The sequence below is a fragment of the Coleofasciculus sp. genome, assembly GCF_046565525.1.
GTDB lineage: Bacteria > Cyanobacteriota > Cyanobacteriia > Cyanobacteriales > Coleofasciculaceae > Coleofasciculus.
The window spans coordinates 1-57,671 of the sequence record NZ_JBKHUP010000007.1; the positions used below are offsets into that span (position 1 = coordinate 1).

43 protein-coding genes and 1 pseudogene (1 of these 44 running past the window's edge) are annotated in these 57,671 nt (G+C 45.6%); 15 read left to right on the forward strand and 29 right to left on the reverse strand.

Annotated elements, in window-relative coordinates; all coding sequences use genetic code 11:
• Positions 1 to 288: 288 nt before the first annotated feature.
• From ACLGGO_RS03630 to ACLGGO_RS03675, 10 genes and pseudogenes are all read right to left on the reverse strand, one after another.
• Entirely contained in the window at positions 289 to 1,947 is a 1,659-nt protein-coding gene (locus ACLGGO_RS03630) for an ABC1 kinase family protein (RefSeq protein ID WP_446336526.1), read from the reverse strand.
• A gap of 248 nt (positions 1,948 to 2,195) precedes the next feature.
• The gene (locus ACLGGO_RS03635; protein WP_446418298.1) at positions 2,196 to 3,170 is read right to left on the reverse strand and encodes an AvaI/BsoBI family type II restriction endonuclease; all 975 of its coding nucleotides are present in this window, start codon (positions 3,168 to 3,170) and stop codon (positions 2,196 to 2,198) included.
• Positions 3,170 to 4,113: pseudogene (locus ACLGGO_RS03640) on the reverse strand (DNA methyltransferase). Before ACLGGO_RS03640 ends, ACLGGO_RS03635 begins: the two are co-directional and overlap by 1 nt.
• A 413-nt stretch (positions 4,114 to 4,526) precedes the next feature.
• A complete protein-coding gene (locus ACLGGO_RS03645) occupies positions 4,527 to 6,110 on the reverse strand; it encodes a B12-binding domain-containing radical SAM protein (protein ID WP_446418299.1) in 1,584 nt (527 codons plus the stop codon).
• 219 nt (positions 6,111 to 6,329) lie between these two features.
• A complete protein-coding gene (locus ACLGGO_RS03650; protein WP_446418300.1) occupies positions 6,330 to 7,904 on the reverse strand; it encodes a DUF4335 domain-containing protein in 1,575 nt (524 codons plus the stop codon).
• 110 nt (positions 7,905 to 8,014) lie between these two features.
• Positions 8,015 to 8,605, reverse strand: a complete 591-nt coding sequence (locus ACLGGO_RS03655; RefSeq protein WP_446418301.1) for a DUF3038 domain-containing protein — start codon at positions 8,603 to 8,605, stop codon at positions 8,015 to 8,017.
• A 503-nt stretch (positions 8,606 to 9,108) separates the two neighbouring features.
• Positions 9,109 to 11,577: an endonuclease MutS2 gene (locus ACLGGO_RS03660; RefSeq protein ID WP_446418302.1), complete on the reverse strand. Its 2,469-nt coding sequence runs from the start codon at positions 11,575 to 11,577 to the stop codon at positions 9,109 to 9,111.
• A 180-nt stretch (positions 11,578 to 11,757) separates the two neighbouring features.
• Positions 11,758 to 11,976 carry a hypothetical protein gene (locus ACLGGO_RS03665; RefSeq protein WP_446418303.1) on the reverse strand — a complete coding sequence of 73 codons (219 nt, stop codon included), beginning with the start codon at positions 11,974 to 11,976 and terminating at the stop codon, positions 11,758 to 11,760.
• Between the two features lie 168 nt (positions 11,977 to 12,144).
• Positions 12,145 to 15,339 carry a PAS domain S-box protein gene (locus ACLGGO_RS03670; RefSeq protein ID WP_446418304.1) on the reverse strand — a complete coding sequence of 1,065 codons (3,195 nt, stop codon included), beginning with the start codon at positions 15,337 to 15,339 and terminating at the stop codon, positions 12,145 to 12,147.
• A 268-nt stretch (positions 15,340 to 15,607) separates the two neighbouring features.
• Complete coding sequence (locus ACLGGO_RS03675) at positions 15,608 to 16,906, reverse strand: RNA-guided endonuclease InsQ/TnpB family protein (protein ID WP_446418305.1); 1,299 nt, start codon at positions 16,904 to 16,906, stop codon at positions 15,608 to 15,610.
• A 719-nt stretch (positions 16,907 to 17,625) separates the two neighbouring features.
• Here ACLGGO_RS03675 and ACLGGO_RS03680 point away from each other — a divergent pair.
• Positions 17,626 to 18,192, forward strand: a complete 567-nt coding sequence (locus ACLGGO_RS03680; protein WP_446418306.1) for a hypothetical protein — start codon at positions 17,626 to 17,628, stop codon at positions 18,190 to 18,192.
• Positions 18,193 to 18,236: 44 nt separating this feature from the next.
• Here ACLGGO_RS03680 and aroB read toward each other — a convergent pair whose 3' ends face one another.
• Positions 18,237 to 19,331 carry a 3-dehydroquinate synthase gene (aroB, locus tag ACLGGO_RS03685; RefSeq protein WP_446418307.1) on the reverse strand — a complete coding sequence of 365 codons (1,095 nt, stop codon included), beginning with the start codon at positions 19,329 to 19,331 and terminating at the stop codon, positions 18,237 to 18,239.
• Between the two features lie 88 nt (positions 19,332 to 19,419).
• Here aroB and petL point away from each other — a divergent pair, with 88 nt between their 5' ends.
• Positions 19,420 to 19,521, forward strand: coding sequence for a cytochrome b6-f complex subunit PetL (petL, locus tag ACLGGO_RS03690; RefSeq protein WP_446334428.1), 102 nt, complete (start codon positions 19,420 to 19,422; stop codon positions 19,519 to 19,521).
• A gap of 76 nt (positions 19,522 to 19,597) precedes the next feature.
• Here the strand turns inward: petL and ACLGGO_RS03695 are convergent, their stop codons facing one another.
• Positions 19,598 to 20,824, reverse strand: a complete 1,227-nt coding sequence (locus tag ACLGGO_RS03695; RefSeq protein WP_446418308.1) for a DUF1501 domain-containing protein — start codon at positions 20,822 to 20,824, stop codon at positions 19,598 to 19,600.
• A gap of 113 nt (positions 20,825 to 20,937) precedes the next feature.
• Positions 20,938 to 22,596: a choice-of-anchor Q domain-containing protein gene (locus tag ACLGGO_RS03700; RefSeq protein WP_446418309.1), complete on the reverse strand. Its 1,659-nt coding sequence runs from the start codon at positions 22,594 to 22,596 to the stop codon at positions 20,938 to 20,940.
• A gap of 626 nt (positions 22,597 to 23,222) precedes the next feature.
• On the opposite strand from ACLGGO_RS03700, the gene ACLGGO_RS03705 reads away from it, so the two are divergent.
• Positions 23,223 to 24,410: a TIGR03032 family protein gene (locus tag ACLGGO_RS03705; protein WP_446418310.1), complete on the forward strand. Its 1,188-nt coding sequence runs from the start codon at positions 23,223 to 23,225 to the stop codon at positions 24,408 to 24,410.
• A 45-nt stretch (positions 24,411 to 24,455) separates the two neighbouring features.
• On the opposite strand, the gene ACLGGO_RS03710 is transcribed toward ACLGGO_RS03705, so the two are convergent.
• The 3 genes from ACLGGO_RS03710 to ACLGGO_RS03720 all read right to left on the reverse strand — a co-directional run bounded on the left by ACLGGO_RS03710 (position 24,456) and on the right by ACLGGO_RS03720 (position 30,290).
• A complete protein-coding gene (locus ACLGGO_RS03710) occupies positions 24,456 to 26,399 on the reverse strand; it encodes a PEP-CTERM sorting domain-containing protein (protein ID WP_446418311.1) in 1,944 nt (647 codons plus the stop codon).
• A gap of 1,281 nt (positions 26,400 to 27,680) precedes the next feature.
• Positions 27,681 to 29,003, reverse strand: coding sequence for a peptidoglycan-binding protein (locus ACLGGO_RS03715; RefSeq protein WP_446418312.1), 1,323 nt, complete (start codon positions 29,001 to 29,003; stop codon positions 27,681 to 27,683).
• A 186-nt stretch (positions 29,004 to 29,189) separates the two neighbouring features.
• Positions 29,190 to 30,290, reverse strand: a complete 1,101-nt coding sequence (locus ACLGGO_RS03720; protein ID WP_446418313.1) for a DMT family transporter — start codon at positions 30,288 to 30,290, stop codon at positions 29,190 to 29,192.
• Positions 30,291 to 30,571: 281 nt separating this feature from the next.
• Here ACLGGO_RS03720 and sppA point away from each other — a divergent pair, with 281 nt between their 5' ends.
• Positions 30,572 to 31,396, forward strand: a complete 825-nt coding sequence (gene sppA, locus ACLGGO_RS03725; protein ID WP_446418314.1) for a signal peptide peptidase SppA — start codon at positions 30,572 to 30,574, stop codon at positions 31,394 to 31,396.
• Positions 31,397 to 31,553: 157 nt separating this feature from the next.
• On the forward strand, positions 31,554 to 31,949 hold the full coding sequence (gene aroH / locus ACLGGO_RS03730) for a chorismate mutase (protein WP_446334436.1): 396 nt from the start codon (positions 31,554 to 31,556) through the stop codon (positions 31,947 to 31,949).
• Positions 31,950 to 31,994: 45 nt separating this feature from the next.
• Here the strand turns inward: aroH and ACLGGO_RS03735 are convergent, their stop codons facing one another.
• Entirely contained in the window at positions 31,995 to 32,699 is a 705-nt protein-coding gene (locus ACLGGO_RS03735) for a hypothetical protein (protein ID WP_446418315.1), read from the reverse strand.
• A 310-nt stretch (positions 32,700 to 33,009) separates the two neighbouring features.
• Here ACLGGO_RS03735 and speA point away from each other — a divergent pair, with 310 nt between their 5' ends.
• The gene (speA, locus tag ACLGGO_RS03740; RefSeq protein ID WP_446418366.1) at positions 33,010 to 35,013 is read left to right on the forward strand and encodes a biosynthetic arginine decarboxylase; all 2,004 of its coding nucleotides are present in this window, start codon (positions 33,010 to 33,012) and stop codon (positions 35,011 to 35,013) included.
• Positions 35,014 to 35,182: 169 nt separating this feature from the next.
• Here speA and ACLGGO_RS03745 read toward each other — a convergent pair whose 3' ends face one another.
• The 3 genes from ACLGGO_RS03745 to ACLGGO_RS03755 all read right to left on the reverse strand — a co-directional run bounded on the left by ACLGGO_RS03745 (position 35,183) and on the right by ACLGGO_RS03755 (position 37,972).
• A complete protein-coding gene (locus ACLGGO_RS03745; protein ID WP_446334438.1) occupies positions 35,183 to 36,346 on the reverse strand; it encodes a sugar phosphate nucleotidyltransferase in 1,164 nt (387 codons plus the stop codon).
• A gap of 380 nt (positions 36,347 to 36,726) precedes the next feature.
• Positions 36,727 to 37,524, reverse strand: a complete 798-nt coding sequence (locus ACLGGO_RS03750; RefSeq protein WP_446418316.1) for a segregation/condensation protein A — start codon at positions 37,522 to 37,524, stop codon at positions 36,727 to 36,729.
• A 79-nt stretch (positions 37,525 to 37,603) separates the two neighbouring features.
• Positions 37,604 to 37,972: a lipopolysaccharide assembly protein LapA domain-containing protein gene (locus tag ACLGGO_RS03755; protein ID WP_446356507.1), complete on the reverse strand. Its 369-nt coding sequence runs from the start codon at positions 37,970 to 37,972 to the stop codon at positions 37,604 to 37,606.
• Positions 37,973 to 37,999: 27 nt separating this feature from the next.
• Here ACLGGO_RS03755 and ACLGGO_RS03760 point away from each other — a divergent pair, with 27 nt between their 5' ends.
• The 3 genes from ACLGGO_RS03760 (at position 38,000) to ACLGGO_RS03770 (ending at position 40,369) form a co-directional block, all read left to right on the forward strand.
• Positions 38,000 to 38,179 carry a hypothetical protein gene (locus tag ACLGGO_RS03760; protein WP_446418317.1) on the forward strand — a complete coding sequence of 60 codons (180 nt, stop codon included), beginning with the start codon at positions 38,000 to 38,002 and terminating at the stop codon, positions 38,177 to 38,179.
• Between the two features lies 1 nt (position 38,180).
• On the forward strand, positions 38,181 to 38,825 hold the full coding sequence (pdxH, locus tag ACLGGO_RS03765; RefSeq protein ID WP_446418318.1) for a pyridoxamine 5'-phosphate oxidase: 645 nt from the start codon (positions 38,181 to 38,183) through the stop codon (positions 38,823 to 38,825).
• Between the two features lie 263 nt (positions 38,826 to 39,088).
• A complete protein-coding gene (locus ACLGGO_RS03770) occupies positions 39,089 to 40,369 on the forward strand; it encodes an ABC transporter substrate-binding protein (protein WP_446418319.1) in 1,281 nt (426 codons plus the stop codon).
• A 19-nt stretch (positions 40,370 to 40,388) separates the two neighbouring features.
• Here the strand turns inward: ACLGGO_RS03770 and ACLGGO_RS03775 are convergent, their stop codons facing one another.
• Positions 40,389 to 41,033 carry a Uma2 family endonuclease gene (locus ACLGGO_RS03775; RefSeq protein WP_446418320.1) on the reverse strand — a complete coding sequence of 215 codons (645 nt, stop codon included), beginning with the start codon at positions 41,031 to 41,033 and terminating at the stop codon, positions 40,389 to 40,391.
• On the opposite strand from ACLGGO_RS03775, the gene ACLGGO_RS03780 reads away from it, so the two are divergent.
• Positions 41,032 to 41,166: a hypothetical protein gene (locus ACLGGO_RS03780; protein WP_446418321.1), complete on the forward strand. Its 135-nt coding sequence runs from the start codon at positions 41,032 to 41,034 to the stop codon at positions 41,164 to 41,166. The two genes, ACLGGO_RS03775 and ACLGGO_RS03780, sit on opposite strands and share 2 nt — an antisense overlap.
• 99 nt (positions 41,167 to 41,265) lie before the next feature.
• Here ACLGGO_RS03780 and ACLGGO_RS03785 read toward each other — a convergent pair whose 3' ends face one another.
• From ACLGGO_RS03785 to ACLGGO_RS03815, 7 genes are all read right to left on the reverse strand, one after another.
• Positions 41,266 to 42,354 carry an RNA-guided endonuclease InsQ/TnpB family protein gene (locus ACLGGO_RS03785; protein ID WP_446418322.1) on the reverse strand — a complete coding sequence of 363 codons (1,089 nt, stop codon included), beginning with the start codon at positions 42,352 to 42,354 and terminating at the stop codon, positions 41,266 to 41,268.
• A gap of 187 nt (positions 42,355 to 42,541) precedes the next feature.
• Positions 42,542 to 42,916, reverse strand: coding sequence for a nuclear transport factor 2 family protein (locus ACLGGO_RS03790; RefSeq protein ID WP_446334445.1), 375 nt, complete (start codon positions 42,914 to 42,916; stop codon positions 42,542 to 42,544).
• Positions 42,917 to 43,005: 89 nt separating this feature from the next.
• Positions 43,006 to 46,074, reverse strand: a complete 3,069-nt coding sequence (locus ACLGGO_RS03795) for a TIM-barrel domain-containing protein (protein ID WP_446418323.1) — start codon at positions 46,072 to 46,074, stop codon at positions 43,006 to 43,008.
• Positions 46,075 to 46,375: 301 nt separating this feature from the next.
• Positions 46,376 to 47,113: a hypothetical protein gene (locus ACLGGO_RS03800; RefSeq protein ID WP_446418324.1), complete on the reverse strand. Its 738-nt coding sequence runs from the start codon at positions 47,111 to 47,113 to the stop codon at positions 46,376 to 46,378.
• Between the two features lie 224 nt (positions 47,114 to 47,337).
• Positions 47,338 to 47,946, reverse strand: a complete 609-nt coding sequence (gene hpsU, locus ACLGGO_RS03805) for a hormogonium polysaccharide biosynthesis acetyltransferase HpsU (protein WP_446337633.1) — start codon at positions 47,944 to 47,946, stop codon at positions 47,338 to 47,340.
• 191 nt (positions 47,947 to 48,137) lie between these two features.
• A complete protein-coding gene (locus ACLGGO_RS03810; RefSeq protein WP_446418325.1) occupies positions 48,138 to 49,094 on the reverse strand; it encodes a glycosyltransferase family 2 protein in 957 nt (318 codons plus the stop codon).
• Positions 49,095 to 49,493: 399 nt separating this feature from the next.
• Positions 49,494 to 50,213: a hypothetical protein gene (locus ACLGGO_RS03815; RefSeq protein WP_446418326.1), complete on the reverse strand. Its 720-nt coding sequence runs from the start codon at positions 50,211 to 50,213 to the stop codon at positions 49,494 to 49,496.
• A gap of 197 nt (positions 50,214 to 50,410) precedes the next feature.
• Here ACLGGO_RS03815 and cobU point away from each other — a divergent pair, with 197 nt between their 5' ends.
• The 4 genes from cobU (at position 50,411) to ACLGGO_RS03835 (ending at position 54,316) form a co-directional block, all read left to right on the forward strand.
• Entirely contained in the window at positions 50,411 to 50,965 is a 555-nt protein-coding gene (gene cobU, locus ACLGGO_RS03820; RefSeq protein ID WP_446418327.1) for a bifunctional adenosylcobinamide kinase/adenosylcobinamide-phosphate guanylyltransferase, read from the forward strand.
• 54 nt (positions 50,966 to 51,019) lie between these two features.
• The gene (locus ACLGGO_RS03825; protein ID WP_446337629.1) at positions 51,020 to 51,601 is read left to right on the forward strand and encodes a hypothetical protein; all 582 of its coding nucleotides are present in this window, start codon (positions 51,020 to 51,022) and stop codon (positions 51,599 to 51,601) included.
• Between the two features lie 398 nt (positions 51,602 to 51,999).
• Complete coding sequence (locus tag ACLGGO_RS03830) at positions 52,000 to 53,874, forward strand: adenylate/guanylate cyclase domain-containing protein (RefSeq protein ID WP_446418328.1); 1,875 nt, start codon at positions 52,000 to 52,002, stop codon at positions 53,872 to 53,874.
• A 232-nt stretch (positions 53,875 to 54,106) separates the two neighbouring features.
• Positions 54,107 to 54,316 carry a hypothetical protein gene (locus ACLGGO_RS03835; protein ID WP_446418329.1) on the forward strand — a complete coding sequence of 70 codons (210 nt, stop codon included), beginning with the start codon at positions 54,107 to 54,109 and terminating at the stop codon, positions 54,314 to 54,316.
• Between the two features lie 210 nt (positions 54,317 to 54,526).
• Here the strand turns inward: ACLGGO_RS03835 and tftA are convergent, their stop codons facing one another.
• Positions 54,527 to 57,154 carry a hormogonium tapered terminus morphoprotein TftA gene (gene tftA / locus ACLGGO_RS03840; protein ID WP_446418330.1) on the reverse strand — a complete coding sequence of 876 codons (2,628 nt, stop codon included), beginning with the start codon at positions 57,152 to 57,154 and terminating at the stop codon, positions 54,527 to 54,529.
• Between the two features lie 328 nt (positions 57,155 to 57,482).
• Between tftA and ACLGGO_RS03845 the strand changes: the two genes are divergently transcribed.
• Positions 57,483 to 57,671 carry the 5' portion of a CatB-related O-acetyltransferase gene (locus ACLGGO_RS03845; protein ID WP_446418331.1) on the forward strand. The gene runs 441 nt beyond the window's last position, so the window shows 189 of its 630 coding nt (coding positions 1–189); the start codon lies at positions 57,483 to 57,485; its stop codon lies beyond the right edge, outside the window.

Below are 57,671 nucleotides of genomic sequence, written 5' to 3' on the forward strand. Positions count from 1 at the left end.
CAGTTATCAGTTATCAGTTATCAGTTATCAGTTATCAGTTATCAGTTATCAGTTATCAGTTATCAGTTATCAGTTATTATCAGTTATCAGTTATCAGGAGCAGGGGGAGAAAATTTCTATAGCTTATTACTCTTTTTCTATTCCCTGTTGACTGTTGACTGTTGACTGTTCCCTATTCCCTGTTGACTGTTGACTGTTGACTGTTCCCTATTCCCTGTTGACTGTTGACTATTCCCTATTCCCTGTTGACTGTTAACTGTTGACTGTTGACTGTTAACTGTTAACTGTTCACTTCAATCGTCCTGACTTAAGAATGCTGACAATTAACCACAATCCTAAAAAACTGGCAACACCGAATAGGACATTACTCAACAGTGAAAGCTGACTTGTTTGCGCTCCTGTCGAGATAATCGCGGCACCCATAATCAAAGACCCTACCAAAATACTAAACGAAAGCCGATTGGCTGAATCATCCAAACTCCGGCGCAGAGGGTCAATATCTCGAATTATGATATTCCACTTTAAGGTTTCTGAGGTGATTCGGTCAAGAAGTAACTCCACCTGACGGGGAGATTGCAACGAGAGGCTTTTGATATCCAGAGCAGTTCGGAGAAAGGTTTGCAAGGGATTTGAACCCAAAAGCTGACGCCGAAATAAATCGGTCATCAAGGGTTTGATTTCGTCGAGGAGATTTACCTCTGGATTAAAAGTACGAGCCACCCCTTCTAAGTTGGCTAGACACTTGGAATATAATCCCATATTACTGGGTAAGCGGACTCGGTTATTTCGGGCAAGTTCCAGGATTTCATAAAAAACCTCACTGAAGTTGATTTGTGAGACGCTGAGGTTGTAGTATTTTCTCAGCATGCGATCGTAGTCATTTTCCAACCGCGATAAGAGTACGGGTTGACCGGACTCAGACAGTTGCAGCGTTAACTGGGCGCAGCGTTGAGCATCTAAATCCACGATCGCGAGTAACATTTCGGTTAAAATTTGCTGGGTACGTGGGTCTAAACGCCCAACCATTCCGCAGTCCAAAAGCGCTACGCGACCATCTTGGAGGTAGAATAAGTTGCCCGGATGAGGATCAGCATGGAAAAAACCATCCACATAGAGTTGCTGAAAAAAGGCACGAAATAACAGCGTAGTAATTTCTTTGCGCTGTTCCATCTCAGTTTTGCTATCCGCGCCATTTTGCTCTACCGAAAACTGGGCTTCGAGAATGGGTTTACCCTCTAACCATTCCATCACCATCAGTTTCTGTGTCGTCAACTCCCAATAAATAGCGGGAACCACGATTTGCGTTGGGTCAAACCAGCGACTTCTGGAAAGATTGCGCCGTAATTGGTCAGTATAGCTGGCTTCTTTGGTAAAATCGAGTTCTGCTTCTAGGGCGTTGGCAAACTCATCCGCCAAAGCCACGACATCATAGTCTTGTCCAAAATCGGTGCGCGAGACTAAATCGGCTAAACTTTTAATTATCGCGATATCCTGAGGAACAACCTTATCAATTCCTGGACGCTGAACTTTCAGCGCTACCTCCTGACCATTTTTTAAGGTAGCTCGATGGGTTTGGGCAATAGAACCCGCAGCAACGGCTCTGGGATCAATTTTGGCAAAGGTTTCTTCTAAGGGTTGTCGTAGTTGTTTTCGCAGCAACACTTCAACCTCACTCCACGCCACAGGTGGTACTCTAGCTTGGAGTTCCGAGAGAGCATCAATATAATCGGCGGGTAACAAATCGGGACGAGTACTCAGCAATTGTCCCAGCTTCACATAAACCGGTCCCAATTCTGTTAGCACGTTACGCAGCACCTCTGGGGGAGGTAATTGTGGTTTGTCAGTCTTGCTACCGGTTAGCAGTCTTCGCATGTACTCCCAACCATTGCGGAAGACGACTTCTAGAATGTCACGTTGTCGAGAGCTGTTTTGAGTTAAGGAGAACATGATTTATACCGATAAGCTTGGAATTGAGGTTAGTCTAGGAGTCAGGAATCAGCAGTAATCTAATCCCTTAACTCAATGATTCTATATTTACTATAAGAAATAATTTAAGAATTGCAGGAATTTACCAGGCTGACAATCAGTCTACAGGATTAAGTTTTGAAATAAAATCGGAATCAACACATTTCGACTTGCCTGCATCCTACAGGTTACTCAACTTACACAGCCGTTTTCAGTTCGATAAGATACACTTAAAGACTACATAGCCAACGTGAGATAGAAGCCAGTTGATCTTCACCCGTTAAGTTAGCTGCATTTGTCAGCGTTTCTTCCTGTAGCTGACGCCAGATTTCACCTGCCATTGCCTTGGCGATCGCGGCTCCAATAAAGAAGGTATGCGGTTTTAGTTCACGAGTCATAAATGCTTGATTGATTCGGTAGAGTGCTGAACGAGCTGTCTTCCAATGTTCATCAGCACCAGCCGGATCAATGCCGCCTTTTAGTTCTCCGAGAGCCAGGTAAACAGTAGGAAGTTTATAGGTTGCTTTAGCCAGTTTTTTTGTCGCCAACTCTTGGGGACTACATCTTAACAGGCATAAATCTACATTGTTTCTTATAAAAGGCACAGTTAAGTTATAGATAAGAGTCCGGCTTTGCTGATTATTTTTCCAACTTAACCCTTTTAATTGCAATTCAATGTCTACATCTTCATCAGTCATTTGCAGCCATTGATTCGTTCTTGAATGTAGCCACTGATAAGATTTACCTGCAACAGTCAAAGTAGATAGCAACATACGAGTTAACTTCCGTTGGGCTAAGATTCCACCAACATTCCCCATGGAACCGCCAAGGGTATCTCCTCGTATAAGCAGAAATCGAAAGACTAACTCCTCAATAAAATTTGCGCCTGCTGGCTCAAGGAAATTTTCGATTAATCCCCGAATTGCTGCCATTTTATCTTGAGAATCTAGATAACCCGCCGCTTTATCTGAAACTCCTGCTGCTGTTAATAAGGCAGGTTGTATGTCCTCAACATCAGCCAACTCGATAGGGGTTTTGGTTCTAGATGCAGCCGCTTTCAAAACTCTTGCTTGCTCGACAAAGGGTGTAGCACGTCGATTTTTTTCTAAAGCTAAAGCGACAAAACCAGATCGAATTGCTGCATAAGGAGTCACTAAGTCATCACTAGAATTTAAATGCTGACAATATGGCTTATCCGTTGTCATCAGCATTTTCTCCACACATAAATACACTTACGCAATGGTTCTCGCCCGTGTGCGCCCATTTGTTGACTACTATTGCCTTTGCCATTGGGTAAAACGAGAATAGTTTCAACATCAAATCCTAGTTTTTCGGCTAAATCTGAAAGAATCAGATCCACGGAAATACTAGCTCCAGGATAGCGAACATTATCATTCACCATAATTAAGGGAGCATTGGATTTCAAAACTCGCGCACATTCAGCGATTGTACAAGCCATTTCGTAAAAGTAGCCACGAACCCTACGGGGAATTCCCGGGTTATTTAAAATTTCCCGTGCTTTTTGGTCATATAAATAGTTCAAGATAGCTTGTAATAATTCCTGTTGCTCAGCCGCCGCGATCGCGGATTTCCAATGAGGATTAATTTGGAGTAAATCTTTGGGGCGATTTTCAACAGTACAACTTAGCATTTGTTGTCTCAAATTTAATAGTTCCTGCTCGTTGATGCCCAACAATGCTAATTCTAAGGCATAAGTTCTTGTGTAATCGTAGCGATTACAATAGGGAGGCGAAGTTAAAATAGCATTATATGAACTATCTGGTAACCTTGGCATTAAATCTAGACATGAACCCTTGTCAAGCTTAATCTCACCTAATTCCTTCTCTACCGAAAAAGGGCATTGATACCCATTTCGCTAGCGACAAATAGGGCTGTACCACTCCCAGCGAATGGATCTAATATTGTGCCGTTAGTAATCCCATAACGCTGCAATAGATAGTCCACCAAAGCAGCAGAAAAGGCTTCCTTATACTTATACCACCGATATATTGAGCGAGTTTTATTGGCTTGATAACTAACCAGGGAGCGGTTAAGCTGCTCATGGACAATTAACTTGCTGTTGAAATGTTTTGATAATTTAGAGTCTAGGTGTTCAATTTCACCTAAACTGGGTTGAACTGATACCATTTACACTAAGGAGGTGGACACAATTAAAGTTAACGGTTGAGATTAGGGAACTGCTTAACAGGGAACAGTAAGGGTTTGAGGGCAATTTACAAAACTTAATACAGTACCGTTTTCTTTTGTCCGACTACTTATGCACGGGTAAGCAGATTTTAATGTAATGGTGTAGGACAGCTAATTTGATAGGTTAGATGGGGCTTGTAGTAAGGGCTTTAGCCCTATATTCGGTTGGGTTTCCTTGTGTCAACCCAACCTACAACCTATTCCACAATTTTAGCTGTGTCAGTCCAGTAGTGGTGTAGCACATCTAATTTGATAGATTAACATCCAGCCACTGTAGGGGCGCACGCGACCTGCGCCCGATTCAATCTTCACATCTAATCTGCAATTTTAGCTGTGTCACGCCAATAGCCAATTTAGCTGACTAATTCGGTTTCTCTCACTTCAGCAGAAACCTTGGCTTGTTCCGCTAAATACTCCGCTAATTGTGCTTCAATATTATCCCGGACAATTTGACGGTACTCCAGAAAATGCTCTAGATGAGCGCAATTGACAATATAACGCTCAAAGATGCGGGGATTGTTTTGCAAAATGGAGAATAATTGACGCCAAAATTGGAACCGAGTGGAACGCTTAATTCCCTGTCGCCACATAATAATTAATAGCGCCCGCAGAGTCATCCAGTCTGGTATCTTGAATTTGCGCTTGTGCGGCGTGGGTTGCATCTGGAGGAAATGGCGATGCACTCGCCCCAGATAACGGTGGGGTTCGTACAGTTCCCAGAAACAACTGACATATTCGCGAGCGAGTTCTTCTACAGGACGAGTGGGGATAAAATTAATTAGGGTTCCTTGGTGAATATTCGCTTCCTTATCTTCTTCTAACAGACGTTCCTCTCGCTTAAGTCGATGCCATAACGCCGTATTAGGCAGAGCCTGAAGCATACTCACCATGGCTTGGGGAATGGCTGTAGCTTCGACAAACTCGATAATGCGATCGCCTGCTCTGGGTTTTTCTCCATCAAAGCCAATAATAAACCCTGCCATCACCCGCAGTCCAGTGCGATTAATGGTTTGTACCGCTTCCATCAGAGAGTTGCGAGTATTTTGGAATTTTTGGGTGAGGGATAGACTCTCCGTATCCGGTGTTTCAATTCCCAAAAACACACCCGTAAAGTTAGCCGCTATCATCAGATCTAGCAATTCCTGATCCTGTGCCAAATCGACGGAAGCTTCTGTACTTAAGCGGAACGGATAGCCGTGTTCTGCCATCCACGGTCCGAGTTCTCGCAATAATAGCTTAACGTTCCGCTTATTGCCAATAAAGTTATCATCCACGAGGAAAATCGAACGCCGCCACCCCAAGTCATAGAGTCGTTGTAATTCGGCGAGTAGTTGCGCTGGGCTTTTCGTGCGCGGCTTACGTCCATAGAGGACAATAATGTCACAAAACTCACACTGAAACGGACAGCCTCTGGAAAACTGTACCGACATATCACTGTAGTCGCTTAAATTCAGTAAGTCATAACGAGGAATCGGGGTATTGGTGACATCCGGCTTTTGTCCATCAGAACGCAATACGCCAGAGGTTTCTCCGCGTTCCAGCGCTTCGACAAACTTGGGTAAGGTAATTTCCCCCTCATCCAAAATTAGAAAATCGACCCCAGCTTGTAATGCTGTATCGGGTACAGAGGTAAAGTAGGGACCTCCGGCTGCAACTGTCTTCCCGCGCCGCTTGGCTTCCCGAATGATATGCAGCAAATCAGGTTTTTGCACAATCATCCCGGATACAATGACCAAATCTGCCCAATCCCAATCAGCCTGGGTTTCTAACCTCGCATTCCGGTCTACCAGACGGAATTCCCAAGTCTGAGGCAATATCGCTGCCACTGTAATCATACCCAAAGGCGGCAGAGTCACCTTGCGTCCAACCAGTTCGATGGCTTTGTCAAAAGACCAGAAGGACTTGGGAAACTGGGGATAAAGGAGTAAAACGCGCATTGTAGTTTAGGTAGTGGGCAATGGGAATGAGGGAATTCTCCTGTGTGGGGTTTTCCCATTCCTAATTCCCCATAGTATAGTATAGTTCCATTTCGGATGGAAAAGCAGGGGAGGCAGGGGAAGCAGGGGAGGCAGGGGAAGCAGGGGAAGCAGGGGGAGAGAAAGTTATATCTTTGAATGCAACTTGGTATTAATGAATTGGGATTATTTTTGAGCAGATTAACGCATTGGCTCTAAAAATGTCTCAACTTGACCATCTGGATTAAGTACGACCCGAATTATCGGATTCCTGTCTCCTTCAACGGGTGACACAAAAGGTTTGCCTACTAACGGAATACCGGTTTGTTGAATGTGAACTTGTGAGGCTCCTCCGAGAGGAATAATCCGTTCAATGGAACCATCTGGGGCGATAAATAGCCGATACTCTAGCGCTTTTGTCAAGTCCTCTAGCGGTTGCCATCGCTGTTGCAGATAGTTTCTCGCCTGTGCAACTTGGGGAATCGTGTCAAAGAGTCTATCCCTCGCTGCTTCATTGGTATTACCCAACTCGGTTGGCTCTGTCTCTATTGAGAGAGAAGGACGAGGGGTGAGAACAGGTGAACGACTTGTCGCTCCTGGGAGTTCCGGTGTAGCCGGAGTGACATCAAGAGGGGGAAATACGGGCAGAGGTGGGGGTGTTGCGGGTATTTTGGTCGAACTAGGTGACCTTTGGGTATTGCTAGGGGGCGCTGGAAGGCGACTGGGCTGGGTAGGGGGTGGAGTGGGAGATGCTGCTGTACTCGGCGCGGTTTGAGCAGGAGGGCGCTGGGGTGGAGGCGCGATGGAAATCTCTGGGCGTTGGAGTACTGGTGCTGGCGATGAACTTTGAGCCGATGGTGTTGGGGGTTGAACGGGTTTGGGGGGAGGTAATGTGGGAGCGTTGGCTAAGGAGGGCGGTATCGTTGGAGTCGGAATCGGCGAAGGCGGCGAAGGTAAGGGTGAGGTTGTGGGTAGTGGCGGTACTTGAGCCAAGTTTGAGGGGACTTCTTCGGCTGAATCTGAGGCTTGATTGGGGGTTGAGGTTGCGGTTTTCTGAGTTAATTGGGATTGATTGAACCATCTCACACCCGCCGTAGTTAATCCTACGGCTAACACGACGGCGGCGGCGGCTTTTGTCCAAAGGGGTAGGACTTTGGCGGTACCAGCGCGACTAGGATTGGGTAAGGCTAAAATTTCTGCCGCATAGTCATCTAAAGCTGTGGCTAAATCGAATAGTTGTAGGACACTTAAGTACACTACTGATCCAGAGTCTTCGTTTGCTAGTTGACCGAGAACTAATTCATGGGTAACTAACCCTTTGGGTTTTAGGGTAATGCCTAAGGGTAGCGTCCAGGGTTTTAAGGGTTGTAACTTGGTGGATGGTATTTCAGATTCTTGAGTTTCTTGAGGTTGAGCCGAGGAAACTAAGGAGATAGGAGACGCTGAGTGTTGGGCAATAGATTCGGATGCGTCTGGATGATCAGGTTGTACAGAAGGCGTTAACTTAGTCCAGGGTAATGGTTGGGAAGAAGCGTTGAGGAAGTTTTGTATGTATTGGCTAACCGCCTCATATAAGACATCCAATTCCGTGCGATCGCCTTTTATGGTAATCAGCTTTTCGTCAGGCTGTCGCGGATCATCAAAATGTAATTCAAACTGTAAGTCTTTCACCACAGACTTCCCCACCCATCGCGACAGGGGTGAAGTTTTTGCCACAATTTCCAGAGTACAAGTAGGTGGAGTATAGCGGTGTAGAACTGAGCTAGGCATTATCATTTTTTATTCGTCATTTGTCATTCGTCATTTGACACAAAATTTTCGCACTTAGTCAGGGCGGGTTTAGTTACATCCAGGTGCAAAGGAAAAGATAGTAGTGAAACCCGCCCCTACGCAGATGCTGAACCTAATAAGGCTAACCAGAGACGCCGATGACCGTGGGAATCACTGTAGAAGAGTAAATCAATGAGTAGTTTGAATGCCAGTTGATTAAGTAAATCCATGGATACATTGTCTCCTTGCTCCATCCGTTCCTGATAGGTGTTAACAAATGTATCCAGATAATCTCCTAACAAAGCAGTACGATGGGGTTCACTATTTTGTTCAGTCATTTGTTCCAAAAGGGCTACAGCCCGACGAATGAGTTCCTGATACTGTTTAGCTAAATGGCAAATAATCAAAACGAGCGATCGCGCTTCTTCCACATCCAATTTTTTGCGCCCCCCTGAACTTTTACGCTGGGGGTTAGACTGACGCAGACGCCATAACCCGACGCGATCGGACACCACTGACTCTAAATTCAAGTCAGCCGCCGCTTGCAGCATTGCTTCAGAACCAATACCCGCCAAGGCTTCCAGCGCCATCAAGATTAAGTCCAACTGGGTTTTAATGTTATCCAGTTGTAGAGAGTCTGGCACTTGAGCCAAGGGCAAATCCTGCCAAGCGTGAGACGATGTTGGCGTCTTTAGGGTAGAGCGCATAACGTTAGTGTAAGAAATTTAATCGGGCGGGTGGATGTAGTTACCAATCTAGAAACACGACTTTTAGAGTTTACATCAAGTTTCCTTGGCGCAGAATTGAGGAGCAGAATCCCCTTTTGAGGAGGCGATTGAAATCGCTGCTACACTTGCCCTTTAGTCCGCCTGCGCGGACTGGGTTATAACGGGGGTAGCGTTCCCCGGATATGGATTGGTAACTACCTTAATCCCCCCGGTGCTTTGGGGGGAAATGTTCCCTCCCCTTTATAAGGGGAGGGTTAGGGTGGGGTAGAGTCAAGGTATTGCTGGAGTTTTCCGCTTAAGTTGACACCAATGCACGTCGGTGCGCCCCTACAGGTTTTGGGTATGAGGCAATCTATCAAATTAAGGTTTGCCACACCACTACGATGGTGATAATAGGGCACGGCAATGCCGTGCCCCTACCCAATCAATTATCCCTTTGTGATCAGGGTACGATACTATCGTGCCCTAGTTAGCTATTGCAGCTATTTCAGGTAAGCTACCGTTACTCCCGATCCGCCTTCCGCTTGCTTGGCTAATTCAAACCGATCAACGAGGGGATGGCGTTCTAAGAATTCATGTACCCCAGCCCTTAATTTTCCAGTTCCCTTACCATGAATAATCCACAATACCCCAGAGGCTATGGCTTTGGAAATGGCTTGTTCTAAATCGACTTCAGCATCGGCGATACGAGATCCGCGTAGATCAATCGTATTTTTCTCGGTGCGAATCGGGGGAGTCGGCGGGGATGAGGGGGTTGGTGCGGGGGTAGATGCGGGTTTTGATTTTACCGGGATATGCGCCTTTTCACCCTCTAGGGATTCGATATCCGCAAGGGATACAGTCATCTTCATTAAGCCAAAGCGCACGGTGAGATCTCCATCTTCATCCGCAGGGGTCAAGACTTCCGCCGTTTGATTTAGACGAGGAATGCGGATACGATCGCCCACTTTGGGTTGAAAGGCTGGTTTGGCTTTCGCCGCAGGTGTTTTAGGGATATGGCGCTGCTCAATTTCCTTTAGTGCATCGGTGGCTTTTTGAGCATTTTGAGCGATTTTGGGTCCTTGCTGCAATTTGCGAATCACCTGGGCAATTTCTGCTTTGGCTTGGGCGATCGCGTCTTGTACCGCCCGTTCTTGGGAGAGTTTCAACTCCCGTTCTCTCTCCTGCAAGAGTTTGGCTTTACTGGATACTTCTTGATGCAAACGTTCGGTTTGCTGGAGGAGTTGGTTGGCTTCTTGGGCTTTGGTTTCCTGATCACGCCGTTGGGCTTCGAGTCCAGAAATTACCTGGTTCACCTCTTGTGAACTGCTTCCGACTAAGGTTTGAGCCAGGGATACCACGTCTGACTTTAACCCTAACCGTTGGGCAATGGTTAACGCATTGGATCGACCGGGTATTCCCCATAGTAGGCGATAGGTGGGGGAAAGGGTGACATCATTAAACTCAACCGAGGCGTTTTCAAATCGTTCATCTTGATATTTCAGCGCCTTAAGTTCACCATAGTGGGTCGTGGCTACGGTAAGCTGAGCATGATCTGCCAGATATTTCAGGAGTGCGATCGCTAAAGCACTTCCTTCGGCTGGATCAGTTCCTGCGCCAATTTCATCCAGTAAGACTAGGGCTGATTTGGGGTGTGGGGTGTCTGGTTCCCTTTGTGCTAAATCATCTTCTCCCCCATCTGTAGAGACATTGGATGCAACGTCTCTACAATTTTCCAACCCATCTAAAATCCGACTAATCCGGCGAATATGACCGGAAAATGTCGATAAACTTTGCTCCAAAGACTGTTCATCACCGATATCTGCCAAAATTTGCTCAAACCAAGGCAATTCTACGGGTTCTTTGGCGGGGACAAATAAACCCACTTTTGCCATGAGTGCAGCTAACCCCAATGTTTTTAAGGTAACGGTTTTACCCCCTGTATTGGGACCGGTAATCGCCACAACTCTTATATGGGGCTGAATCTGGATGGTAATGGGTACAACTGGGGCATCTTCTTCATGCTGATGCTGCCATACTAGCAGGGGGTGTCGTAGCTGGCGCAGGGTAATCGAGTCTCGTTCATTCGGATCAATGAAGCGCGGCGGATTTGCCTGAAGCCAGAGGCTATATCGGGCTTTGGCGGTGGCTAAATCTAACCGAGTGGCGACGGCTAATACCTGTTCGAGATCTAGTTTAACGGCGGCGACTTGTTCGGTTAACACACGACGCACGGCTTCAGCTTCGGCTTGTTCTCGTCGTTGATAGGTTTTGAGTTGATTACCGAGTCCAATGATCGCGTTGGGTTCAATGTATAGAGTAGCACCCGTACTGGAAGCGTCATGAACGATACCCGGAACCGAGTCTTTCTGGGGGGCTTTCACCGGGAGAACAAAGCGATCGCCCCGTTGAGTAATTAAGGGTTGCTGGAGGGCAGCGCCTTGGCGTTGTACGATATTCTGGAGCGTTTGATAAATGCGATCGCGTAGGGATTTAGTGTGTTGTCGAATTTCTGCTAGTTTCGGACTAGCGCGATCGGTGACATCCCCGCGTTCGTCGATACAACGATGAATTTCTTGTTCTAATTCGGGATAGGTACGGATATCAGCAACGAGTTGGTTGAGAACGGGGATATCCTCTTGATCATCGATAAGACGTCGTAAACGACGCACACCGAAGAGAGTTGTCGCGATCGCGAGTAAGTCTTCTCCTGATAATATCCCTTGTCGTTGTGCGCTCTCTAGAGCATCACCAATATCCTGAATCCCCTCAAATGTCCAGCCACTGGTTAACCGACTTTCGAGTTTATAGACTTCTTTTGTCTGCGCCAACAGGTGCAGGCTTTCTGTTAAGGTGGCGGGAGGATGAAGATGGCGAGCCGCGATCGCGCCCAGTTTAGTGGCGGCGAAGGTTGCCAAGTGTTGGCACAGGCGTTGCCATTCGAGTAGTTCTAACGTTTCAGATTGAATCAAAGCCCAACTTTAAAGCTTATCTTATATGTTCATTATTAGACAATTTTCCCAGAGAGGCGAGTGAGTCTAACCGTACTCTATCTAAAAAATCTTGTCGAGTCGTTCCCTGGTGGGAGGAAATAGTCGATGAATTCTGCCAAAAGGAGAAAGAATTGCTCATACACCCAGTCTACAAGTTGACTATGCCGTTGCTTCCCTGGGGCTAGGTAGGGAGCTATTCGTGATCCAGCCTTGTTCTTCCCAAGGTTCAAGCGGGGCGATGGAATAATAGGATGTTATTTCCTCAAGCTGGCGCAAATCCTCAAGCTGTACTCCCTGAAAGAGTTTTTCTAAGGCTTCGCGATCGGCTGGGGTTAGAGGAACCCTAGGGTGTATGCAAGTCTGTGTCTGTTTTGCCATAATTTAACCAAAATCAATTTCCACAGTGGGATGTTATGAATAAATATTACAGAAGCTTTACATATATCCATCTGCCATTTTAGGGAGATTGTTTGCTCCGGGCTTCTGACTAGAGGGGCAAATCACAGATTGTGTCTTTTGTCAATATATTCCTGAAATGTATAGAGTTTAATTAATCGGAATTTGAATCCAAAACTCTGTTCCTTGTCCCGGTTCAGAATGACATTTGAGAATACCACCATGTTTCTCGACAACAATTTGGTGGCTAATTGACAAACCTAATCCTGTTCCCTTACCAACAGGTTTTGTGGTAAAGAAAGGATCAAATAACCGATCGCGGATGGTTTGGCTCATTCCGGGTCCATTATCGCGAATCCGAATCACGGCTTGATTATTGTCTACAACCTCAGTACTAATCCAAATTGTTGGTTTAAGGTTAAATTGTCTATCTTCGGCTGTAATTGCTCCGGCTTTTATTTCACCATCAAAGGCATCAAGGGCATTGCTAATAATATTCATAAAGACTTGATTCAGTTGACCAGCATAACATTCAATCGGAGGCAAATCACCGTATTCTTTAATCAACGTAATCCCCGGAGAATTCCCACAGGGTTTCATCCGGTTGCGGAGAATCAGCAAGGTACTATCAATGCCTTCATGAATATTGACTGCCTTCATTTCGGCTTGATCAAGCCGCGAGAAATTCCGTAGCGAAATCACAATCTCTTGAATCCGATCTGCTCCCATCTTCATTGAGGAGAGCATTTTTGGCAAGTCTTCGATGAGGAAGGATAACTCAATGTCTTCTATAAACTCTTGAAGATCTGGAAGCGGATTGGGATAGGATTGTTGATAACATTCGATCAGTTGTAATAAGTCGCCAATATAGTTCGTCGTATGGCTGAGGTTCCCGGTGATGAAATTAACCGGATTATTGATTTCGTGGGCGATACCGGCTACCATTTGACCGATGGTAGACATTTTCTCGGTCTGAATTAACAGCGATTGAGTTTGCTTTAATTCCCTTAATGCTTGCTCTAATTGGTTTGCCTGGGTTTGAGCCGCCTGCGCTGTTGCCAAAGTTTCAGCGAATAATTCCGCATGTTCAATCGCGATCACGAGTTGATCAACCACCGCTTGCAATAATTTGACTTCGCGATCGCTCCATTGGCGCGAACCCTGATAATGACTGCATATAATCGCCCCCAGTTGTCCGGTTTTGGTTTGTAATGGTAGAACTAACCCTGAGGTAATTCCCCAATCGGCGAGTAGGGATCGGGTTTCGGGGGCTAAGTTTTGAGTTTGGCGGATATCATTAATTCTCAGGGGATGTAATTTGCCAATAATGTCCGCTATGGGGACAAGTTGTGGCGGGAGACAGTCTCCTAATAAACTGGGTAAATTTGGATCTCGTGCTTCATGGGTAACCCGCAAACTGGGCTTTTCTGAATTGGACTCTAACCATAAAAAGTGACAGCCGTCAACCTCCAGTAAGCCGCGAATTTCAGTGACAGCGGTGTCTAGGATTGTATCAAGTTCTAGGGAATTGCGAATTTGACTGGCTAACTGAAACAGTAACGCTTCCCGGCGACTGAGGAGTTCTTCGCGTATCCAAATCCGGTCAATAGCTACCGCGATCGCATTAGCCACCCATCCCAATACCCCTTGTACAATTTTGGAGAAGGGTTGGCAACTGTGTAACCCAATAAACCCAACCAGGTGAGACTCGACAATCAGCGGGTAAATCCCGATATAGCTTTTGTTGGACAAGTCATTTCCTGGGGTTAAGATAGGACGATGAATCGGCTTTAGGGTTTGGGCGACTTTGGCGATTAAGCCTTGGTTGGTGAGGAGGCGTTGGGGGAATAGGTGTGTAGGTAAATGTTCGCCACTATTTGCTTGCAATTCTAAGACTAAGGGCATTTGGGTCTCCTCAGTAATGCCAGCCACTGTCCAAATTCCAGCACCGAGGGCGTTCAGATGACGTACCATGGCTTCGGTACAGCGTTTGAGACTTTCGCCCAGACTGCCGTTTTGTCCAACGAGAACAGCGCCAATATCGGCTTCTAAGGTGGACAGACGGGATCGTTCTAGCAGACTGGCTTTACGGTGCTTAGTATGGGTAATATCACGGGCGATCGCATGGACGACATCGGCTTCGGCTAAAGGCAAACAGTTCCAAGCAAGCCATTTATAAGATCCATCTTGACATCGATAGCGATGCTCAAAATAAACGTCTGATGGACTGCTTAATAGGGTTTGCCAAGCCGTTAATGTAGCGGTACGATCTTGAGGATGGACGAAATCGAGGAATGGTTGAGACAGGAGTGTCTGTTGGCTATAGGCGAGGGTTGTTTCAAAGGCGGGATTGATCCGCTTAAACGTACCATCGAAGCCAATAACTGCCATCAAGTCAGGGGATAGGGCAAAAAAGCGATCCAGTTCAACTTTGGCTTGTTTTTGTTCCGTGATATCCTTGCAAATTGAGATATATTCATAAGGATCTCCTTGGGCATCAATTAAAGGCACGATGGTGGTATCGACCCAATAGAAACTGCCGTCTTTGGCACAATCCTGGATATCGCCTCGCCAGATTTTTCCTTGGGAAATCGTGTGCCACAAGTCCTGAAAAAACTGCGGTGGATGATAGCCAGAACTGAGTAGATGATGGTCAGCGCCGTAAAGCTCATGCCGGGAATATTTACAGATCTGGCAAAATTTATCATTAACGTAATTGATTTTACCGTGACGGTCTGTAATCGCGACAATTGAAGACTGATCCAGCGCCACTGTCATATCGACCAGGTTTTCAAAGGACGTTTGTAGGGCTTTTTCCAGCCGTTGACAGTGATGAACCTGGGTTGCCAAATTGATCACTTTCTTTTGCCACTCTAACTGTGCGATCGCCTGTCGGCTTAATGCGGCTAGGGAGTCTTTTTGTTGTACGGTTAACTGTCGCGGAACTTGGTCGATGACCAATAAAATACCCACCGTTTCATTTTGAGGGGTAACTAAGGGAACGGCGGCATAAAATCGGATCGGGAGTGAACTTGTCAGGGATTGATCTGAGGCTAGAGTATCTTCTACCACCAATAGCGGCTGATCTTCCCTTGCCAAATGTTGCAGGATTTGGCGACATAATCCTAAGTACTGCGGTGTAGAATCGACTTCTAAACCCACTTGTGATTGTAACCACTGACCTTTGGTATCCCGGAGACTGATGAGTGCGATCGGGGTTTGGACAACGCTAGCGGCTAAACGAGTTAAATCCTCAAATGTTGCTTTAGCTGCCATATCCATATGACGATCTGGATAGAGTTGCTCAAGGTTGACTGTTGTGTTGCTAGATACTAGCGTTTTCATTAAAGTTACTTCTCCTTACCCTTGCCAAAGCCAGATGCTCTAGTGTTACGTCATTGTCATAGATTTTATCTGTACGCCCTGAGAAGATCCTCGTTTTTAGCGATGGGAGTGCCAAGACTCCAGTTCTATCATCCATGAACCCCCCTTGAGTAAACCCTATCCTGGCTTCAAGATAGGGTAATGTGTAGATAGCCTCAGTGAATCGGTAAACCCTTGTTTCAAGAATGGCTTTAGTTTGACTTCTCCCCCGGTTAAAACGCGGGGGATTCTAAGAGGATACTGCGGGACGGGCTAAAGCCGCGTCCCGACCTTTTGTCTTCTTAGAGTTCCAGAGGAAAACTCTGGATGGCGCAGTCAAAAACGCCCTACAGACCTTGGCTAGGTCAAAACCTAGCTGTATCTCTACTTTACGAAGGATATTGGCAGCACCGTTAGCATCGGCGTTGACGAATTCTCCATTTTTGGTGCGGTACATCCCGCGTTTTACTCGCTTCCCGCTTGGCGTCCACCCTTCCGGCTTGGAGCCGAATACAGGCAGAGAGTCATTGTCGAGAAAACTCGCTTTAGAGGTATAGCTTTCTTCAGTTTCTACGAACTGAATCCCATACTGCTCACACAGTTGCTCAATCCTGTTTTTGAGACGAGCGGTAGGGATTTGAACAAATTCCTGGTTCGTCTTTTTCCCTAACTCAATTCCGTCTTTGCTGCGTCGATTCCAGCCGAAAACAACTGTTCCAATCCGATATTGGAGACAATGGTTGATAACGACACGAGCGGCTTTGTTAACCGCATCTCTTATTTGTCTATTACGCCTTTCTGTGAGAGAGGCTAATTCTTCATTCCAAAACCCTTGAGCTTTACCCAATTTAATGATTGCAACCCGCTTGTTGTAGAGCTGGTTAAGGCTCTTTAGTTTGCGTCCATCAACGATAAAGCTGGTCTCTACGTTAGAGACACAGGTGATCCAATTATTAAGTCCGGGGTCGATTCCTATCACCCGCGAGGGATCTACATCTGCTGTCACAGAAGGCAGAAGGTAGACAAACTCAGCGTAGAAGCAACCGTTGCGGGGGAGGATTCTCAGCTCCTTGATGTCTTTGAAGTTGAGGTTAAATGGTATTGGGATAAAGAAATTCGCTATCTTGAACCATGTTTTAACCAACTTTCCTAGCGGTATTCTGATTCGACCATCTTTAATCTTCAAAGCCTGCTTAGGATAACTAACAACAGAAAGACCGCCTTTCTTTAAATACTTAGGCAGTTTAGGACTATCTGCTATCTTTCCTTTTATAAATGCCTTTATCAATCCACCGAAGGACTTAAAAGATTCGCTAACGGTTCTTAGCGCTTGTTGAGCTGCTTGAGAATAGAGGGCTTGGAAATGTTTGTTGTTTTTATACTCCTTTTCTAGGTCGTATTTACCGATAATCCGCCGACGCTTGAACCAGATTTGACGAGCATAATAGATGCCGCAGTTCATCAAGTTATTCGTTTCAGCGCAAATAAACTCTAAAACTGCGGCTAGCTCTTTATCTGGATTTAACAATACTTGCTGACAACCGTACAAGAATATCACCTCCCTGTTTATGGTTCTATTATATATATCACTTGAGGAAGTTATTGCGGGATAAATCCCGCTGTCTTTACGACTTGCTCGGTTTCATCCCTCGGATAAATCGCGAGGGAGCCTGCACCATCGCTTGCCTGTAATATTCTCGTTAACCCAACAAGACCACTGTTTGCTGAGGATAGGTACGCCTATACATAAACCTACGCTACAGTCACATTTACCGCCACCAAGACTAATATTCATTCTATTGGGACTTACGCCAACTAGCACTGCAAGCGCTACCTGTAGAGAGAATTCATGAATTTCCCCTACTATGGCTAAAGTTGCGGCGTAAGTGTTGTCTACGTTGGCACATTGGGACATTAGCGATGCTGTTTATGACATAGCAACAAGGGAGGGGTTGCGCTCCACAGAGGAGGTTGAACAAAGAGATTAAGCATTGGGGTAACGTGCAAGTTCACGCTTACGAGGCGTTTACCGCTTCTGATCAGGGGTTAAGTGCTACGATCTTAACCAATTTTAGGATAGCTTTATATTTTCTTCATAAAAACGGCTGGGGCGGGGGAAGCGGGGGGAGATGGGGAAGCTGGGGAAGCGGGGGGAGAGAAAGTTATATCTTTGAATGCAACTTGCTATAAACTGCCTCAACCGATGAGAGATAAAAAGTTTTAAACTAAAAATAGTTAAGAATCTATTGAAAACCTGATTGAGGCGAAGTGTTCTACCGAATTTGGCAACGCTGTTTCTGGGGGGTGTCATTGTTCCTCGGTGTTTTCAGTCTGGCGGTAACGGTTGAAGCTCAACCTGCACCCGTGTTTATTCCGTTTATGGAACGTATCCAAAAAAATCTGCCTGTCGGGTTAGCCATGCGCTTACCCACCCAGTTACGAGTGAATGATCTTTTGGATATTGATCCAAACCAATTAATTGTCCGTGTCTTTCCCTCACAAGCCCCCCCTAGTTATATGGTAAGTCTGTTTACCTGCGATCGCAGCCCGAATTCCTGCTTACTGGGTAGCTTTTCAGTCAACCCCAAGGAGTCGGCGAGTGCGAGGCGTGATCTGGAGCGACATGAAACTCTAGGCGATCGCATTACATTGGCGCCTAATGTTGCTGGATATCTGATTGAAGGACCATCTCAAAATCCATCCTACTCCTTCTCAACCGTGATGTGGCAGCAAAACGATATGATTTATACGATTAGCTTTCCTGCCATTGAACGGCAAAATATTCTCTACATGGCGCTTTCTATGGCAAGGGAACAAGCGTTTTATCGTCGTTAGTCATTCGTCATTTGTCAGGGAATAGGGAATGGGGAATAGAAAACTCATAAGTCATGATTCAGAACTTGGCGAATTACATCGGCTGGAACTTGATCGGTTATCGATACCTGACCAATTTGCGTGGGTAAAACAAATCGTACTTTACCATCTTTCACTTTCTTATCAGTTTGCAGGGTATCAATAATCGCATCAATATCCAATCCCGGTGGTAACTGAGTGGGTAATCCGGCTTTCTCGATTAAAGCCTTCTGACGTTCTGCTCCCTGGGATGTCCACATCTGAAGTTCTACCGCAATTTGACCAGCCGCAACCATGCCAATCGCCACCGCTTCCCCATGATTAACGACTTTATAGCCGGTTAAACTTTCGACCGCATGACCAATCGTGTGACCATAATTTAAAATAGCTCTTAATCCGGCTTCTTTCTCATCCTGACTGACGACATCGGCTTTGGCTTGGCAGGAGGAGGATAAAATAAAAGACAATAATTCATCATCCAAATACCGCCGCCCGTCGAGACGTTTAGTATTCTCTAACTTAGCAAATAAGTCAGCATTCCAGATTACGCCATATTTAATCACCTCTGCCATTCCCGCCCGTAATTCTCGTGGGGGTAAGGTTTGTAAAACTTGCGGATCAATTAAAACAAAGCGGGGTTGGTGAAATGCACCAATTAAGTTTTTGCCTTGAGGATGGTTTACCCCTGTCTTACCGCCAATGGCTGCATCTACCATAGCTAAAAGGGAAGTGGGAACTTGAACGACATTGATCCCCCGTAACCAGGTAGCCGCCGCAAACCCCGTCATATCCCCGATTACGCCTCCCCCTAATGCCACCATAGTTGAAGACCGTTCTAAGCGGTTCTGGAGGGCTGCATCGTGGATTTTTTGAATAGACTTAAGGGTTTTATAACGTTCGCCTGCGGGTAAGGTACAGTGAGACACCTGATAGCCGACCAACTTTAGCGCCGCGATCGCCCGTTCCCCGTAGCGGCGAAAGATGGCTGGATTGGAGACGAGGAGAACCTGCTTCCCCAGTTTCAGCCGACTCATCCAAACGCCTATATCGTCTAAGCTTCCCGGCGCGATCGCAATATCATAAGACTGCGGCGGTACTTCAACCCGAATCACTGACTTCATTTGATTTATCCTAAGCCACTCTGGGCTGTATTTTATCCCGCTCTGATGATTCAATGGATAAATAAGACTTTTTTTGGGAGAGTAGTATATGCCAGTCTCTGGAATCATCGCCTATTTTGTCATCCTCGGTGGCGCCACAGGTGTCGCCCTAGCCTTGTTTTTTGGTCTGAAAGCTGTCAAATTGATTTAGACCCAGGGATGAGACCCAACAAGAATCTGTTGGGTTTCACTCCGTTCAACCCAACCGACCAAAGTGCGATGATCCGTCAAAAAAGTGGCAAGGAATGATTAGAGGTAAAGCCAGGAAAAACTTGAGCAACTTGATTCGCCTTAAGTTGAATATGTTGTTCTAATATAGACGCGATCGCGTCTCGAAAATCTGTGGTGACGGCTAAATCTCGTCCTTGGAATAACGCCGATTCACTCAAACCTGACCATTCCCCATAAACCTTACCACCACGAATCCCACCCCCCAAAATCCACATCACGTTACCATGTCCGTGATCCGTTCCCCCATTACCATTCTCCTTCACCGTGCGACCGAACTCAGATAAGATTGCGATCGTGGTATCGGCATAGAGTGACCCTAATTCCTTGACTAGAGTCACTAATCCTTGGGCTAGAGATTTCAGTTTATTGGCAAACTGACCCTGACTGCTTCCCTGGTTAATATGAGTATCCCAGCCACCTAACGCCATAAATGCCAATTGAGTCTGAGAATCTCCAACCATCAGCTTGGCGAGATTACGAGTATCTTTAGCAAACTGACTAGGAGGGGGTGCGCCGTTGTCAGCTTCCCGCATTTCAGCCGCCAATGTTGCTAACAGAATTTCCCGAGCTTTTCGTCCTTCCTGATAAGCTAGATGAATCGAATCATTTCCACTGTAAAGACGTTCAAATGCTGCATTAAGTTGAGAACGATCCACTGACAGAGAACGAGTAGCATTATTTCCTAGTGGTAGACTAGCCACAGAACTTTGACCCATTAGGATAGGCGAGATCATTGAACCGATATTTACGGCTTGAGTGAGTCCAGCTTGAGGGAGAGTCGCTAACAGGCGATTCATCCAACCATCAGATGTCGTTTTATCTCCAGGAGTTCCACTTTCCATATAATTTTGAGCATCAAAATGAGAGCGAGTGGTATCCGGTGATCCGCAAGCATGGATAAATGCTAAACTTCCTTTTTTCCATAAAGGAATCAGGTCAGCTAAAGCGGGATGCAAGCCAAAACGACCATCTAAATCTAGCACTCCCCCCTTTTCTTTGGGTTGGGGAATCGCAATTCTGGGTCTAGCTTCGTAATAATCTGGGTCTTGGTAGGGAACCACCACATTTAATCCATCGATACCACCGCGCAGGAATATGACAATAAGTCGCTTATTAGTATTCGTTTGAGCCATTCCTCTAGCCGCCCAACCATGTAACCCAATTGGGGTAAGTCCAGCAGCAGTCAAAAGGCTAGCGTATTGTAAAAATTTGCGTCGGTTCATGGGGATAAGTACCTGGACAGAAATTTGGTTAACTGAGTTAAAGACTTGTAAACATGCATGGGTTCCTTGTTCCCTGTTCCCTGTTAAGAGTTCCCCAATCTCAACCGTCAACTTTAATGTTGTTGTCGTTTGCGCTTCAGCAATGAAGTAGTCCCCAGAATCAACAACCCTAATAAACCTAGCATTGATGATGGTTCAGGGACAGAAGTGCCTAATGGCGGCTGTACCTCGAATGCCCCAACATCGGTTTGACTGCCTACCGTCCGGTTAAAGCCGTCTCCTCGTTGGTCGGTGAGCAGCATTAGAGGGTTACTGCCTGCATCAATAGCAAGGCTACCAGGAAGGAGAGCATGAGTTGCGGTAGAACCCCCATTATTTTGTAATAAACCAAGCAGAGGATCAATTGGGTTATCCGTAGTACCAACCTGATCATTATTGACCCCATTGATGAAACCTGGAGTGCCATCGCCATTGCCAATTAAGTTATGACCACCAGAAGTGAAAGAATTGCCAGCCAGATCAGTAGCATCGGTGTTGTCAGCAATAATGCTACTGGTAATTGTCATCATCTCTGTATTAAAGATACCGCTACCTATACCAATGCCGGAGTCACCAGAGTAGCTATTGCCACCTTGGGCGGCGTTGCCAGTGATGGTACTGTTGGTCACTGTACCCCAACCCCATAAGCCGCCGCCATAGCCATTGCCTCCGTTAGCCTGGTAACCAAGACCACCTGCTGCTATATTGCCGCTAATGGTGCTGTTGCTTAATGTTACTTTACCCGATATACCGCCACCGAAGCCGTTAGCCGCTTGACCATTGGTGGCGGTGATGCTCCTGCCGCCTACTGCCATGTTGCTATTAATAGTGCTGTTGGTCACGACCAACTCACCAGAACGATTAAAGATACCACCACCTTCGCCGGGACCACTGCTAAAGCTATCACCCGAGCCACCAATAGCTCTGTTGCCACTGATAGTACTATTGTCCACCTTCACCATGCCAGAGTCATTAAAGATGCCGCCACCGTTCCCAGGAGAATCAGCATAAAAGGCACCACCACCACCGGCTGCGGTATTATCGCTGATCGTGCTGTCCGTTACGACCAACTCACCAGAACGATTAAAAATGCCGCCACCTTTGCCACTACTAAAACTGTGTCTACCTGAGGCACCAAATGCTCTATTGTGGCTGATAGTACTGTTGTGTATGTTTACAATACCGGAGCCATTATAAATGCCGCCACCCTCGCCATTAGTCAAACCGACACCATCACGACTGTCAGTAAATGCGCTATTGTGGCTGATAATACTGTTAGTTATGGTAAGCTTGCCGGAGCTGTTAAAGATACCACCACCTGGGACGCCAAAGTATTTTATTGTATTATTAGTCACCACAAGATCCATGAGGGTGAGATTTTCATCCTCATTGTAGATAGCACCGCCCAACAAGGGTCCACCTGTATCACCATTACTATCACTCACAGTTAAACCAGAAATCAGCACATCAAGGATTTGGCTGCCTCCATCACCAATACTAAAGATGCGGGAGTTGTTGTTCCCACTGACTGTCAGCCAATCAGCGCCTGAGCCGAGGATATTTACTGAGTCGGTAATATTGAGTTCGCCACTGGTGAGGGTGATGGTACTAGGAAAACCCCCTGTGTCAAAGACAATCTCATCTGTACCTGCTTGTGTATTAGCGTCGAAGATTGCCTGACGAAAGCTGCCTGAACCTGAGTCAAAAGGATTAGTAACTGTAAAAGTAGCCATTTACCTGTTCCTGATAGGTTATAATCGGAGTTCTATCTGTAGTTAGAGTACTATTCATTCCAGAGACTGAATCCCAGCAAAAATTATTTTCATGAAATCTTTAATATGTTGATTTTTATAAAAACTTATCTTAGTCATGACTCATGAAATGTAAAATAATTGAAACAAATCTCCTCAAAACCCATCTCCGGGGACAAATAGTTTAAATGCAACGAAAAATCAATCGTTAAATAGAAATACAATGATAAACTGATGAAAAATTCACTGCCTGGTAACAACGTAAATACGTGAAAATCATTAGGAAAAATTATCATAGAGTTCCCAGTCAAGAGAGGGCTTTGCTTCACACAAGCTTCATATAAGCTGCTGAGTCAAAGATTTGAGTAGAGGGCGACTCTATCAACTTGAGTGGGATCGAGTGTTAGTTTGTGCAAACGAGTCAAAAAAACCTGATTGACTTGATTCGCCTTAAGTTGTATATGTTGTTCTAATAGGGACGTGATCACCGATGCGATCGCACTTTGCCGCCATCATCGCACCTTACCCCTCAACTTACATTAAATCGCGATCGGTGGTAGAGGCTCAAGTGGGAAAATAGATCTGTTCTGACTGACTTCATACTTCAGATGACGAACTTTCCTCAGCACCAACCCAAGGACAACCCCATGCGGAGTGTCCATACCACGAACTTTCCCCAAATCCTCACCCAACTGGGGATTTCGTTAGTTGTTTCCACTTACCAAGCGGGTAAGTTAATCGTCCTCCGTGCTGATGGAGAACATATCAATACTCACTTCCGTGTCTTCCAAAAACCCATGGGTTTAGCCGCTGACCGAGGTAGAATCGCAATTGGTACAGCCAACCAAGTTTGTGAACTCCGCAATGTACCAGCCGTTGCTCAAAAGTTGGAACCTATCGGTAAACACGATGCTTGCTATCTTCCCCGCAATTCTCATATTACTGGGGATATTGATATCCATGAAATGGCATGGGCGCAACAAGAACTCTGGTTTATCAATACCCGTTTTTCTTGTCTATGTACCCTTGACTTTGACCACAGCTTTGTCCCCCGTTGGCGACCTGATTTTATCAGCGCCTTATCACCAGAAGACCGTTGTCATCTTAATGGTTTAGGTATGGTGGATAATTACCCTAAGTACGTCACCGCATTAGGAACAACAGATAGTAGAGGAGGCTGGCGAGAAAATAAGGCTTATGGTGGCGTATTGATCGATATAGAGACGAATCAGGTGATTGTGCGAGGATTATCAATGCCTCACTCACCCCGTTGGTATCAAAATCGCCTCTGGGTATTGGAATCAGGAAATGGTTCTCTAGCAACCGTTGATTTGGCCTCTGGGAAATGTGAGACAGTGACTCAGCTTCCTGGCTTTACCCGGGGTATAGATTTCTGGGGTCCCTTGGCGTTTATTGGTCTTTCCCAAGTACGGGAAACCGCAGTATTTAGTGGTATTCCTTTGACCGAAAGGCTCTCCGAACGAATCTGTGGGGTTTGGGTGGTCAATATTGAGACAGGACAAACGGTAGCGTTTTTGCAGTTTGAAGAGGCGGTGCAGGAAATTTTTGCGGTTCAGGTATTACCGGGTATTCGGTTTCCTGAGATTATTGACTGGGATGAAAAATTGATTGCCACGTCCTATGTTTTGCCCGATGCAGCGTTGGCAGATGTGCCTGATGGACAAAAGCAGTTGGTAAGAGAAATTAGTACCTTTCAATCGCAGGTGGGGTCAGATCTACCGAAGAAATCGGTGAAGTTTAAGCGAAAAAAACGCGGATTTGATGTTAACAGTTAGTAGAGACGTTGCATGGAACGTCTCTACATAATGATGAAAGAAGTGTCACGATTTATTTTGCAGTTTCCGCTTCAGCAGTGAACCAGTTCCAATAACCACTAGCCCAATTAAACCTAGCATTGACGAAGGTTCAGGAACAGAAGTTGACGGCGGTTGCTGTTGCTGTACCTCAAACGCGCCAATGTCGGTTTGACTACCCGAAGTCCGATTAAAGCCTATTCCTCGTTGGTCAGTAAGCAGTCCTAGAGGGTTACTGCCTGCATCAATCGCAGGACTGCCAGGGAGGAGGGCGTGAGTTGCGGTAGAACCACCATTATTTTGCAACGGACTCAGCAGAGGATTAATGCCAATTAAGTTGTTACCACCCGAAGTGAAACCACCAGAAATATCATCAGCATTCGCGTTACCAGCAACAATGCTACTGGTGATTGTAATAGTATCGGTGTTAACGATGCCGCTACCTATGCCGATGCCAATGCTATTGTCGTAGTAGCAGTAGCTGTAGTGGCTGCCACCTTTTGCCGTATTTTTGGTGATGGTGCTGTTGGTGACTGTTCCCCCACCCCAGATGCCGCCGCCGTAGCCGTTGCCTGGGTTGTTGTCGTTATAGCAGCCTACTGAGCCACCTTCTGCTGTATTGCCACTGATAGTGCTGTTAATTACTGTTACTTTACCCCAGATGCCGCCGCCGTAACCGTTAACACCACCTCGATAGTAGCTTGAACTACCTTCTGCTGTATTGCCATTAATGGTGCTATTGGTCACTATCACCTGACCAAAACTATTCAAAATGCCGCCACCGTTACCAATGCCAGCGTCACGTCCAAAAGCCGCGCCTCCTGCTGCTCTATTACCGCTGATAATAGTATGGTTTATATTCACACCGCCGGAGCCGTTAAAAATGCCGCCGCCGTTGCCACTGTTGCCATAGAAGTCGCTAGTGCCACCGAATGCTCCATTGCCGCTGATGTTACTGTAGTTCACACTCAATGCGCCGGAGCGATTATATATGCCGCCACCATTGCCCCTGCCAGGGCGGAAGCCAATAAAAGTGCCAGATGTGCTATTTCCAGCAATATTGCTGTTAGTTATTGTTAGATTGCCAGAGCCGTTAAAGATACCGCCGCCATCGCTGTCTCTATTGCTGTATCCGCCACTGCCTGATCTGTTACTGTTGATAGTGCTGTTAGTGATCGTTAGGTTGCCGGAGCGGTGATATATACCACCACCACTACCGCTGCCACCAAAGCCGTCATTGTATTCACCGTAGCCACCATTTGCGCTGTTGCCACTAATAGCGCTATCCACTATTGTTAAGTTGCCGGAGCGGTTATATATGCCGCCGCCGCTACTGTCACCGCCGTAGCCGTGGTCGCCTTTACCACCCTTTGCCGTATTACCACTAATCGTACTATTAACTATGGTTAGGTCACCCGATCCGTTGAAAATCCCACTACCACTGCTGTTGCCGCCATAGATAAGACCATCACTGCCGGATACTTTGTTGCCGCTGATAGTACTATTTGTTATCGTCAAGTCGCCGGAGCGGTTATATATGCCGCCGCCGCTACTGTCGCCGCCGTAGTAATAGTTGCCGATGCCTCTTACTGTGTTGTTAGTAATCACAGCATCCATAAGGCTGAGATTTTCATCGGCATTGAATATAGCACCACCCGAACTTGTGGCATTGCCATTAGTCAGAGTCAAACCAGAGATGAGGACATCAAGGATGTCGCTGCCTCCATCATTGATGTTAAAGATACGGGAGTTGTTATTCCCGCTAACTGTCAGCAGATTAGCGCCTGGTCCGAGAATATTTAACGAGTCGGTAATATTAAACGCTCCACTGGTGAGGGTGATGGTACTCGGAACACCACCTGTGTCAAAGATAATCTCATCCAAACCTTCTTGGGCATTGGCATTGAAGATTGCCTGACGAAAGCTGCCTGTCCCTGAATCAAAAAGATTGCTAACTGTGAAAGTAGCCATTTTTGTATTCCTTAAAGCCTGTTGAAAAAGTTTATAATCCGGTTTCCCTCCGCAGTAAGCGTACTATTGATTCTGACAAAAAGATCAAGCCAAGAAATGTCTTCATGAAATCTTTAAAAAGTTAACTTTGTAAATACTTATATTTGTAAAGAATTATTACAATGTAAATTAACTTAATAAATGCGCTAAAGCTTTGATAGAGGGAAAACGAGTTAAATAACATTTAATATCAAAATCGCTTGATTGTGATTAAGTAATTATCATCAAAATCTTATCGCCTGAAAACACCATAAATACGTTTTAACCATCAATAAAACTTATCAGAGAGTTCCGCGTCAGGTGAGGACGTTACAAAATAGCGAAGGTGAAAGCCCTCGTGATTTATCCGAGGGATGAAACCAAGCGAAGCGTCTAGCTCTTCGCAACTAAAGTTGCGAGTAGTGACATCCATTAAGCACAGATGTTAAATTGATGTTGGTACAGGCTGAAAAACCGTTAGGACGTGCCCGACAAATATGGCTGAGACAGTGCCACACGACTGCCTAAAAAGTAGTAATGCCAAGAGGGAAGGGAATGTCCTCTATAAAACCCAATCGTTAGTCAACAGCTAGCGTGTGAACCAAGAAAAAGCAAACATTAAAAACAACGGTACTGTGGGGCGCACAGGAACCAAGAATAGAGATCAGTCTCTATTCTGAAAGCTTAGGGAGAATTGCCCTCTAGGTCTTTCGTAAGCTAACTCGATACTTAGTGGCATTAGCTAGCGGGTATTTGGTTGGGCATTGCTTGAACACTGGCGGCGTCAGTGGGAGAGATACGGAGGTTTACGGCTGATTCGGTGAACTAAGAATCCCCCGTGATTCATCCGGGGGAGCGTCAATTCACATAAGCTTCATACAGCGCGATGGCGTGTCAGTGAGGTACACAGACAGAGCCCCAACTTCGTAGGAGTTGTCGGGGATCTTGCTTAGAAATTTTGGTCGAGAGACGAACCCCAATAAAAATCTGTTGGGTTTCACTCCGTTCAACCCAACCTACTGGCGTGGACCCAGCTAAAATTGTGGAGTAGATTTTACCATTGAATAGGGCGCACGCCATGCGCCCCTACGGTTTCTTTTCCGTAATTCTAATTCATTTTGATTTATACTAAATTCGGGTTAACTACCCCCGTTATAACAACCCAGTCCGCGCAGGTGGACTTTGTTTGTGTAGCAGCGATTTCAATCGCCTTGAAGGGGGTGATAAAGGCTCTAATACCGACGCGATCGCTCCTCGAAAATCCTATTCAAACATAGGCGGTTCTTTTAGCTGATTTTCCGAAAAACTGAGGGGACTAGGGGAAGGGGGTAAACTATTCACTGTTGCAGGTGTACGAATTCGTTCTAGCTGGCTCAATGCCCAACGCGCTGTTTCCTGAACATCAGCCTCCGGATCATCTAAGGCATAGGATAATAACTGACTCATTTGTGCCACTAATTCATACATCAAGGTCAAATCTCGGATCGCGTTTTTACGCACCTGGGGATTATCATCCTGTAGGGAAAGCGCTAACGCCCGATTCATGGGTTTGAGTGTCTTCATGCCAATTTGGGATAGCGCCTCTATAATTAAGCTGCGCTGCTGAGAATCAGACTCTAACATCAGATTTACCAACGGTTGTACCGCCCTGGAATCTCCCCGTTGTGCCAGTTCCCAAATTGCTTTGCGTCGTTTGGTTGGATCAGAATCTTGTAAGTCTTTAATTAATTGATTCACCCCATTTTTTTTCGCCAGCCGATTCTTGGGTTGAGTCAGTGGGGCGCTAGTTGAGGGTTCAAAATGGGATGGCGATTTACTGATGTGGGAGTCAGTTACGCTTAATCCTGAAGGATTGTATCCATTTTTATAGGGTTCAGATAGATGAGTTGGGGGGAGCTCAACCGATTCGGCGGGGGATGACTCTCGCCCATTGCTACTCGACATTACCATAGGCAGTTCCGGTTCCTCTGGAGGGGAAGAGGGCACAGAATCCTCTGCTTTTGCAGGGGCTTGACCTTTTTTGGGATTATCCAATACCTTGAGTAAAAAGAATAAGCCTCCACCAAATATTCCTAAGGTTCCACAAACACCTGCGACTATCCACAGGAGTTGTTGGCGATTGCTGTTGGATTGAGCTTTTTCAGCGTTTTGGTTATCTTCCTCAGCGTTTTCTGCTTCCGCTGGAGAATTATCGGGTTCAGGAACTTCCGCCGCTGCGGCTTGCAGCTTAGTCCATGTGCTTAAACCAACAACACCATCTGCGTCAAGATCGATTGACTCTTGGAATTCAATAACAGCCAGCCTGGTAGTGTCTCCATAGACACCATCGGTATCGCCCTCGTAGTAGCCTAGCTTTTTCAGACGAGTCTGCAAGGCTTGCACCGTTTCTCCTCGACTCCCCACTTGCAGGGGTAATTCCTCAATGCCTTTAGGACTGGGGGACTGAGCGAGGAGTAAGGGGGGGGATAGGTTAACCGATGGATGGGCGATCGCAGGCTCTAATCCTAGGAGAGAGCCAATGCCCATAAACCCGCCCACGCAGGTCATATAGGCAGCTAGAAGTACAGGGGAGCGATGGCAAGTCATAAGAAAATTAGGAACTTGAAGGGTTTGCCATGTCGGGACAGCCTCTTATCAGTCTCACTCCAAGATAGCTTAAATACTTACTCCTGAATTAAAACGGCGACCTAGATGAGTCAATTTTTAAAGAGCCAAGAGTGGGGAGCACCTGTTCCTGTATCAACTGAAAACATTTCCAGCTACTGAAATTGGTTACCGAGGCAATCCTTCAACTTCAGAGTCTTGGACTTTCAGAGGTAAAGGAATCAACCCCATCGCTTTCAGGCTGCGGATGATGCGATCGCGAGGGGTTAAGGATTCGGCGGTAACTGTCTGATTTGCGGTACTCCAGGCTTGGCGGAATGATGCCAATCCCTGAGCAATTTCCTGACGCTGATTAATCAAATAGATACTAACTAACGTCAAACTGACGCCTAACCATTGCAGGGAACTCAAGACTTCCCCTAAAAACAGATTGCCAAATAGCAGGGCAAACACAGGAGTCAGAAACGTCAAAGCACTGAGACTGGTGAGATTCCCCTTAGAAGCAAAATAGAAGAATAACCCATACGCGATCGCACTGCCAAATATGGTCGAGTAAGCTAGTGCCATCCAGCCACTCAAGTCAATGTTCACCCACTGTTGAGATTCCCACATCCCCGAAAGCGCAAACAAGGGTAATCCGCCTAAAATCATGTGCCAACCTGTCGCCACAACGGGATCGGCATATCGAGTGATATAGCTAATGCTCACCGTTCCACAAGCCATCGACAGGGATGCCAATAACATCAGCCATTCCCCACTTTGGAAAAGATGCTGCCAACTCAATTCCAAAGTTGCCACATTGCCATGCACAAGGCTCAAAATCCAGGCATCTGGCAAACCAATCAAACTGATACCCACAATACCAATTGCCAGTCCTAAGCCACCCCACAGACCAATAATCTCACCAAAAAGCCAACCTGAGAGTAATGCTACAGCTAAAGGCTGAGAATCAATCATCACTGAACCCAAGCCAGCCCCCGTTCGCACTAAGCCCTCGGCTAAAAATCCTTGAAATAAAGCACCGTCTATTAGCGCAAACAAGCTAATCCATAACCAAGCAGCCCACCCTTTGGGTTGAGGACGCCCCATCATCGAAGCCGCGATCAGCACAAGCACTCCAGCGGGGACTAAGCGCACTCCTGCCATGAATAGAGGAGTTGTATGGGGAATGACCCCTTTCATTGCTACCATTGCCGTCCCCCACAGGAAAAACGGCGCAATCAACAGTAAGGAGGTGAAAGGGGATTGGTTGCTTATTTTTAGCTGCATGAGATTGTATTTATTATCAACGCTTGGGATAAACTCTCGATATTTTTTATGTTTCTTTACATTGTACTGATTTTTTACTTTATGTTAAGCAAATGATACAAACAGGGCAGTGGTCATGGGTCATTCGTCCTTGGTCAATAGACAGGCAACAGGACAGATTCGGACAAAAAGCCCTAGATCGTGCAAACTGGTAAAGTAATATAGCGGTTCTCACGCTGGCTAACCTATTTAACTGAGTGGGACACCGCTGGAGTGTCTACATCCCTCATTTTTGGAACGATATGCCCTGGCCCTTTAAGCCTAAATCGCGGAAACAGATTGCTCGCATCGAAATCACGGGTTTGATTGCTGGTAACACTCGCCAACGGGTACTAGACGCGCTCAAAACCGTGGAAGAAAAGAAATTTCCTGCCTTACTCTTGCGAATTGACAGTCCCGGCGGCACCGTTGGCGACTCTCAGGAAATCTACAGCGCCTTGATGCGCCTGCGGGAGAAGGTGAAAATTATTGCCAGTTTTGGGAATATCTCCGCCTCTGGGGGAGTTTACATCGGTATGGGTGCTGAACATATCGTGACCAACCCCGGTACGATTACAGGAAGCATTGGTGTTATTCTGCGCGGCAATAATCTAGAACGTCTCTTAGACAAGATTGGGGTTTCCTTCAAAGTCATTAAATCCGGTCCTTACAAGGATATTCTGGCGTTTGATCGTGAACTCACCGACCCCGAAAAGACAATTTTGCAAGAGATGATCGATACAAGTTATCAACAGTTCGTGCAAACCGTTGCTGAAGCACGAAACCTGGCGGTGGAAACGGTGAAAAGCTTTGCCGATGGTCGAATTTTTACAGGTCAGCAAGCCCTTGATTTAGGGGTTGTTGATCGCTTAGGAACCGAGGAAGATGCCCGTCGTTGGGCAGCCGAACTGGTGGGTCTTGATCCGGATAAAACGAAATGTGAGACGATTGAAGAACCTAAACGCCTCTGGAGTCGTTTGATTCCTGGCAATACGGGTCGAATGACCTCTGGATTATCGGCAGGGATAGATTGGTTAGAATTTGAACTGTCTACTGGTGGTCAGCCGCTTTGGCTCTATCGACCCTAGCGCTCTTACAGGGGAACAGGGAAGTAAGGAAGTAGGGAAGTAAAGAAGCAGGGGAGCAGGGGAGCAGGGGTAATTAACTCAAAACCTGATTCCCTCGAAGATCGTGAAGGGTCAAAACTTAAAACTTTTCCAATCACAATTTAGGAGGATATCAGCAGTGGAGTGGCGTGTTCGAGCGATTCGTGGAGCAACAACGGTGTCAGAAAATACGGTTGCAGCAATTCAAGATGCTGTAACGGAACTCATAGATGAGATAGAAAGCCACAATCAGATCGACCACGAGGAAATGATCAGTGTAATCTTTACCACGACACGAGATTTGGATGCCATCTTTCCCGCTGCGATCGCTCGTGAACGTCCTCATTGGGAAAATGTGGCATTACTCGATCTTCAGCAAATGCATGTAGAGGGAAGCTTGGAGCGCTGTATCCGATGCTTAATTCACATTAATACCCTGGTTAGCCAAACTGAGATTTATCACCCTTATCTGCGTCAAGCGAAAAACCTAAGACCAGATTGGAGTCTCGCTCAATTAAGCTCATCTCACAGTTAAAGGTTGAAGGTTTTGACACTCTTAGCCCTACAAGGACGGAGATTCTTATTTGTTATTTAGATAATTTGACGTTCGACTAATAGAAATGTCTCGACTTGTAGACAAGCTGCGCCGCATAATCGACGCCAGAGACTCACGTTTGCGTAAATCAAGCATTTCTGCAAGGCTCTGTTCCTCGTTATCCAGAGGACTTTTTTGTTGATCAGGTACGACGGTGACTTCAGTTTCCTCGTGGGCAAGTGTCTGAGGAGAGTCCTGCGTCTGGATTGCTTGTGTCTGAACAACAGGTTGGGGATTTTGGGGAACTCGACGGCGATTTACTGAGCGTCGCCGTTTTTTGTGCCGGGTCGATTTAGACGGTTTGATAACTTGGCGGCGTTCAGTAGATTGTCTAAAAGCATGTGTGACTAACAAAGAACCGGTGGCACAACCAAAGGCTAGACCCCAAAATAACGAAAGGGGTAAACCCTCCTTGGGTAGAGAGTCCTCTGTCGGGGAGACTATCCCAGAGTTCGATGGGGGCGTTTTTTTTGCCGTTGATTCCAAAACAGTTGAAACCACGGGTTTCGGTACAGACTTATCTGGCTCAATCCGCCCAGGATTGATTAAGCCAACCGCCGCCACGGTGCCCATCAAGACAAGAAAGCCCCAGATTGTTCCCCAAAAGACAAAGGGATGCCTGTTAAAGAGCTGCTGTAATACCTGTGGGTAATTTCGCTGTTCGGAAGAATGGTCAGATGAATTGAGCATTGACGCCCTTTACAGTCAGGATCAACTTGAAAATGCGACGCTTTGCGCCTTAAGAGTAGAGAAACCACTATGGCTGACGGAATTTTAACATGGTTTTTTGGAGAACATGACAAAAATCCTCTCAGTGCCATTGCCCAAATGCGCTAGCATTAACAATCGCAAGGCATAGTTTAAAGGGTGATCCAAGATTATGACAGGAGAGCTAACATCCACAATTAGCATTCACGAGCAAAAGCAGCAACCGCATCACCCGGAAGGTATTTCCACTCACACTTCCTTACCTCATAGCAGATCATCACGCCCAAGTTGGATGATTGAGGATAGTGAGAAACTTTATCGGATTCAGGGATGGGGGGAGCCATATTTTTCGATTAACGCCGTCGGTCATGTAACGGTTTCCCCCAAAGGCGATCGCGGCGGTTCCCTAGATTTGAGGGAACTCGTTGAAGCGCTCAAAGGACGTAATCTGGAACTCCCGTTATTAATTCGCTTTTCCGATATCCTTGCCGATCGCATTGAGCGGTTAAATGCCTGTTTTGCCAAGGCGATCGCTCGCTATAACTACCCGGGTCGTTACCAGGGGGTTTATCCGGTTAAGTGCAATCAGCACCGACATCTGGTGGAAGAATTGGTACAGTTTGGACATCCCTATCAGTTTGGCTTAGAAGCGGGTTCTAAACCTGAACTGATGATTGCTCTAGCCACCTTAAAAACCGATGGCGCCCTGCTTATATGCAATGGTCACAAAGACCGGGAATATATCGAAACGGCGCTGCTATCGATGCGGTTGGGACAAAAACCGATTATTGTGATCGAGCAACTCGAAGAAGTCCAGCTTATTATTGACATTTCGGCAAAACTAGGTATTGAGCCGATAGTTGGCGTGCGAGCCAAACTGAGTACAAAAGGGACGGGTCGTTGGGGAGAATCCACAGGCGATCGCGCCAAGTTTGGTCTGACGCTTCCGGAGATCCTAACCTGCGTGAACCAACTCCGGGATGCTGGAGTACTCCACACCTTGCAGTTATTGCACTTTCATATTGGTTCTCAAACCTCTGCCATTAGCGTGATTAAAGATGCAATTCGAGAAGCCAGTCAAATTTATGTCGAGTTGCGTTCCTTGGGCGCTGATATGAATTATCTTGATGTAGGTGGTGGTTTAGCCATTGACTACGACGGCTCTAAAACCAACTTCTACGCCTCAAAAAACTACAACATGCAGAATTATGCCAACGATATCGTTGCCGAGGTTAAGGAAGCCTGTGAAGCCCGCCAGATGCCCGCTCCTGTATTAATTAGTGAAAGTGGTCGCGCGATCGCCTCTCATCAATCGGTACTCATCTTTGATGTCCTCAATACCAGCGATGTTCTCTCCGGAGAACCCAACCCAGCTCACGATAAGGAACATCTGATTATCCGTAACCTCTGGGAAACTTATCGTACTATTAGTCTGGAAAATTACCAAGAAGCCTACCACGACGCCATTCAATTCAATGAAGAAGCCAAAAGCCTCTTTAATCTCGGTTATCTTAGCCTCACTCAACGGGCTAGAGCAGAACAATTGTACTGGGCGTGCTTTGAGAAGATTCTCAACATTGTCAGGACGCAGGAGTATGTACCTGACGATCTCGAAGACTTAGAAAAAACGATGGCGTCAATTTATTACGTTAACTTATCGGTCTTTCAATCGGTTCCCGATTCCTGGGCAATGAATCAGCTCTTTCCGATTATGCCCATTCATCGGCTAGATGAGGAGCCAACCCGCCGGGGTATCTTAGCCGATTTGACCTGTGACAGTGACGGCAAAATTAACCAGTTTATCGATCTGCGAGATGTTAAATCCGTGCTGGAACTGCATCCGTTAAGGAAAGCCAGGGTACAGGACAACCAGGATATCGGTGGGGGTTCTACCGATAATGTTGTGGAAACAACCAATGGCTTAACTCAACCCGCCTTTCTAGAACAGACGGAAACAACATCTGATCATCAAATCCGAGAACCTTATTACTTAGGGTTGTTTTTAGTCGGAGCTTACCAAGAAATTATGGGCAATCTACACAACCTGTTTGGCAACACCAATACTGTTCATATTCGGCTAACACCCAGAGGCTATGAAATTGAGCATCTGGTTAAGGGAGATACGGTAACGGAAGTATTGAGTTACGTTCAGTACGACGCCGAGGACTTAGTTGAAAGCATTCGTCGCCGCACCGAACAAGCTCTACGAGACAATAGAATTACCTTGGCAGAATCCCAATGGTTGCTGCAGAACTACCAGAAGAGTCTCAATAGTTATACGTATCTTTCTTCTTAGTTAGGTGTTGATGGTTGAAAGTACTTGCTTCTCTCCCAGCCAGCTACATCGTGCAAATTGCCCACCCACAGGTTTGGGAAAACCAACACCTGATCCTGTGGGTAGGCGTGCAGTAGTTAACCCGACCAGTAACATGAATGGTTGGGTGAGCAACAAGCGAGATTGCCGACTAACCACCGTTACCCAAAAGTTCAGCTATAGCTTGCTGTTCTTCGGGTTCTTGGGATGGTGGTGTACGGCGGGTATCTGTAATCAACCAATCGAGGGCAGCAGCTTGCACGTCGATAGTCGCACCGGTCTTATCAACGCAGTAGCGTCCAAAGACTAGCTTATCGACCAAGCGAACTCCTGCCCCTAAGCGGGAATATTCAAAGATCACGCTGTTATCAACAGTTGCCCCTTTACAAATCCAGCAATTCGGACCAATCATCGATGGACCAATAATTTTAGCACCATCTTCAATATGGGTCATGCCGCCAATATAAACCGGTCCTGTGACATCCACTTTGTCCCAATTAACCGCCACGTTTAATCCCGTGTAAACACCGGGAGCCACTTCCTTGCCGGGAATCGAGACATTTTTGATGTCTCCCCTCAAAACACCCCGAACCGCATGCCAATAGTCGGGGACTTTCCCAATATCCACCCACTGAAAATCCATAGATACGGCATAAAAGGGCGCATCCATCTCCACTAATTTGGGAAATAAATCGCCACCGATGTCATATTCCTGACCAGATGGAATATAATCTAAGACTTCGGGTTCAAAAATATAAATGCCCGTATTGATATTGGTGCTGAGAGCTTCTTCTACCGAGGGTTTTTCCTGGAAAGTTTTAATCCGACCGCTTTCGTCAGTTACCACCACACCGTAGCTAGAGACTCGCTCTCGCGGCACAGGTTTGGTCACAATTGTAGCCACAGAACCTTTTTCTTTATGCCACTTGACAGCAGCAGACAAGTCGAGATCAATCAGAGCATCCCCACAAAGGACAACAAAGGTGTCGTCAAAAAAGGGATAAAAGTCTTGGATTTTACGCATGCCACCCGCAGAACCCATGGCTTCCCCCACCAATTGACCATCGATAATTCGACCTTCAAATGAATAGGTAATTTCGACACCAAATCGTTGACCGTCTCGGAAGTAGCCTTCAATTTCGTGGGCTAAGTGAGAGACGTTAACCACAACTTGGTCAAAACCATGCTGTCTTAGAAGTTCCAGTAAAAACTCCATTACAGGTTTTTGCAAGATGGGAATCAATGGTTTGGGAATGGTATAGGTAATGGGGCGAACCCGAGTCCCCTTACCGGCTGCCAGAATCATGGCTTTCATAATATTATCTTCCTCAAGCTACGCCACAAATTTGCAAGTTAGTCAATTGAGTCTGATGCTCAGTGGTTGCCCTCCAAGGACGTTTAACCGTCGTCAAGACTCATCCTATATACCGGGAAAAATGACAGAGATCAGGTGACAAAGGGGTAGATTCACAAAAGTTTGAGTGACTACCGATACCCAATCAATATGCACCACTTACCTTTGTGGGTATGTAGGAGACTACATACCGTATACATGAGTATCTGAAGGCTCTTGCCAAAAGCTAGGAAGCAAAATGGCAAGATGCGGTTCATGGAACTGGTATTGGTGCATTCTGTCAAGTGTTGAGCAGTCGATGAAGCTGCCAATCGTAATCCCAGATAACACCCCTGATTGATTTACCCCAGCGTCCGGATTTTTAGGTCTTGGTAGAACTCCTCTTGAGATAATTCCACCTTAGACTGAGCCGATAACAGGAGCAGCGCCCAAAACACACCGACTCTATCGCTGACTAGAGGTTCAGTGGTATCAACAGCCCTTCGGCGATTGCCGTTTGTCGATACTGTTGGTGATACCGTCCACCACTCTAGCAATTGCTCTAGATTCAGCCAATCTTTTCCGGCGGCTATTTCGTGCCAATGACTGGAAATGAACTGTTCTAAGCGTTTAGCAATATCGGTGAGATTTTCATCATGAGCTAGATGGGCGATAGCTTGTGCCGTTTGTCCTCGTGAGAGAGATTGTCGGCGGGTTGAGCGGATGGGTATTGGGGTGGCTTCAAGTTGATCTGCCATTTGCTGCAATTGTTCGATCAACTCGCTCAGGGTGACGGGGCGTTTTTTGGGCGGTGGCGCAGCCGTGCGACGACGGATATGGCGTTCTAAATACAAGGGTAAGCGCGGTTCACTCGTGGGTTCGATTTCCGCTTCGGTATCGCTTTGTTCGGGTTCTTCGGGTTCCTCTAAACGTTGTAGCGTGTCTGCTTTGAGTAAGACAAGCATTGACGCCCATAAAAAAGCTTGTCCGGATTGGGACAAATCTGTCTCACGGGGACTCAAGGCATCATCTCCCCAAGGGAGACTACTCAAATAGCGATCAATCACTTCAATCACCTGAACATCCCAGGGATCGATTTCTCCCCGTTGGGCTAGGTCAATTAATAGCGCGATCGCTTCGGTAGCAGGTGTTTGTCTCATTACCAATCTTTCAGGTAGGAACAAGGGAGATGGGGGAGATGAGGAAGTTCACTCAAAACTCAAAGCACTTCCCCATAATTCACCCTTGTTCAACAATGGTACCTTCAGTTACAGGTTCAGATGCCGATAGTGCGGGTAACTGATGTTCTTCGATTTCTGCCTTGTAGCGTTCCATGTCTTGCTCTAATTCTTCAATGCGTTCCTCTTTCGCCCGGATCTGACGAACGGCTTTCCAGGACTCTAGCTGTCGCTGTAGCTGCGTCCAGACACTAAAAAGCCATGCCAACACAGAACCTAGTCCCATGGCTATAATCAGTTCTAGGGCTAGAGGAGCCTCAACATCAATACCTTCAATAATTTGAATCGACGTAGGCTGGGTGTTTTGCAAGCTAAATAAAACTAACGCTAAACACACAGCAAATATGAGCAGAAAATTTAGTTGTCGCATCAGTTGAGTCCTCCAGCACACAGTGTCTTGACAATTTTAGCAAGAGACGCTCAAACCTTTTGTCTAGAGCAAAAATTCAACAACCCCACGCTCCACGTTAGTAGCGTGGGGATTGCCGGACAAACGGCAAATGAGTATTGTGCCTGGATTGAGTGTTCTCTTTACCTCCTAAGTCCAGACCGAGAAATAACGTCCAAGGCAAAATGACATGAGTAAAAGCATCGCCGATTTGCGGAAAGAGTACACCCTACAGGGGTTAAGTAAAACAGATGCTCATCCCAATCCATTTGGGCAATTTACCTTATGGTTTGACCAAGCGGTAGCCGCAAAGTTACCAGAACCCAATGCAATGACTCTGGCAACAGCAACACCCGATGGTAAACCGTCGGCGCGGATGGTACTGCTTAAAGACTACGATGAGCGGGGATTTGTTTTCTATACCAACTACCAAAGTCGCAAGGGAAAACAGTTATTGGCAAATCCTTGGGGCGCGATCGCGTTTTGGTGGACTCAGCTAGAACGACAAGTGCGGATTGAGGGACAGATTGAAAAGGTGTCAGCTCAGGAGTCAGACACTTATTTTCACAGCCGTCCTCAAGACTCTCAACTGGGTGCTTGGGCATCTGAGCAAAGTCAGGTGATTGACAGCCGCGAGGTACTTGAGCAACGATTACAACAGCTTAAAAAAGAGTATGAGCATAAAACACTGCCGCGTCCACCTCACTGGGGAGGATTCCGATTAATTCCTGTCACCATTGAGTTTTGGCAGGGGCGTCCGAGTCGGTTACATGATCGGTTGCTCTATCAACGCACAGAAGATAGCAACTGGCTGATACAACGCCTATCTCCTTAGAATTATTTGTCTTATGTCATACTCACGACGCGAGAAGCCAGCTACGTCATTTGCTGAATTGTTAATTTTTTGTAAATTAATTATTAAAAGTTTATAATTTACAAGTTATTGCCGATCGCCACAATCAAGGTTATCTTAGAAGGGCTATGATGCCAAAGCTTGATGTTGATTTTTGCAACATCAAGCCGAAAACTAATTATTAAAAATTAACCAGTGGGGTGCATCAGTGGATTAAGTTTATTCCCCTTGGGTAGAAAATAGAAATGTTGAGAGCAAAAGTTGGTCAAACGCTGACTTTACTACTGAGCTTACCAATACTTTTAGCCGCTTGTACTCCGGCTCAAAATAAGTCTGCTCAAAGCGACACAGTAACGATTATGGGAGTCGTTACCGGTAAGGGTGAGGAGGAACTCAAGAAAGCCCTAGCGCCTTTTACTGAAGAAACAGGAATTAAGGTGATTTACGAAGGCACAAATGAGTTCGCCACTCTATTACCCGTGCGGGTTGATTCAGGTAATGCGCCGGATATTGCCATGTTTCCCCAACCGGGCTTGATGGCTGACTTTGCTCGAGAAGGAAACCTGGTGGCGATTGATTCCTTTATGGATACGACACAGCTATCCAATGCTTATGCTCAGGATTGGTTGAATTTAGCTAGCGTTGATAACAAAATCTATGGTATCTGGTATAGGGCATTTGTCAAAAGCTTAGTTTGGTATAACCCAACCGCCTTTACAGCTAAGGGGTATAAAGTCCCGACAACATGGGATGAAATGATCGCATTGTCTGACAAAATTGTCGCTGATGGTGGTGTACCTTGGTGCATCGGTATGGAGAATGGTAGTGCTACAGGTTGGGTGGGGACAGACTGGGTAGAAGATATCATGCTGCATACGGCTGGCGCAGAGGTTTATGATCAGTGGATTACTCGCGAAATTTCCTTCAATCATCCCACCGTTAAGACAGCTTTTGAAAAATTTGGCACAATTGCGCTTAACCCTAAATATGTTGTTGGGGGTACAACGGGTGTGCTGAGTACCCCATTTGGAGACTCCCCGAAGGGTCTTTTTGAAGAGCCACCCAGTTGCTATATGCATCATCAGGGTAGCTTTATTACAGCATTTTTCCCGGATAATGTGGTGATGGGCAAGGATGTTGATGTTTTTCCATTTCCCAGGATTAATCAAGACATTGATGCTCCGGTTTTGGTATCAGGTGAAATCGTTGCCATGTTTAATGATACTCCAGAGGCGCGAAAGTTAATGGAGTATTTAGCAACATCAAAGCCTCATGAAATCTTGGCAAGTTTGGGTAGTTATCTCTCTCCGCATCAACAGGTGAGTTTAGACGCTTATCCGGATGAGGTGACGAAACGGCAAGCTGAGATTTTAATCAATGCGAAAGTTGTGCGCTTCGACGGTTCAGATATGATGCCAGGAGCCGTGGGAACGGGTACGTTTTGGACAGGTATTGTAGATTATGTCGGTGGAGAAGATTTGGATGGTGTTTTGAATACGATTGAGGAAAGTTGGTCTGATCAATAATATAATTTTTCTGTTTAATTTAGTTTTCTTTTCGCTGTCTCACCCAAGCACGAAAAACTTTCATCGTTTGATTTCGCCCCTCAATTTTACTCCGTTCTAAATAGTGGGGGAGTGCTTCACCCAAATAAAATCCCGAAAAATGAGGACTTTCGCTCACCTGGATGTATTCACCTTCTTGCAGCACGTTTATTTCTAATTTCGTCCCGTTAAACCGCCACAGTTCCCCTACTCCTAATGCTTCGTAGTTATTAAATCGAGTGCGGGAGGTAAGATCAATTTCCAGGGCTAAATCGGGCGGCGGATCTACGCTTAAATCAATGCGTTTTTTCCCACGAACTGCTGCTTCGTTTTCAATATAGAAGCAATCATCTGCTTCTATCCCTTGTTGCATGGTTTCACTTTTAAAGGTTGTTGAACCCAAACTTCTAAATTCTATGTCTAGTTCTTCTAGGAGTACCTTGACAAAGTCGGCAATCATTACTTTATCATCTTCATGTTCGGGTAAAGGCACCATAATTTCCAATAGTCCTTGACTATAGTTAATCCGCGAACCCCGTTGTTCACCGAACTCCTCTAGCAGTTGTTCGTACATTTGCCAACTGACATCGGTCATCAGAAGTTGTTGACCGGGGGGAAGGATTATTTGCTTAAGTTGGACTTGCATGGTTTTCTCCGGTAGAGTTCGCGATCGCGGGTTGGGGATTTGCCGCTTTCCCTTGCCTATTGCCGCCTACAGTACATCGGGTAGCGCGATCGCTCTTCGCTTTTTTCGGGGCGTGGGATGCTCCGTTACGTAAAACTTACACATACCTACCAATATCCGGTAAAATCTGCCGTTTACTTCCTGCTTCATTCTGGCGGTGTCGGCACTCATCCAGTCCACAGGCTATCACCACCTAACTGGCGGCTATCTCCAAATTGAGCGATGCGTTCAAATCGCGATCCATTTCAAAAGAGCAGTTGTCACACCGGAAAACCCTCTCAGATAGGGGCATTGAATCTTTTACGGTGTGGCATTGGGAACAGGTTTTGGTTGAGGGATACCATCTCTCAACTACAACTAAGGTTGACCCATACAATTGGCACTTGTACTCTAATTGGCATTTGAACTCATGAAAGCCCATATCTTGAATGGCTTTGGCTAACTTATGATTAGCCATCATGCCAGACACGTTGAGGTTCTCTATCCCTATTCGGCTGTGGTTTTTGGCTAAATAGGAGGTGAATTTGTGCAATGTGTCGGATCGGATGTTAGCTATTTTCCGGTGCAAACGGGCTATCTTGATTTGAGCTTTCTTGAAGTTGTTCGAGCCTTTGACTTTATGACGGTTGAGCCATTGCAATCTTGAGAGCTTTTTCTCATGCTTGCGGTAGGCTTTCGCGCCGTCTACCACAACCCCTGTAGACAAGACAGCTAGTGCCTTGACGCCTAAATCCACTCCCACAACGGGGTAAGGTTTATGGATATTGAACGGCTCAATCTCCAACTTAAAACTGATAAACCAGCGATCAGCCGTTCTGGAAATGGTTACGGATTTGGGTTGATAAGCTAATGGTAATCGCTCATAAGTTCTTAAAGTACCGATGACCGGGACTCTAATCCTGTTGTGTTCGACTTTGATTGCCCCATCCAGGGTGAAGCTATCGCCCCGTCCTTTTTTCTTAAACCGTGGGGGCTTGCTTGTTTTCTTAAATGCCCGTTTCCAAGCCTCAGCTAATTGTCTGAGCGCATATTGGGGAGCGCATTTGCTTACCTCGTAGTACCAGGGATAAGCGGGTTTAACCAGCGCTACCAACCATTTATGTAGGTCAATACCAGTAGGGAATTTTATCTTGTCCTCTGGAGTATTCCGGTTGTGTAAGAGTATCTGTTTGGTTAAACCCAGTCCCCAATTCCAAGCATGACGGGCTGTGCCAGCGTGTTTAGCTAACAGCGTCCTTTGCTTATTGTTCAGTCTTAGTTCTGTCTTGAATCCTAGCAACATTGATCCGACCCATTCAATGTGATACTTTTATCATACAGCCATAAGTTTTTGTTTTCCGAAAAAATAACCCTGAGACATTTTCCAGAAATATCTAGAAATTACCTGTAAATCAGGCTTTAATCATTAACCATTGAAAAAAATGAGACACGAACAAACAGCTAGGCAACCGACTGTCAACCTTTTTCCATCAAGAACCTATGGGGTATTTTTCATACAGTAGAGACGCAATGGTTTGGTATTTAATCATGCTTTTGTGGACAACAAAGCTGTCCGTTCCAAAGTAAGTGTCATCATTTGTCGGCGTAAAGTGCCAAGTAATGTAGATCACTTCTCCTTCAATCACTTCAGGATCAATTATGTTTTCACCATTGCTAAATATCTGAAAAAGACGCCCAAAAACACCACGTACTGCTTCAATCCCCTTGTACACTGTATTGTTCAAAATCAATATGGAGTCTTCGCCATAGTCAGCCATAATCTCATCTAGATCGCCTGCATCCCATGCTTCAATGTGGTGTTTCCACACCTTTTTCGTTTCCTCTGTCGTTTTATCCGTTTTCATAATACAATTCCTCCCACTTAAGAACGCTGAATGGGTGAGACGTAGAGACGCGCCATGGCGCGTCTCTACATAGCTAACCGAACTTGATATTATACATAGTCCAAGTTGAGGGTAATCGACGAAGCATTATCGAATACCTTGATGAAACTGATGTTGATGGTATCGTTGTAATACCAAGCATTATTGGCAGAATCGTTGAGATGCTGCGCCCGTTCCTCTGGGCTGTTACCAGTAATTGCACTTACCTGTTGTCCGGCAATGGTAACGCTCTTGAGTGGGCCAAAATTTCCCTTTGCCTCCCCTGGATCATGCAACAGAGCCACAAAGAAATACTGCTCGTATTGGGGCGTATATCCATCGTGGACGCGCTCTACTTTAATCTCCCGCGTCTTTTCGCTGGTGTAGCTGTGGGTAATCTTGGTCGCCCGATATTCGTCGTTGGCTTTATCGTCATCCACTTCGGCTTTCGGAGCAGACGAACGGCTCACCCCATCATCCAAATACATGGTGTATTCCCCTTGCTGCCCAGGATATACATTCAGGGTAATCGGATTGGGTTTCCCTTCTGCATTTAATTGTCCCACGTATTGTTCTAGCTCAATGGTGGGAATAATTGCCCCTGCGCGGACATACATGGGAACGATAAAGTGAATGTGATCGCCATTGAGATTGATATTGGCATCAAAATCGCGTATCGTTGTTCCCCCTTCTACCACAGAACCCAAAGGCATACTGTTGTTCACAAAACCATACCAGTCGCTACCTTGGGGCAGATAAACATCCCGCTTACCATTGTTGTTATTTTCCGATTGCGGGTGCAACACTGGAGCAATCAGCAGATCTTTGCGGACAAAGAACTCATCGTTGAGGAATTGTTCTTTATCGTTGTACAGAGATAAGTCGTGGGGATCGTTGAGGAACAAGGGACGGCATATCGGTAGACCATCCAGGGTATTCTCAAACAAAGCATCATAGAACAACTGCATCAGGCGATAGCGCAGCTGAATATAATGCCGGCAAATTGTCGGAACCATGTAGTACAAGTCTTGGGGAGCGGGAATCTCCTTACCCCAGGTTTGAAACCACTCCGTATACTGGAAGACTTCTTGGAACTCTTTGCGCCCTTTGCGGACGTAGTGATTGCGGAACCAGGGTAAGAAAGCACCTGCAGCCGTCCAACGAATCACCAGTTCTGGATTTGCCCACTTCTGCTTATCGTCGCTGGCTGACTGTTCAAAACCGCCAATATCTTGCCCGGTGATGGCTAAGGCGTGCATACCGAGAGACAGAACTTGGGAGATATTCATCTGGAAGAAATCCCAGTCAGAGGAGTTATCCCCTGTCCACAAGCCAGCATATCGGTGAGAACCCACATAACTGCCCCGTCCAATGATAAAGTTGCGCTTATTCTCCCGTCCGGGTAGTTTATTCAGTCCTTCGTAGGTGGCTTTGTGCAGATTGTAGGAGTAGGTGTTCCATGCTTTCAGGACAGTGGTTTGTTCCACTGTGCCTTCAAAGTCGGTGTTGATATAGAGCTTGAAGGGGAAGCCTTTCATATCTCCCCGCTTATCTCGGATTGCCGGGGTGGTCATATCCTGCCAGACAAATTCTAGCCCCTGCTCGAACAAGTAGGTATACTGTTTACCCCACCATTCGCGCACTTCAGGGCGGGCGAAATCGGCGTAGTGACCTGGACTTCCCAGCTCGTTGCCAGCGCCATCGTTTCCGTAGTACACTTCACCGATGTAAGGTTTGCCGCTGTTGTAACCTTCAACCCACCCATCTGGATTGGAAGAGTATTCATTACCGCCACCGTAGATTTGGTAGTAAAAATTGTCGGGATTGTTTGCATCGTAGCGCTTGTCGAGAACAAAGTAGCCGTTGTCTAGTCCCTCTTTGTAGGTTGAGTAGTAACCTGGGTTGCCCTCATCTTGCTTGCTAATCACCGGGGTAATATTAGTGCTACACTTAACCCCCCGCGATCGCAGGTAACTGAACATTTCCTTGTGATTGCCGAAGGTTTGCTCCTGGGGATTGTTCTTATTCGTTTGGTAGTTCGGCTTGATCGTAAAAGTCCGGTAGTTATCTTGAAGATCGACATCTACAGCCAGCCCATCCAGAGGAATACCATAATCCCGATGTTTGTCAACAGCCCACTTGAGATCTGCCGCACATTCGTATCCATAGCACCCTTGGTGATATCCCAGGGCGTAACGCGGTTTCAACTCAGCGCGACCGACAATGGCGGTAAAGCTATCTAAGATATCCTTGGGATCTTCTGCGATGAAGACGTAATAGTCAAGGTCGTTAAAGCGAGTGCCCAACATATAGCGACTGGAGTTGCTATAGTTGATATCAATAAACACTTGACTGGGGTTATCCAGGAGAACTGCATTGACGTTTTTACTCCCCGGAATACCATTAAACTCATAGAAGAAAGGCTCCGAGTGGTAAAGGGGTTCGCGGTTATCTAAAGGTCCTCGATCATAGACCTGTCGATACCGCATATTATCGAAGTTGAAATAATTCAACTGCTCGGTATTTTTGCTGAGTTTGGTTCCTCCCTGTTCGCCAAACCCAATATACTTGGAATCGGCTGGACTCTTGACTGCTTGGATGATGGCATAATCATCTGGACCATTGGGGGTATAGTAAATTCCTGGTTCTGCGGTTTGCCAAAGGGGAATTTTTGCATAGTCGGCATTGGATGTGGAGTTGTTGAACACTTTGATGCCAAAGGGGTCCAAGGTGACAACCACTTCCATGACCACGGGATTATGGTCAGACTTGGTTTTCAAAACCACCTGACCATTGCTTTCGATGTATTCTACATCAAAGAGTAGATTTTTGAGTAACTCTTCGTCTGTTTCATCAAAGTTACGGTTTGCCAGCAAGTGGTCAAGAAGGCTATATTCCCCCTCCGTTGACTTTTTCGGGTTGAAGCGCACCCGCAAGGTATCATTCTGAAGGATCTGGATTAACATCAGGCAATCGCTGCCATCTCCCTTCTTGAATGTAAGGCTCAACGTGTTTTGAGTCGCCTCGAAGGAATGACTGACGGCTGAGTCCAGTTTGTCCCATTCTTTATAGCGACCAAAATATTCCTCAACCTTGAGAAACTTGTAAATGCGATTACTTGGAAAAATTTCGTTCGACATGATGATGTTACGTTCTCTCGGCAAAAATAATTAAAGAAAGGTTGAATTTTGTTCTGAATAGAGTCACGCAACAAAATATGGGAATTTCCCAGATAATGTAGCGAGGGAAACATGATTAAAAAAGTTGAAACGCTAATGGTGAATGAATTATCGCCAAAAGCTTTAAGCCGAAAAACAAAGGCACTATTAAGAATTATTTCATGGATACTGCCATGAAATCAAAACTTAGATATGGATGTTTTGGTACTGAGCAACCCGGAAATAGTTTCCCGTTCAAATTCCTCGATATACCTTAATCCAATTATTCCCTTTTTCCCACTTTGTGGCTATTTTTAATGGGGTGATATTCGATCGCCATCCAGATGCAATCGGTATCCGCGTAATATTGATGCCACGGATAGGTATACTTCTGGTGTTTGTGAACTTTACCAAATGGAATGATCTGGGTATATCCCTCAATCATCAAGAGATCTTCATAGAGAGTGTTAAAATCGTTCTCTTTGAACTTCTGCATACTTCCCCGTCCAAAGATTTGGGTATGAATTTCAAGGAAGTCATGTTGGTTATGGATAGCACAATCGGTAAGAGAAGGGGCATACCAGAGGTTGACTTTAACCGAAAACTTCTCTTGGTGATCAGGCTGACTCGATTGCCTTGCCATAAAGTAAGGATCAACTTCTAGGATTCCGGCTTCGTCTTGGGGGGACTTCCAGAGGGGTACATCTTTGGGAAAGTCTACACCAGGGAAGTTGCCTAACAAATCCCACCCTGACTCAAAGACAATCTTACCGATGTTTTTCGTCTCTACCACTTCAAGCAACAGCAACGATTTTGCTTCCTTGATGATGGTATCGTTGAGGATTGTCGAGGAAAAGGCGGGAATAATGCTCCTACTCGTTTCGTTCAGGTAAGCATCGGATTCTTCTGGGTTGACAACAATGGTACGCCTGTTAATGGGATAATTTTCCACATTTTCAACGTACTTCGCATCTATGTATGTACCAGAAAAATTAAGGGGCTTGACTTTGTTTGTTCCCATGTATTTTTGATAAATTTATAAGAGCAGTTGACCCGATTTTCAGTGAACCCAAGGATGGTTTAGTTCATTTACTATACATACAATTATCACAGTAAGGTAGTAATTACTACTGCCTCAACAAATTTTAATATTATTTATTTATTTTTATATTCATATAGCCATATTGGAGACTATTTATAAAGTAAATAATTGCCTGTACTTTTGAACTCTAGAGAGCCTGTCAACTAAATCTGTCGTAGATAACGGGGGTGAGCAGGTGTACCCCAACACACCTGTTGAGCCGGAATATTACTAAAAACACTACTGCGGGCGCCAATCACTGCATTCGCCCCAATTTGGACACCGGGAGCAATAAAACAATCAGTAGCAATCCAAACTCCGTTCCCAATGCTAATTCCCGCTGTTTTTAGACCAAAAGCCGAATCTTGAATATCATGACTTCCGGTGCAAAGATAGCTTTTCTGAGAAATCACACAATGGCATCCGATGCGAATCTGCTCTAAGCTGTACAAAACCACATCATCCCCAATCCAGCTATAGTCTCCGATTTCTACCTTCCAAGGATAGGTAAAGCGAGCGGTGGGACGGATGAGTACCCCTTGACCAATCGTGGCACCAAATAAGCGCAGCAAAAAGCAGCGAAAGCCATTGAAATTATGAGGACTTATCGGAAAAGCAACAGCTTGAACTAACCACCAGAGTAAAACAAACCAGCTTGAACGCCCCCGGTCAAAGTTGGACTGGTCATACTTTCGCAAATCAACTAAAGGTGTGTCATCCAAAACAGGAGGTTCGGTTAAACCTGGAACAGTGGTGTCTAAGTCTTGGCTCATAGATACTTATACCATTTTAGATTTTAGATTCTTGGCTAATCAGTTATTGGATTTTTTCCTAGTCAAATCAATACAGTAAACTGGCAAGCTAAAACCCCTTAATATCACGGATTTTCCGTGTTATCCAGTTTTCTGTGTCCTATTTCTTTTCACCAAATCTTAATCAGCAATTTGAACCTTGTAACAATCGATTAGGGCTTGGGAGAAACCCCAGAAGTCGCCGGAGATTTCGGAGATGAAACGGCTGATGTTTCCACCTCTGGATTCAGCTGACCGCCAAACTTGCGTAATTCGTAGAGTTTGACACCAATTTGATATTCGTATTGACTCAACAAACGTCCGTAAATATAACCTGCCTTACCATCCAGAAACCCGAATTGGATAAAATAAAAGATAATGAACCGCAAGGTAGGTTTAAATGGCATCCAAACCCAAACCTTTCTCAGAAAACGCTTACGCTGTACCGCATCACCAAATAAATTAGCACCAATCGTACCTGATTCATCATGACCCGTGAGCATATTAAGGTAGACCCGGGCTTCCCAGTTGGAATAGCGATTGTGTCGTGCCAGCCAGTGGTAGATATCTCGGAAATCGATATGATCCATGTCCGCTTTGAGATAACCGACTAAGCCTTTAAGGATAACGTGTTCGTGAACTTCATTATCCCCCGTGTTGGGGATTCCTTCGGTTCCCAGGTTTTCGTAGCGACCTTTTTGATGTTTAAACAAGCGCAGATTCCAATCGGGATATTTCCCCCCATGGCGAATCCACTTGCCTAAGAAATAAACGCGGCGATTGATATAGTACCCTTCATAGTTAGGATCGTTAATCGCCGTAGCAATTTCATCCCAAAGTGCAGGGGGAATGCGTTCATCGCAATCTACAATCAGCACCCATTCATTGCGAAAGGGTAGATTCTCCAAACTCCAATTTTTCTTTTTGGGCCAACGTCCATTAAAATAAAATTGCACAACTTTCGCTCCAGCGTTTTCGGCAATTTCGATAGAGCGATCGCTACTTTGAGAATCCACTACGAACACTTCATCGGCTCTGGCGACACTAGCCAGACAAGCCGGAAGGTTAGCTTCTTCGTTTTTGGCTGGAATTAGAACAGAAATGGGAACTTTAGAATCGATAGTGGTCATGATTAAAAAATATTTAATCGGTAAAAACGGGAACGTTTGACTTGTATTTTGAACCCTACAATGAATAGGAGTCAAAACGTGAGCGAGTTTGGGCGAGTGGAACTGTGATAAATGTTGAAAATTGTGGCATTTTCCTAATTCCTTGATAGGAGCATGAGATTTTGCCACCTTGACCATACCATCCCAGCTTACTAAACGAACCTTTGGCTAGATACTCAAATCCATAGCCATAGTTTAGCGTCTTAAGCGTCTTTCTTCTGGTGGGATAGGCTACAGTACAATTCTCAGTTAAAGAATTTGACCTGGATCAGGGATGGGAAACAGTGATAGATGTGCCATTACGTTCTATCAATGTTATAGCTTCCTCACTCACTAACCTGCCAACTTTCTGTTGAACCCTCAATCGTTACCGAGATGAGCATGCAACACCGCTAGGGTTTCTGCAAGCTGGCTTAGGCGCGTTTCCAGATCATTTTTGCGACTCAGTAGCTGTCGTAGCTTCTGATAACGCGCGATCGCTAAACTAACACTAGGGACTTGATCCGCAGGACAGATACGCACCCAAAACTGCCCATCAGTATCCAAACCACAAAGGCGATAACCCGCACGGGGGGATTCACAGGTGACATGAGTATCAGTATCAGATTGATGCCACGGTTGGGTTACATAGTCCATGAGTCGATCCACCTCAGCACGACGTACTCCTGGGTGATCAGCTTCAGGTTGACGCGCATGAGATTCTAACCAACCCTCAACGATGGGTCCATCCATATAAATATCTTGAATTTGGCGCACAATCGTGTGTAGTTGGTTCTGCCAACCTGAGACAATCTCTTCAATTTCTTTAAGCAGGTTCATTGCCAATGCGGGATTGGCGCTATGGCGATGTTCACTGAAGCTAGCGGATTTAAGTTTAGGTAGTGTAGGAGTTTTACTTTGCTGTTTTTGAGCCGGGAATGGCGTAACACTAATCGAAAATGAAGGCTCTTTTCCTTTGGCGGAGTCACGGGCATTGCTGTCAGTTGAGTCTGTTGGGGACGCCACAGCCGTGGATGAGGCTTTGTCATCCTGGGCTAACTGAGATAGAGTGCTTTCGATCCGTTGCAGTTCTGGTTTCATGTTTCTGATGCCACTGGGCAAAAATCACGCTTAATGCAGCAGATGAAGTCCCTAGGGTTTGGTTTTGGGACATTGCCACCCACTTATTCAATTTTTAACCCAATCCGGGAATGGATTCGGCAAATCGCTAATTTTTGGTCATTGTCCAGTAAAATCGATCATGGCAGACGAAAGCGATCGCAGGAACTATACTACCCATGGGTCAGCTTATCCTGGTCACAGGTCCAGCACGTTCTGGAAAAAGTGAATGGGCAGAACAGTTAGCCCAACAGACGGATAAGCAGGTCGTTTATGTGGCAACGGCACAGGTTGATCCTAACGATTTGGAATGGGTTGCCCGGATTGAGAAGCATCAACAGAGACGCCCCACCGAGTGGACATTGATGTGGACACCGATAGAATTAGCACAGACAATTCTGGAGTGGGATCAACAGAATTACTGTCTGTTAATTGACTCTTTGGGAACCTGGGTCGCCAATTGCCTAGAACAAGAGGATTCTAGTTGGCAGTATAGGAAAGACACCCTCTTGAGCCTTGTCAGCCAAACCTCAGCCACCATAATTCTGGTTGCTGAAGAGACAGGTTGGGGTGTGGTTCCAGCTTATCCCATGGGCAGAACCTTTCGCGATCGCCTCGGTCAAGTCGTGCGTCAGTTGGGTATTATGGCAAACCCCGTTTATTTGGTTACGGGCGGTCATCTGCTTAATCTCAGCACCCTGGGATCACCGCTATCACGGGAATCGCTACCATAGAAATACAGACGGTAATAATAAAGCAGCTATTGCTGCTGAGGTCTAATATATTCTATGGCATCTGAACAGCAAGTCAAACGTTACCTAGCCTATTGGTTTCAGGTTGGCAAAAAAGTTGTCGTCCGCAATGGTGAAAACGTGCTGCAACCGCAGCGAATCATTGCTGGCGATCGCTATAGTCAGGAGTTTGAGGAACTCTGGCAATATCTACTTTCACCCGAAAGCGGGGATTGTTATCTCACAGGAACCAGTCAAACGGTTTGTGAATTGTTGACATCAAAGTGGGACCTTGAACCCTGTTCCCGCTGTGATATGCCCGTTCCTATGTTCAACGTGGGATCACCGCCAGAGTCTTGCACCTGTGACGATTTATCCAATTGGCCCAATACGGATTTACCCACGCCGCGAGAACCGATCAATACTCAGAATCGCTTGAGTGCGATTCACCAACGCCTTCGTCACGGGGAAAATAGAGAGGGTGGCGATCGCGATCGTTCTCCCGATCCAAAAAATCAGACAAGAGAATCTTCTCGTCCCCCAGAATCGTTAAATCAAAAAGACTATATGCGGTTGGTGCGCGATCGCTCTTGTTGTCCGTTACCTCAAACCTCTACAGAACCTACCGATACCCAGTAAATTCGGATCACAATTCATTGGCAATCTGGTAAGCACAAATCTGCTAGTGATTAAAGTTCTCAATCAAACTTAACACCCTTGCACTGGGTAACTCTTCCGGACTGGATTTGAACCGGAAGTTATTTTAAGTAGAGCTTACATTGAACTTAAAGTGTTTTGCCGACTCTAGGTCGAAGGTATCCAACAAGACATAACCTAAACCGAGCCAATATCCTAGCTGGAGCAGTTTTCCGGCTGATGGCTCGTGATGGCAAGCAAAGTGCTAGCAAACGATGTCTTTGTTTCCCCGTTCACCTCCTGAAAGGAGTGGATAGGATATCTATCCCGATCGAGTCGCCTGTTTGGGTGTAAGGTCTGTTAAGTCGATTGACATTGAGCTGCTTATGAAGTTCTCCGCTATGCGAAATATAGGAATTGCCGCAGGCGGAGCTTTTTTATGGGTAATGTTATTCATTAAAGCTCAAGCTATTAATTCTACTCAACACCATCACTATCTGTCAAATTTACACCAACTTCAAGAAACTAGCGCAACTTTAAATACGGATATCTTGCAGGTTCAACAGGATTCTTTGGATGATTATGAAACTATTCTTAATGATTTAAGGCAACTTCAGAAATTACACCATACCCTAGAAAATATTCCTAATTTTGTCAATAGCCAGCATGAACCAAAAATTAAGTCGGCTTTACGACGTAATCGCTCACTATTTGAGCGCAAGAAAGAGTTAATCCAAGAAGTAATCAAAAAAGAAACTATTCTCAATCAATCCTTAACCTCTCTGCCCAATACTATTCAAGAATTCTCTAATAAAGCCGCAGCGGAACCAAAGGCTGATGACTTGATCAATCGATTAAATCCTCTATTGAACGATGTTTTAATTTATACTCTGTCTCCCAATGATGAATTAATTTTAAAAATTCAGAGACAAGTGGCAGCAATTCGGCAACGTGCAGCTGTATTGGCAGCGTCTTCTGCTTTAAGTATTTCTGAACTCGATACCGCCCTAATCTATGCCGAAATTATTGTGACCCATGAATCTCAGGTTGATAGTCTGGTGATGCAAATTCTGGAATTGCCCACTGATCAACAGAGTCAACAGCTCCTGCAAATTTATCACCGTTCTTATCAACTATCTTTAAGAAATACTCAACTTTACCGTATTTTATTTTATACCGTTTCTGGTGTTATAACCGCCACGTTATTTATTCTGTTTACATTAAAAACTAAAGAGTTAACCCAAAAACTTCAAAAATGTGAAGAAAAATATCGCAGTAGTTTTGACAACTCAGTCGAAGGAATTTTTAAAATTACTCCCAGTGGACGCTTTTTAAGTGCGAATACAACGTTAGCTACTATTTATGGTTATGCTTCTGCGGAAGAAATATGTGCAAATTTAACTAACCTGAATCGACAGCTTTACGTTCAGCCCAACCGTCACGATGAATTAATTCGTATCCTCGAAAAATATGGAACAGTTTCAGATTTTGAATCGCAAGTTTACCGCAAGAATGGTAGCAAAATCTGGATTGAGGAGAAGGCAAGAGCCATTCGCGATCGCCACGGTGATTTTATTTATTATGAAGGAACAGTAGAAGATATTACGGTACGTAAAGCGTGGCAAGAAGCGCTACACTATGAACAAGAGCAAGCCGAACGTCTACTGTTAAATATTTTACCCAAAGTAATTGCTCAACGGTTGAAACAACTCGAAAGTACAATCGCCGATAATTTTGAGGAAGTCACGGTTTTGTTTGCTGATATTGTTGGCTTTACAGAATTATCGGCTCGCTTTCCACCAGCGCAAGTTGTTGAATTACTCAACCGGATTTTTTCTGCATTTGATGAATTGAGTGATTGCTACGGGTTGGAGAAAATTAAAACGATTGGTGATGCGTATATGGTGGTGGGTGGATTACCCACTCCCCGCCCCGATCATGCTGAAGCCACTGCGAATATGGCACTGGATATGCAACAGGTAATTACCAAATTTAATAACCAAAATAATCAGACCTTAAGCATTCGCATTGGTATGAATACAGGACCCGTTGTTGCTGGCGTAATTGGCATCAAAAAGTTTAGTTATGATCTGTGGGGAGATACGGTTAATATCGCCTCACGCATGGAATCTCAAGGACTCCCTGATCAAATTCAAGTTACTGAATTTACGTATAAAAAGTTACAGGATAAATATTTATTTGAAGAACGAGGTATGATTCAGGTTAAAGGGAAAGGAAAAATGATGACTTACTTTCTTAAAGGGAAGATTAAATAACTATTTAATTTTTCTACTTCTGAGAATTTGAGTATATTTATTTAAGTATATATACTGATTCAAGTGAGAGCTGATCAACAATCATCCAGAATCATCATCATTTGCCGATCAGAGCTGGAGAGAGCAATGGGATTCATAAGATATCTCTATAGAAAAACCAGAGCTAGATTGAGTTTTATTAATAAACTATAAAGAGAACGTCCAAGTGGATTGAAATTATAGGGGAATCACGATGCTAAGGGATCGGGGCAGTTCAAAAGTACCGTTAAATCACAAAGACAAAGCGGCGTTAGATAATATGTTTTCCGGATTAGACAGTGAGTTCATTAATCAAATAGAGACGATTAGTTCTTACTATGCCGTAGCGCCCTTAGATCGTTGGGAAGAGAAAGGATGGGTGCGCGGTGGCTGCTTATCGGGTTGTCATAACTCTACAGTATGAACACCTTTTATAGCAACCGCCATAGCGGTTAGGACACATCATTTAGTTGTTCCAGACGTTCCGGTGGAACGTCTGGAACAACTGTTCAGTTCGTTTGTCCTAATCGATGTGTCCACTGCTATAAAATGGACTAAAACTTTTATCCAGTCGTCTAAAGACGACTTGAGCTTTTCACCTTGGGTTTAACCCAAGGCGAGAAGACAGCGAATGTTAAAGCGCACAAGGACTATCGCTTCCGTTATTCTCCATTGGCGCTACCGTATGACTCAAACGCATAAAGAAGGATTGAGGCGTGTCTTCAACATTAGACACCACTCCATGCAAACGTCGCACCAATGCCATAATCTTATTCCCATACTCCGGATCAGGACTCCAGCGCCGACTCAAGTCATAAACAGAAGGCGCACTCCCGCGTAAGACAAACTGAAACCGAGGGCTGACGATGGGCGGATGTTCAATGGGCGCCGTTGTTCCATAGGCTTTTAGGTGCTGAATGTGAGCTTTCACACCTGTGCGGATATCTGGGAAAAATGCACCAGCCGGATCACTATTGGCTGTCCCTAAACCGCCAAAATTATTTTGTTCCGGTTGTAATGAACCCCCAAAGCGTAAGAAATCGGTCATCAGACACATCTGACAAAAGGCTATGTCGTGATTAACATCTTCTTTTTCCGCCTCTTCAATGTAAATTGTATGGATGTCGGGGAACTGGTCAAGTGCCTTTTCATTATTACTGGTGAGAAAGGCTTTTAAATCTTCTTCTGAAGCATTGCCAAACCAGATAATCTTGTCAGACTCATCCAGATCGGTTTGAGTCGCTGTATTCAGTAATACCGTTCTGGTATCATTATCCCAGCCGACGGAGATATTAAAGGGCTGGAGATCAACTGCTTTTACATACACGATATTGCCATAACTGATTTGGCGAATATCCGATTCCACAGTCAGATCAACACCTAAATTCGCTACCAGATCCGCCGGAATATAGGAATTCCCATTGACCAGAAGCCCTTTTTCGTCATGGTCATAGTTTTGAATTTGGATATTAATCAGTTGGAAATGGGGTGAAGTTTGATCCGATTTTGCCGTTTGACCACTCCATTGCAGCAAGCCATCAGCTAAACCTTGAGCAAAGCGATCGCGGTTTTCTTGGAGTAAGGTTAAGTCTTCGGGATTGTCTAGGAAGCAGACATTGAAGATAACAGATGATGCGGCAACTTCACGACAAAAGGGAAGCTGATTTTTGGCACTCAAGGTATCAGGTTTAACGCCCCGTGAGAGCGGTTTTCCCGGTAAACGCAGTTCGGGGACTTTCTTTAAGAACGCCTCTAAGACTAACTGAGCATCTTTCTTGCGTTCCTCGTTACCGTCAATATAATAAGCTTCAGTCCCTCGAACAGAACCATTAAAAGCATTGCCACCCAATTCTATCGCCACATCCCCAGGCAGGACGCGCTCGTTGATCCATTTGATTGTACCGGCAAGATCTAGGTCGTCGGGTACGATGAGGAAATTAACCCCTCGTGACTGGAGTTCCTGCACCAAGGCGTTACGGGTAAGAATCATTTCCTGGGCTTCTGTGGTGCCTAACGCCACGACTCCGGGATCTCTAAGGTCATGACCCGCAGAAACCAAGATGCGTCCGACAGAGGTTGCGGGTGGAGTCGGGGGTTCAGAGGGTTTGGGTTCGGGTTCTGGAGTGGGTTTGGGTTCAGGTTTGGGTGGCGAGATAACCACAGGTGCGCCAAAAAATCCCAGTTGCACCAGGGTAGCCGGTCCAACCACACCATCGGCAATCAAGCCCTTTGCCTTTTGAAACAGCCTCACTGCTGCTTGAGTTCCTGGTCCAAACACGCCATCTACCCCAACATTAATTTTGGCATCTGCTAATGCTTTCTGTATTTTGCGGACATCCTTACCATGCATGTATGGACTTGTCAACTTAATGATTTCAAAGCCCTGCCAGACTTCCCCAAAACCGCCGATAATACTCCGATTCAGTCGCCGTTCGGTTGATGGTCCATAGCCTCCATCTTCGGCAATGCGATCCTGGGGATTGTATCGATTCCAAACCCGTTGGAATGCCCGCACCGCTAGGCTACGAATGTCGCGTCCGCCGCGAATATAGTCGAAGTGAGGATAATCCCTCGGACCCAACCATCGCCAGCCATGTCGTTCGAGAAAGGGTCGCCAGCCATCGGTATCTTGGATATCGACGGCTAAACCACTTTGGTGATTACTGCGAGGCGGACGGGCGGCGAGTTGAATCCCACAGCGACGACCTCCCCGATAGTGATTGTAGAGGATAAGCTGTTGGGCAATGGTACGATAAGCGGAATTGATGACTAGGGGAATACCGCGATCGCGAATTGCCCGCCCCATGGCTGCTTTTGCAGCGGGCTGGAGGAAGGGCCACACCGCTTGTCCCAGGCGCACATTCAAGTCTTCAAAACTGACCAGGATGTCAGGCGTGACAAAGTTCATCTCATCAATCACCTGTTGATCCAGTCCCCGCACGACATGAGTGGAACAAGAACGCACATCAGACAGGGTTTGGGTAGAACCCGGGGGAGACACTGGGGGTAGCAAGACGGTTTCGCCGTCCCAAATCTGGATATGGTTGGTGAAGGCGTACCAGGTATTTTTGTTGTTAAACAGGACTTTGGCAAAAGCCACCCGGATATGGTGGGGTTCTCCGTCCTTAGGGTCCCAACTGTGCAGTTCTAACTCTGTCCCTTTGGTCAGACTATACAGGTCTTCAGGGTTAGAGATTTGACTACTATCGACAGGTTGCTGTTTGAGGAGGGTATCGGCAAATATTTTAAGCGTTAAAGCCATTGGCTGTTCATAAAATAATTTGGATCAATTGTAGTAATTTTACTATAGTGCGTTGTGGAATTTCTTGTTTAAGAGAGGTTAGAGTAGATTGAATTAAAGTTAAGGGTTGAACTCTTAAGATTTGATTAAGAAATAGCCTCTGAACCTGCGATCGCGCTATACCGAATCCAGGTGATCTAAGGAGTCAGACCCAATTAAAATTGACGGTTTGAGATCGGGGAACAGGAAACAGTAAGGACTTAACATTTGTTAACATTTCTTAGTACAACTTGCCAGAATTTATGTCCAGGTAATGATGTCCCGTCGCCAGAATCCCAAAGGGTTACTTATGATTCACGGACCATCTCCCCAGAACAAATATCCGTTAGCCGACCAAACTCGGTTAGTCTTCCTCAAGAACATTATCAATAATCCTAACATTATTGTTGGTGACTACACCTATTACGATGATTTCGAGAATCCAGAAAATTTTGAACGGAATGTTTTATATCACTTTGATTTTGTCGGTGATAAGCTA

Bases quoted from the DNA above. Each gene is read 5' to 3' on its own strand.
- ACLGGO_RS03670 (WP_446418304.1), bottom strand. From the start codon at position 15,339: ATGAAAACGCTAGTATCTAGCAACACAACAGTCAACCTTGAGCAACTC.
- ACLGGO_RS03695 (WP_446418308.1), bottom strand. From the start codon at position 20,824: ATGAACCGACGCAAATTTTTACAATACGCTAGCCTTTTGACTGCTGCT.
- aroB (WP_446418307.1), bottom strand. From the start codon at position 19,331: ATGAAGTCAGTGATTCGGGTTGAAGTACCGCCGCAGTCTTATGATATT.
- ACLGGO_RS03770 (WP_446418319.1), top strand. From the start codon at position 39,089: ATGTTGAGAGCAAAAGTTGGTCAAACGCTGACTTTACTACTGAGCTTA.
- ACLGGO_RS03705 (WP_446418310.1), top strand. From the start codon at position 23,223: ATGACGAACTTTCCTCAGCACCAACCCAAGGACAACCCCATGCGGAGT.
- pdxH (WP_446418318.1), top strand. From the start codon at position 38,181: ATGAGTAAAAGCATCGCCGATTTGCGGAAAGAGTACACCCTACAGGGG.
- ACLGGO_RS03710 (WP_446418311.1), bottom strand. From the start codon at position 26,399: ATGGCTACTTTCACAGTTAGCAATCTTTTTGATTCAGGGACAGGCAGC.
- ACLGGO_RS03835 (WP_446418329.1), top strand. From the start codon at position 54,107: ATGCTAAGGGATCGGGGCAGTTCAAAAGTACCGTTAAATCACAAAGAC.
- ACLGGO_RS03750 (WP_446418316.1), bottom strand. From the start codon at position 37,524: ATGAGACAAACACCTGCTACCGAAGCGATCGCGCTATTAATTGACCTA.
- ACLGGO_RS03735 (WP_446418315.1), bottom strand. From the start codon at position 32,699: ATGCTCAATTCATCTGACCATTCTTCCGAACAGCGAAATTACCCACAG.
- ACLGGO_RS03775 (WP_446418320.1), bottom strand. From the start codon at position 41,033: ATGCAAGTCCAACTTAAGCAAATAATCCTTCCCCCCGGTCAACAACTT.
- cobU (WP_446418327.1), top strand. From the start codon at position 50,411: ATGGGTCAGCTTATCCTGGTCACAGGTCCAGCACGTTCTGGAAAAAGT.
- ACLGGO_RS03745 (WP_446334438.1), bottom strand. From the start codon at position 36,346: ATGAAAGCCATGATTCTGGCAGCCGGTAAGGGGACTCGGGTTCGCCCC.
- ACLGGO_RS03830 (WP_446418328.1), top strand. From the start codon at position 52,000: ATGCGAAATATAGGAATTGCCGCAGGCGGAGCTTTTTTATGGGTAATG.
- ACLGGO_RS03700 (WP_446418309.1), bottom strand. From the start codon at position 22,596: ATGGCTACTTTTACAGTTACTAATCCTTTTGACTCAGGTTCAGGCAGC.
- ACLGGO_RS03825 (WP_446337629.1), top strand. From the start codon at position 51,020: ATGGCATCTGAACAGCAAGTCAAACGTTACCTAGCCTATTGGTTTCAG.
- ACLGGO_RS03780 (WP_446418321.1), top strand. From the start codon at position 41,032: ATGGTTTTCTCCGGTAGAGTTCGCGATCGCGGGTTGGGGATTTGCCGC.
- ACLGGO_RS03715 (WP_446418312.1), bottom strand. From the start codon at position 29,003: ATGACTTGCCATCGCTCCCCTGTACTTCTAGCTGCCTATATGACCTGC.
- ACLGGO_RS03810 (WP_446418325.1), bottom strand. From the start codon at position 49,094: ATGACCACTATCGATTCTAAAGTTCCCATTTCTGTTCTAATTCCAGCC.
- petL (WP_446334428.1), top strand. From the start codon at position 19,420: ATGCCAGTCTCTGGAATCATCGCCTATTTTGTCATCCTCGGTGGCGCC.
- tftA (WP_446418330.1), bottom strand. From the start codon at position 57,154: ATGGCTTTAACGCTTAAAATATTTGCCGATACCCTCCTCAAACAGCAA.
- ACLGGO_RS03790 (WP_446334445.1), bottom strand. From the start codon at position 42,916: ATGAAAACGGATAAAACGACAGAGGAAACGAAAAAGGTGTGGAAACAC.
- ACLGGO_RS03655 (WP_446418301.1), bottom strand. From the start codon at position 8,605: ATGCGCTCTACCCTAAAGACGCCAACATCGTCTCACGCTTGGCAGGAT.
- ACLGGO_RS03720 (WP_446418313.1), bottom strand. From the start codon at position 30,290: ATGCAGCTAAAAATAAGCAACCAATCCCCTTTCACCTCCTTACTGTTG.
- ACLGGO_RS03785 (WP_446418322.1), bottom strand. From the start codon at position 42,354: ATGTTGCTAGGATTCAAGACAGAACTAAGACTGAACAATAAGCAAAGG.
- ACLGGO_RS03815 (WP_446418326.1), bottom strand. From the start codon at position 50,213: ATGAAACCAGAACTGCAACGGATCGAAAGCACTCTATCTCAGTTAGCC.
- ACLGGO_RS03665 (WP_446418303.1), bottom strand. From the start codon at position 11,976: ATGGCAAAACAGACACAGACTTGCATACACCCTAGGGTTCCTCTAACC.
- speA (WP_446418366.1), top strand. From the start codon at position 33,010: ATGATTGAGGATAGTGAGAAACTTTATCGGATTCAGGGATGGGGGGAG.
- ACLGGO_RS03650 (WP_446418300.1), bottom strand. From the start codon at position 7,904: ATGATAATGCCTAGCTCAGTTCTACACCGCTATACTCCACCTACTTGT.
- ACLGGO_RS03630 (WP_446336526.1), bottom strand. From the start codon at position 1,947: ATGTTCTCCTTAACTCAAAACAGCTCTCGACAACGTGACATTCTAGAA.
- sppA (WP_446418314.1), top strand. From the start codon at position 30,572: ATGCCCTGGCCCTTTAAGCCTAAATCGCGGAAACAGATTGCTCGCATC.
- ACLGGO_RS03795 (WP_446418323.1), bottom strand. From the start codon at position 46,074: ATGTCGAACGAAATTTTTCCAAGTAATCGCATTTACAAGTTTCTCAAG.
- ACLGGO_RS03800 (WP_446418324.1), bottom strand. From the start codon at position 47,113: ATGGGAACAAACAAAGTCAAGCCCCTTAATTTTTCTGGTACATACATA.
- ACLGGO_RS03645 (WP_446418299.1), bottom strand. From the start codon at position 6,110: ATGCGCGTTTTACTCCTTTATCCCCAGTTTCCCAAGTCCTTCTGGTCT.
- ACLGGO_RS03755 (WP_446356507.1), bottom strand. From the start codon at position 37,972: ATGCGACAACTAAATTTTCTGCTCATATTTGCTGTGTGTTTAGCGTTA.
- ACLGGO_RS03635 (WP_446418298.1), bottom strand. From the start codon at position 3,170: ATGACAACGGATAAGCCATATTGTCAGCATTTAAATTCTAGTGATGAC.
- hpsU (WP_446337633.1), bottom strand. From the start codon at position 47,946: ATGAGCCAAGACTTAGACACCACTGTTCCAGGTTTAACCGAACCTCCT.